This is a genomic window from Rhodococcus sp. NPDC003348 (assembly GCF_053589375.1).
In genome coordinates this window covers 1-56430 of record NZ_JBSFRT010000043.1, presented here as the reverse complement: position 1 = coordinate 56430, position 56430 = coordinate 1, and the positions used below count along the sequence as shown (strand labels likewise).

Here is a 56430-nt window from a genome sequence, read left to right as displayed (position 1 = left end):
TTACCCTCGTGTCCAGCTTTGGTTTTTTAATCCCCTCCCCGCCCCCAACACCGCAATCACGGCCGCGCGGGGGGGCCCCCCCCCGCGGGCCCCCCCGCGGCCGTCGGCCACAATGGCAGCCATGCCGACGAGTGAGCACCCCGACCCGCAGGACGGCCGACCATCCGGATTCGGGGACGCCTTTCCCAAGCTGCTGCTGGTGAACCCGAAGGTGGCCTCGGAGCCGCGCCTGCTGCGCGCGCTGCACCTGGCCGGGATCGCCGCCCGGCCCACCCACCGCCCCGGCGAAGACCCGAGGCTGTTCGGCGCCCGCGTCGTCGACGACCCCGGCCCCGGATGGGACGAACTGCGGCCCTGGGTCCGCGCGGTCGTCGCGTTCGGCGCGGACGCCTGGACCTCGACGCTGGGGGTGCTGTCGCTCGACGGGCCCGAGTTCGGTCACGGCGTCTCCGTGTCAGGCGACGGCGACAAACCCGTCACGGTGCTCGGATGCCTCGCCCTCGACGACCCCGCTCTCACCGACGCGACGCTCGCCGAGAGCCTGGCCACGGCGCAGGGTCTCGCCGGTCTGGCCTGGGGATGCGGGGGGAAGATCTAGATCCGCGCCGCGTCCACCATCCGGTGCGCGACGTCGACGTCGCCGAACATCTCCAGCGCGGCGAGCGGCCGGCGACGCCACACGGTCAGCAGCAGTTCCTCCGCGGTGCCGCGGACCGCGACGTCGCCCTTCGCATGTCCGGCCTCGACCCGCACCCCGTCGGGGGTGAACGTCAGCAGCCACTCGGCGTCCGGGGTGTCTGTGCCGTGCAGGTGAACCGTCTTGCCCTGCAACGCCTCCGGCATCTCGGAAAGGGCACGCGGAAGCATCAGCCGCGCCCATTCGTCGACACCGTCCGCGGCACCGTGCGCGGCGACGGCCTCGGGAGCCCGGCCACCGGCGGCGTGCACCGCGTCGGCGGCGTCCACCCTGTGCACCGCGACCTCGTGCGCCTGTCGCCGCGCCCAGAACCGGACGGTGCCGGGGCCGGTGAACGTCGGTGCGGGGCGGTCGAAGTCGTGCGCGGACAGCTCCGCGAGCAGCGCGTCGAGGGATTCGCGGTAGGCGGGCAGACAGTCGGCGCCGTGCGGCAGCGACTCGGGTTCGGCGCCGGATTCGAATGTGGCGTCCGGGCCGGCGGCCAGGGTCGCGGTCACCCATCGATGGACCCGGCCGGTGTGCCGGATCACCCGCTCCAGTGTCCACCCCGGAACCGTCGGGACCGGGGCACCCAGCGCGTCGGTCGGCATCGAGGCCAGCCGCAGCCCCTCGATCCGCAGCAAGTCGAGGTGTTCGTCGGGAGTCATGACCGCACGCTATCCCGGATGAACACCGCGACGTCGGAGGTCACGCGGCGGTGCACCGGTTCGTGCAGCAGGTCGTGACCGGCATCCTCGTACTCGCGCAGGTCCGCGCCGGGCACACCCGCCGTCCAGGTCCGGGCGCCGTCGATCGGGGCGAGCCTGTCGTCGACGCCGTGCACCACCAGGATCGGCACCCGCACCGCCGCGGCCGCGCCGGGGTCGGCGGCGGCGGATCGCGGCAGCCCGCACAGCACCACCGCCGCGAACCGGGTCGGCGCTTGCGCGAGGGCCGCGATGGTGGCGCCGGCGCCCAACGAGTGCCCCATCACCGCCAGCGGCAGGCCCGGCCGCTCGCCGGCGGCGAGGTCGGCCAGGACCAGCAGGTTCGCACCGAGATCCGCTACCGGACCGGGCTGCCCGAACTCGCCCTCGCTGAGGCCGTGGCCGACGTGATCGAGCGCCCACATCTCGATTCCCTCCGCACCGAGCGCCCGGGCGAAGCGATGGTAGTGGCCGCTGTGCTGTCCCATCCCGTGCGCGAACACCAGTCCGGCGACCGGGTCGGCGCACGGCCAGTGGCGGTAGTGGATCTGCCCGGAAACTCCAGCGAAGAACGGCACGGATCGATTATCCCGGCCGCATACGTTCCGACGAGAGCGGCCCGGGCCCCTCCCGGTGCGTGCCCGGCGCCGTGTCGGCGGTCTCTGCCATAGTCGGACCCGTGTTCCTCCTCGACGACGTGATCGTGCACAGCGCCAGCGACCTGTCGCAGGCCGCGGACTGCGAGTACACGCTGCTGCGGCGGCTCGACCGCAAGCTCGGACGTACCGAGGCGGTGACACCCGAGACGCCCGACCCGATGCTGACCCGCACGTCCGCTCTCGGCGACGCCCACGAGCAGCGGCGGCTCGGCGGATTCCGCGAGCAGTTCGGCGACGGCGTCGTCACCATCGACCACACCCGCATCGACTTCGAGGAGTTGACGCGAGCGAGCAAGGCGACGGTCGCCGCAGCCCGGGCCGGTGCCGACGTGATCTACCAGGGCACCTTCTTCGACGGACAGTTCCTCGGATTCTGCGACTTCCTGGTCCGTGGGGACGAGGGCTACCGGGTCGTGGACACCAAGCTCTCCCGGCACACCCGGGTGCCCGCGCTGCTGCAACTGGCGGCGTACGCCGACGCACTGGCCGCCGCCGGCGTCCCGACCGCGCCGACGGCGAGCCTGATCCTCGGCGACGACAGCACCATGACGTATCCACTCGGCGACATCATGCCGGTGTTCCGGCGGCGTCGCGACGCGCTGGTGCAACTGCTCGACGATCACCTGCGCAGTGGTGCGCCGGCATCCTGGGCGGAGGTTCGCAGCTGTGGACGCTGCGAGGACTGCACTCCCGAGGTCGAGCGCAGCCGCGACCTGATACTCGTCGCCGGCATGCGATCCACACAGCGGGACAAGCTGATTCGCGGCGGGATCACCACCGTCGAGTCTCTCGCCACGGCCGATCGGCCCGTCGACGGCATGAGCGCACGCACCTTCGAGTCGCTGCGCGGCCAGGCCGCCGCGCAGGTCCGCCAGGAACACAGCGGCACACCGGTGTTCGAGGTGATCGACGGCGGCACGGCCCTCGCCGGGATCCCCACCCCGGATCCGGGGGACATCTTCTTCGACTTCGAGGGCGATCCGCTGTGGGCGGAGGGCGGGTCGTCGGACTGGGGCCTGGAGTACCTGTTCGGTGTGATGGAGTCCGACGGCACCTTCCGGCCGTTCTGGGCGCACGACCGCACCGAGGAGCGCCAGGCACTGCTCGACTTTCTCGACTACGTGACCGAGCGCCGGAAACGCTTCCCGCACATGCACGTCTACCACTACGCGGCCTACGAGAAGACCGCGTTGCTGCGGCTCGCCGGGCGCTACGGTGTCGGCGAGGAGAGCGTGGACGCGCTGCTGCGCGAGAACGTCCTGGTGGACCTGTACCCGATCGTGCGGGGCGCGGTCCGGGTCGGCGCGCCGTCGTATTCGATCAAGAAGCTCGAGCCGCTGTACATGGACGAGCAGTCCCGCGAGGGCGACGTCACCAACGCCGCGGCGTCGGTCGTCGCCTACGCGGACTATTGCGCCCTGCTCGACGGCGGCCGCGACGCCGAGGCGGCGGAACTGCTGCGGGGCATCGCCGACTACAACGAGTACGACTGTCTGTCCACGCTGCGGCTGCGGGACTGGCTGCTCGGACTGGCGGCCGATCGCGATGTGCATCCGCACCCCGTGCAGCAGACGGTGGCCACGGAGATCGAGCAACCGAACCCGACCGAACTCGCACTGCGCGACTACGTCGGTGACGTGCTGGCAGGCAGGCGATCCGCCGACCAGCAGGCGGCTGCGCTGATGGCGGCCGCGGTCGGCTACCACCGGCGGGAGCGGAAACCCTTCTGGTGGGCGCACTTCGCCCGGTTGACCGCACCGACCGACGAGTGGGCCGACAACGCGGACGTGTTCGTCGCCGAGTCGGCGACCGTCACCGAGGACTGGCACAAGAGCAGCCCCCGGCAGCGCAAGCTGCGCCGGCGGGTGCGGCTCGTCGGCGCCTGGGGATCCGGATCCACCACCCGGGTCGGCGGCAAGCCGTTCGCGCTGTACGACGCGGCGACCGGGATCGGCTCCTCCGACGCGGCGGCGCGCGGCACCGTCGACGTGACGGTGGTCGAGATCGACGCGGAGACCGGGCTCGACGGCAAGCGCCGCGACGTGGTGGTCGTCGAGGAACTGCAGGGCAGCGAGCCCCACGACAGCGTGCCGATGGCGCTCGCGCCGGGGCGTCCGGTCCCGACGCAGCGCATCGAGGCCGCGATCGCCGAGCAGGCCGCATCGACCGCCGCGGCTCTGCCCACGCTGCCGGGGACCGCGGCGGTGGACATCCTTCGCCGGATCCCCCCGCGCACCCGCTCGGGCGCCCCGCTACCGGTCGCCGACCCGGATCACCGGGCACCGGCGATCGTGGCCGCGCTCCTCGACCTCGACGACTCCTACCTGGCGGTACAGGGGCCGCCGGGCACCGGCAAGACACACACCGGGGCCGGCGTGGTCGCGGAGCTGGTGACCCGGCACGGCTGGCGGATCGGTGTCGTCGCGCAGTCGCATTCGGTGGTCGAGAACATGCTCGACGCGGTGGTGCGCTCCGGCGTTCCGGGCGAGCGGGTGGCGAAGAAGCCGGGCTCGGGTCTGACCGCGGATCCGCAGTGGTCCAAGCTCGACCCGTCCGGCTTTCCCGCCTTCCTCGCCGAGCACGAGGGTGACGGCTGCGTGATCGGTGGCACCGCATGGGATTTCGCGCATGCCGACCGGGTGCCACCGGGCAGCCTGGACCTGCTGGTCGTCGACGAGGCCGGTCAGTTCGCACTGGCGAACACCGTCGCGGTCGGGATCTCGGCGCGCAACCTGCTGCTGCTCGGCGATCCGCAGCAACTGCCTCAGGTCAGCCAGGGCATCCATCCCGAGCCGGTGGATACCTCGGCCCTCGGCTGGCTGGCCGACGGGGCGGGTGCACTGCCGCCGGAACTCGGCTACTTCCTCGACGTCACCTGGCGGATGCATCCGAAGGTGTGCGCGTCGGTGTCGGACCTGTCCTACGACGGAAGGCTGCATGCAAAGGAGTCGGTGACCACCGGCCGGAACCTGGCGGGTGTCGCACCGGGCGTCGGCGCGCTGCTCGTGAACCACGTCGGACGGTCGACGTCGTCCGAGGAGGAGGCCGCGGCCATCACCGCCGCGGCCGTCGCGCTGATCGGCACGCCGTGGACCGCGGCAACAGGAGAGGTGCCGCGCCCGCTCGACCAGTCCGACATTCTCGTCGTCGCGCCCTACAACGCGCAGGTGTCGCTGATCCGCACCCACCTCGCCGAGGCCGGTCTGGACGAGGTCCTGGTCGGGACGGTCGACAAGTTCCAGGGCCGGGAGGCCGCGGTGGTGTTCGTGTCGATGACCGCCTCGTCGGCGGCGGACGTGCCCCGCGGCATGGGATTCCTGCTGTCCCGGAACCGGTTGAACGTGGCCATCTCCCGCGGCAAGTGGCACGCGGTGATCGTCCGCTCCCCCGCGCTGACGGACTACCTGCCGACGACACCCGCCGGACTGACCGAGCTGGGCGCGTTCCTGCGCAGCCACCCGAACATCGACCGTGACGACGAGGCAGGACGATCGCATGCGTGACGAACCGCGCGCGCGTGGGTCGCGGGCTGAGTTCCGCACCCGTCGAGCGTCGACACCCGAACGGGCTCAGCCGAAGCACTGTCCTTCGCCGCGGTAGGTGGGCACGGTGGCGACGGTGCCGTCGGCGTCGACGAGGTGCACGTCGGTGAAGCGCTCGCACAGCTCGCCGGCCTTCGCGTGCCGGAACCAGACCCGGTCGCCGATCCGCAGCGCACTGGCCGCGAGCCCGGTCACCGGGGTCTGCACCTCTCCGGCGCCCTCGTTGCGCAGCAGCTTCAACCCGGCCGGCCACACCGGCGTCGGCACACGCGACGCGCCTGCCGGGCCGGAGGCGATGTAGCCGCCGGAGAAGAGTGTCGCGATCTTCGGGGTGGGTCTGCGGACCGCCGCCAGCGCGAAGAACATCGCCGGACGCGGCGTGAACGCGCGGTACCTGTCGAACAGGGTCGGCACGAACAGTCCCGACCCGGCGGTGACCTCGGTGACCGCGGGGTCGGCGGAGCTGATCTCGAGCGAACCGGTGCCGCCACTGTTGACGATCTCGAGCCGGCCCACGACCGCGGTGATCGCGTCCACGACCGCACCGCGGCGTGTCGCCAGTTCCGCGGCGGACGCCTTCTTCACCAGCCGCACGGCGGCGCTGGCGTCCGGCAGGCCTGCGATCTGCGCCTCGTAGAACATCACGCCCACCACCGCGAAACCGCGGTCGGCGGCGGCACGGGACAGGCGCGCGGCCTCGTCGGGGGTCCGCAGCGGCGAACGCCGCACCCCGAGGTGGACGGGCCCGATCCGCAGCGAGGCGTCCACATCCAGGCACAGCCGGGCCCGCGTGGCGCCTGCGGCCGCGATCACGTCGAGATGGTCGACGCTGTCGACCATCAACGTGATCGAGTCGCGGAGCAGTGGGTCGGAGCCGAGTTCGGCCAGCGCGGCGCGGTCCACGGTCGGGTACCCCATCAGCACGTCGCGGGCCCCGGCCCGGACCAGCCAGATCGCCTCCCGCAGCGAGTAGGACATGATGCCGCGAAATCCGCCGCTCTCCGTCAGGCCCGCGCCCAGCGCCCGCTCCAGCACGGCACGGGCACGCACGGACTTGCTCGCCACCCGGATGGGGGTTCCGGATGCGCGGCGCACCAGGTCGGCGGCGTTGGCGTCGAGTGCGGTGACATCCACCGCGGCGAACGGCGGATCGAACGGGCGGGTCGCCGCGTCGAGGCGGGCGACGGTCGCGTCAAGCGTTCCGGTGGATGCCATGGCGGGTCGATCGGTGGTCGCGGTCACGGATCCAGTCAACCACCACAGTTGGACAACTGTCCATGTTTCGGCCCGTTCGCCCGCGGCCGTCAGACCTCGACGGCCTTGCGGGTCACCATCTGCACGAGGTCGTCGAGCTCGGCGATCACGGCGTCGCCGTCGCGGTCCACCAGCCACCGCAGCACGATGCCGTCGATGACGGCGAGAGCGAACCTCGCGAGATCCGGAACGGGCTCGGTCCAGCGCGTGCCGGTGTGCGCGGCGGAGGTCTCCAGGAACTCGATCGCCTCGGCGTCCATGGTCGCGTACTGATTGGATGCGATGGCCCCGGCCAGCTCGGCCCCGGCGGCCTGCTGACGCAGCCCGTAGGCGGTGATCTCATAGGTGAGCAGCTGCCGATCGGGGGTGGCCTCGATGATGGGCCACATCGCGGACAGGCCGCTGTGCAGGAGCTCCTTCAGGCCACGCACCCCGGTCTGGGCATCCTCCGCGCGCGCCTGCCCGAATGCGTACCGCAGGGCCTGGCTCAGCTGCAGAACCAGTGCCTCCCCCATCGCCGCGACGAGCGCCTCCTTGCTCTCGAAGCAGTAGTGGACGACCCCGAGGGACACCCCCGCATCCTCGGCGACGGCGCGGATCGTGACGGAGCTGACGCCGCCTCGTTCCGCGATCCCCATCGCCGATTCCACGAGTTGTGCACGTCGTTCGTCCGCAGGAAGCCGATTCAGCATCTGACGATCCTAAAACGTCCGAAGTACTTCGCGTACGAAGGTTGACCTGGACGGATGTCCAGGTAATAGTGGTGCAATGCACTCACAGACGTGGCACAACTGGGCGCACAGCGCCGGTGCCAACCCCCGGCGGTTCGCCACCCCCAGGTCCGTGGCCGAGCTGAGTTCCGAGATCGCGCGGGCGGCCACCGAAGGACTGCACGTCAAATGCGTCGGCGCCGGACATTCCTTCACCCCGGTCGCGGTGACCGACGGTGTGATGATCAGCCTCGACAATCTGCGCGGCGTCGAGTCCGTGGTGCCGGTCGGGGAGTCCGGCGCCCTGGTGACCGTTCTCGCCGGCACGCGACTTCGTGAACTGAATCCCAGACTGTGGGATCTCGGTCTTGCGATGATCAACCTCGGCGACATCGACGCGCAGTCCGTCGCCGGTGCGATCTCCACCGGCACCCACGGCACCGGCGCCCAATTCGGCGGCATCGCGACCCAGATCCGCGCCATGCAGCTGGTGCTGGCGGACGGTGCGATCGTCGACTGCTCCGCCGAAGAGAACGCCGAACTCTTCCACGCCGCACGGCTCGGCCTCGGCGCGGTCGGCGTCATCGCGAAGCTGACGCTGCAGTGCGCCAACGCCTACATGATGCGGGCGGTCGAGGCCCCTGCCCGGTTCAGCGAGACGATGGCGAACCTCGACGAGCACGTCCACGGCACCGACCACTTCGAGTTCTACTGGTTCCCGCACACCGACCGGGTGCTGACCAAGCACAACACCCGGCTCCCGCTCGACACCCCGGCCCAGCCGGTCAGCGCGATCCGCGGCTACATCGACGACGAACTGCTCTCCAACACCCTGTTCGAAGGGGTGAACAGGGTCGCCGCCCGATTCCCCACGGCCATCCCGACGATCAACAACGTGACCGCCCGGGCCCTGAGCGCCCGCGAGTACGTCGACCGCAGCTACAAGGTGTTCGCCTCGTCGCGTCGCGTGAAGTTCCGGGAGATGGAGTACGCCGTCCCTGCCGAGGCGCTGCCCGAGACGCTGCGGGAGATCGACCGCTGGATCACGGGCTCCGACTTCACCGTCGCCTTCCCGGTCGAGGTGCGGTTCGCCGCCGCCGACGACATCTGGCTCTCCACCGCCACGGGCCGGGACACCGCGTACGTGGCCGTGCACCAGTACCACCGCCGCGACCATCGCGAGTACTTCGACGCGGTCGAGTCGATCGCGAAGGCCGTCGACGGGCGCCCGCACTGGGGCAAGATGCACTCGCGCACCGCCGAGGACCTGCGTCCCACCTACGCCCACTTCGACGAGTTCCGCTCGGCTCGCGACAAGTACGACCCGGAACGAATCTTCGACAACGCCTACCTGCAGCAGGTCCTCGGTTAGCCCGGTTCGCTGGATTAGCGTCGGGGGCATGGCCCTCAGTCGTCGCTCGCTGTTGACCGCCGGCACATTCGCCGGTGCCGCACTGCTCGCCGGTTGCGGCGGCGGCACCACCGAACCGGAGGTTCCGCCACTGCCCGGCGGCGGGACGACCGCAGGCACCACACCCGCGGACCGCGCCGTCTGGCGGGTGTCCGGCGAACCGCTGGTCACCCCCACCGGACAGGGTGGGCTCGACGGCCGGGCGGTGGCGGTCTCGGACCTGTTCGCGATCGCCGGTCAGCAGATCGGCGCCGGAAACCCGCGGTGGCTCGCACAGGCGGCGCCGCAGTCGTCGACGGCCGCGGCGGTGACGTCGCTGCTCGGCGCGGGCGCGTCCATCGCGGGGCTGACCCAGACCGACGACCTCGGCTACGGGCACTCCGGGATCAACGATCACTACGGGACACCTCCGAATCCGGCTGCCGACCAGCAGCTTCCGGGCGGATCGAGTTCGGGGGCCGCGACCGCGGTGTCTGCTGGTGACGCCGCGGTCGGGCTCGGTTCCGACACCGGTGGATCGGTCCGCATTCCGGCGGCCTGGCAGGGATTGTTCGCGTTCACGCCGACCCGTGGCGTCGTCCCGACCGGCGGGATGCTGCCACTGAGCCCGACACTCGACACCGTCGGATGGCTGGCCGGCGACGTCGCGACCCTCGCCTCGGCGGTCACGGCGTCCGTTCCTGCGGGGGCCGACCGGCCACTCGAGCGGGCGGTCACCTCGCCCGGCGTCAACGCGATCGCCTCCGCGGACGTGCTCGCGGCGATGACCACCGCGCTCGCCGGCTGGAAGGGCGGCGGCCTGCCGGCCCTGACCGAACAGGATCTCGACATCGGCGCACTGCCGGACTGGTACGACGCGGTCACCACCGTGATCGGCTACGAGGCGTGGAAGCAGTTCGGGGCCTTCGTCACCGAGGCGCCGTCCGCACTGAGCGGTGAGCCGCGGGACAACTTCACCGCCGCCGGGACGATCACCGAGTCGGCATACACTCGCGCCCGCGCGACCCTCGACGAGGCCGCGGTCGCGGTCACCGCCTACCTCGCCGACCGCGTCCTGGTTCTGCCGACCACCGCCACGACCGCGCCGGCGCGGACCGGCGGCACCGCGTCGGACGCCTACCGCAACGCGATGCGCTCGACCGGGATGCTCACCGCGATCGCGACCGTGGCGGGCCTACCGACCGCCACCCTGCCGGTGAAATCCACGGCGCCCGCACCCGTCGGCCTGTGCCTGGTCGCACCCGCCGGACGCGACCGGGACCTGCTGGACGTGGCCCGCCGGCTGCAGGGGTCCGGGCTCATCCGTTGAGCAACTCCGCCTTCCGCTCGGCGGTCGCGAAGGACGCCGCGATCGAGTTGCGCGCCAACTGCTCCCGCTCCTCGTCCGTCAGGCCCACCTCGGCGTGCAACCGGGTGAGATTGTCGTCCACGTAGCCGCCGAAGTAGGCGGGGTCGTCGGAGTTGACGGTGACGTGCAGGCCGCGCGCGAGCATGGCGCGGATCGGGTGGTCGGCGAGCCGGTCGATCACCCGCAGCCGCACATTCGACAGCGGGCACAGGGTCAGCGGAACCCGTTCGCGGACAAGACGCTCCACGAGATCGTCGTCCTCCAGGCAGCGGATGCCGTGGTCGATGCGTTCGACGCCGAGCAGGTCGAGCGCCTGCCGGATGTAGTCGGGCGGCCCCTCCTCCCCCGCGTGCGCGACGACGTGCAACCCGGCCGCGCGGGCCCTTGCGAACACGTCGGTGAACAGGGAGGGCGGATACCCGACCTCCGCGGAATCCAGCCCGACACCGAGCAGCGGCGCGCCACTGGCGAGCAGGTCGGTGAGCAGGGCGTCGGCCTCCGGAACGGGCCGGTCTCTGAGGATTCCCGCGATGAGCCCACTGCTGACCCCGAACTCCGCTTCGCTGCCGGCCATCGCCTCCCCCAGCCCGTCGAGCACGTCGCGCAGCGGGACGCCGCGGCCGGTGTGCGCCTGTGGGTTGAAGAAGATCTCCGCGTGCCGCACCCCCGCGGCGGCGGCCCGCGCAAAGTAGGCGCGGGCCAGGTCGGCGAAGTCCTGCGCTGTCCTCAGTACCGCCATGTTCGCGAAGTAGAGGTCGAGGAACGACTGTAGGTCGGTGAACTCGTACCGGGACCGCAGGTCGTCGAGATCGGCGTAGGGCAACTCGACCCGATTACGCTGCGCCAGTTCGAAGATCAGTTCGGGTTCGAGCGAACCCTCGATGTGCATGTGCAGTTCGGCCAGCGGGGTGGTCATCGCGGTGCCTCCGTCGTGTCGGGATGCTCGGGCCGTGCCAGGGTCTCGGGTTACTCGGGTTGCGCGGGGGGCGGAGTCCACGACGGCTCCGCGGGGAGGTAGGTGCGCAGCATCAGCACGAACTCGCCGTCGGGTGCCGGCAGCCAGTTCGCGGTCCCGGACGGCGGCGGCGACGCCGACACCCACACGTCGAGGGACCCGTCGGCGCCGCGGACCAGACCGGGTGTGCGGTCACCGATCGCGTACCGGCCCATGTCGTTCGGCACCACGAACATGTCCGGCCCGTACAGGGTGATCGACCAGAACCCGCGCGGGTCCACCGGAGGCAGGTCGGCGGCGGCGAAATGCAGCCGGTAACCGGTGTGCCCGCGGAGCGGCTGTCCGTCGGCGCTCGTCCGCGTGACGTGGTAGATCGACTCCTCCGGCACGTTGGCGCCGAGGCCGATCCTGGCGACGACCGCCCGGTGCAGGTAGTCGGTGCCGTAACGGCCCGCGTCGGCGAGGGTGCTCCACGCACCCGCACTCGTGTCGGCGCCGACGGCGAGGGCCGCGTCGATGCGTTGCCCGCCGAGCACGACGCCGGTCGCGAGCGCGGCGACGTCCTCCGGGTCACCGGCGCTCGGGGTGGATCCGGGTTCCACACCGAGCGTCGAGATACCCTCCAGTAGTGGGGCGTCCGCGGCGGGCGGCGGATTCGCAGCGAGGATCGCGGCGAGTTCGTCGAAGAAGGCGGCTCCCGAGCCTGCCATCGCTTGCGGCGCCGGGTTGTTGCCGCAGTCCGTCGGAGGTAGCGAAGGTGGGGCGGTGGCGGGTGCGGGTCCGGCCACCCGCATCACGTACCGCTTCTGTGAGTCCTGAGCCGCGGGCAGGTCCGATTCCGACTCGACCAGCGTGCGTCCGATCATCCAGGCGTCCCAGGTGGGCGACTCGATCACGCGCGCCGCATCGGGGGCGGTACCGGACCAGCCCGGCGGGACGATCAGGTGGGCACCGGGCGCCGAACCTGTCTCACGCGTCCCGACATTGGCGAAGACGTTGCTGTAGATGTCGAGGAACTGGAACCCGAAGTACCGTTCGCCCATCTCCGGGTGGCTCAGCAGCACCGGTCCGGCGCGCAGATCCAGCCAGGCGATCGAGTAGAGGGTGTCGACGTTCGGGGCGACGACGGTCCGGGAGTCGGGGCCGGACATCCGGGACTGGTTGTGGAGCTGGTTGACCGGCAGCAGACAGGTCATGTTCGCCCGCGTGCGGGCCAGCGCGACCGGCGCGTACCCGTAGACGAAACCGTCGGCGGCGGTCTCGGCACGCTCGTGGGCCTCCTGGTCGACCGGGTCCGCGGCCCCGCATCCGACGACCAAGGCGCCGAGCAACCCCACGGACAGCGTCGCCGCCACCCGACCGGCCGCCCGGCGCCGCACGCCCTACCGTCCCTTCCAGACCGGGGCGCGCTTCTCCGCGAACGCCTTCGAGCCCTCGATCGCGTCCTCGGAGACGAACACGGGTGCGATCAGCTCGAGCTGCCTGGCGAACGCCTCCGAGTCCGACCAGTCCCCGGACCTCACGACGACCTCCTTGGTCACCGCGACCGCCAGCGGTCCGTTGGCGGTGATCCGCTCGGCCAGCTCGAGAGCACCCTCGAGGGCTTTGCCTGGCTCGACGAGCCGGTTCACGAACCCGTAGTTGTGGGCCTCCTCCGCGGTGAACGAGTCGCCGGTCAGTGCCAGCTCCAGCGCCTTCTGGTACGGAATCCGTTTCTGCAACCGCAGCAGCCCGCCACCGGCGGCGACCAGGCCGCGCTTGACCTCCGGGATACCGAACTTCGCGTCACGGGACGCCACGACCAGGTCGGTGGCGAGCACCAGTTCGGTGCCGCCCGCGAGCGCGAAGCCCTCCACGGCGGCGATGATCGGCTTCCGCGGCGGCGCCTCGGTGAAGCCGAGCCCCTTGCCCGGGACGACGACGTTCTCGCCGGCGACGAAGGCCTTGAGATCCATGCCCGCGCAGAAGTTGCCGCCGGCACCGGTGACGACCGCGAGCGAGAGATCGTCGTCGGCGTCGAGCTCGTCGACCGCCGCGGCGAGCGCGTTGCTCACCGCGGCGTTGATCGCGTTGCGCGCCTCCGGACGATTGATCGTGATGACCATGATGCGGCCGTTGCGTTCGATCAGGACTTCGTTCGACATGGCACCCACTCTAAGCGCCGCACAGTGGCGTGGGTCACGTCGGAGCATCCGCTCGTCAGCGGCCGACGTAATGCGCCTTCCCCGGTCCCACGTCCAGGAAGCTGCGCACCGCGGTCTGCAGGTCGGCCGTGCCGAACAGTGCGCCCGACACCTCCGGCGTGATCGAATCTGCGTGCGCGACACCACCGGAACGCCATGCCTCGATGATCTTCTTCGTCGCCGCGTGCGCCCGGGTGGGACCGTCCGCCAGTCGCGCGGCCAGTGCCCGCGCCGCCGCCTCGACGTCGTCGCGCACCGCGTTGACCACACCCCAGGAGAGCATGGTCTCGGCGTCGTACAGGTCGCCCGTCATGACGAACTCCCTGGCCCGGCCCGATCCCGCGCGCTCGGCGAGCCGCTGCGGACCGCCCATCGACGGGGTCAGCCCGACCACCGTCTCAACGAGCCCGAACTTCGCCTTCGGCGCGGCGACGATGATGTCGCAGGCCAGGGCGATCTCGAACGCCGCGGTCAGCGTCAGCCCGTGGGCGGCGTACACGACGGGACAGGGCAGCGCCTCGATCTGGTGGATCACTTCGGCGAACAGCGTCCGCCACAGGACGGCGCCCTCGTCCTCGGTGAGCCCGTCGAACACGTGCACGTCCACACCGCCGGAGTTCACCTTGCCCTCCGCCCGCAGCAGCACCGCCCGCGGCGGGGTGGCGGCGAGCGCGTCCAGGTCCGCGGTGAGCGAGTCGAACATGGCCCGGTCGAACAGGTTCAGACCACCGTCGTCGAAGGTGAGGACTGCGACCTCCGCGCCGCCCTCGGTGTGGATGCGCTCGAGCCGGGTGGGCTTGTCGGGATCAGTCATGCGGTCAGCCTGCCATAGGCTCGCGACTCTCCGCGGCAGCCACGACGTCCGGCTGTCCACCTCCTCGCATCGGCCGTGAGAAGCACAGCGACGCAACGAAACCGACCAGCAGGACCGCGGCAGGCAGCAGCACGGACTGACTCATCGCCGAGCTGAATCCGTCCCTGATGAACTCCGGCATCGCGGTGGCCATGCCCTCGTGCGCGGTCCCCCCGGAGGGCACGCCGTTGGCGGCGAGACGGGAGGTGATCAGGGCTCCGATGCCCGCACTGCCGAGCACCGCGCCGACCTGCCGTGTGGTGTTGTAGACCCCGGACCCCGCCCCGGCCTGATGCTGCGGCAGGTTGCGGGTGGCGGTCGCGGCGAGCGGCGACCAGATGAACGCGTTGGCGACACCCATGAGCGCGATCGGCAGCAGCAGTTCCCAGATCGCGGTGTCGGGCTTCATCACCACGGACAGCCAGGTCAGCGAGATCGCGAGCATCAGGAATCCGGGTGCGGCGATGTAACGCGGGTGCACACGGTCGACCAGCTTGCCGACACCCGGCGCGAGTGCGCCGGCGAGCACCGCCATCGGCACCATCAGCAGCGCCGAACCCGTCGGCGAGAGTCCGCGTACGCCCTGTGCGTAGAACATCAGCGGCAGCACCATTGCGGTGATCGCGAAACCCATCGACGTGATCGCGATGTTGGCGAGCGAGTAGTTGCGGTCCCGGAACAGTTCGAGGGGAAGCAGGGGCTCGCCCTTGGTGCGGGACTGGTTCCAGACGAACACCCCGAGCAACACGATTCCGGCCGCGATCATCAGCCAGATCCGCGCCGACCAGTTGTAGGTGTTGCCCTCCTGCAGACCGAACACCAGGAAGAACATGCCCGCGGCACTGAGGATCACGCCGGGGATGTCGAACTTGTGCTGGTGCGTCTCGAGATCCGGGACGTACCGCATCGCGGCGAGGAAGGCGACGACGCCGACCGGCACGTTGACGAAGAAGATCCACTGCCAGCCGAGGCCGTCGACCAGCACACCGCCGGCCAGCGGACCGACCAGCGTGGCGACACCGGCGGTGGCCCCCCACAGACCCATCGCGGTACCGCGCTTGTCCGGCGGGAAGGTCCGGGTGATGACGGCCATCGTCTGCGGCGTCATCAGGGCCGCACCGAAGCCCTGGAAGACGCGCGCCACGATCAGCATCTCGATGCTGCCGGCCAGACCGCACCACAGCGATGCGGCGGTGAACAGGGTGAGCCCGAGCAGGTACAGCCGCTTGGGCCCGAAACGGTCCCCGAGGCGACCGGTGATCAGCAACGGCACCGCGTAGGCGAGCAGGTACGCACTGGTCACCCAGACGACGCTGTTGATGTCGGCACCGAGGTGGTCCATGATCGCCGGATTGGCGACCGCGACGATCGTGGAGTCGACGAGGATCATGAAGAAGCCCAGACACAGCGCCCACAGCGCCGGCCACGGCCTGGCCTCGGCCTGCTGGTTGGTTGCGGTCACGTTCTTTCCCCTGCCTGTTGCGCGAGTTGTGTCTTGATGATGTCGGGTGTGACCCATGGAAGTTCGCCGCTCTCGAGTTCGTCGACCGTGCGGCGCAGCCAGTCGATCTCGGCCCGGGTCACGGTGTGCAAGTAGTCGAGCTCGACCCAGAACGCCCGCGGCTTTGCCCGCCCGACGAGGACGGCGCGGTCGGCGTCGAGCCGATCGAGTTCCTGTTCGAGCAACCGGATGCGGCCGGTCAGCAGCCGGGCCACGGTGTCCGCGTCGAGGTTGTGCGCCTCGGCGAGCGCGAGCGGGAACCGCGGGTACTCGCGCACCGACTTCTCGAGCATCTCGGCGACCTGATCCTTCATCGCCGCCCGACCCGCATCGGTGATCGCGTAGGTGGTGCGTTCGGGCCGGTTGCCGTCACGTTCGGTTCCGACCGCGGTCACCAGGCGGTCGCGGTCCAGCCGCGCCACCGCGTGATAGAGCGAGCCCGGCCGCAGTTTCACGATGCGGTCGCCGCGTCTTTGCAGCAGCACCTGATACATCTCGTAGGGATGCATGTCCCGCTCGTTGAGCAGGGCCAGCACGGTGATCGCAAGCGGCGTCACGCTCAACTGCCGTCGCCTCCTCCACCCGAATAGTCCACACGGAATATACGGCGTGGACCATTGTGCGACAAGACCCGCACCCCCGGCGCCCGATAGCGTCGTGGGGTGGACTCGCACCAACTCGACATCGTCTCCCTCGCCTGGTCGCGGGAACTCGGCCTGCCGCACGACGCCCTCCGCCACGCCGGCACCCGCACAGTAGGCCCGGCCACCGACACTGTCCGGTTCGTCCGGCTCGGCACTGCCAGCGCGCTTGTCGGCCCGGACTGGCTGCTCGACCGTGCCGCCGACATCGACGACGAGGCCCTCTCGACCCGATCGACGCTGATGGAGTTGACCAAGGACCGCGGCGGCCGCTGCGTGGGGCCCCGGCTGCTCGCGTACGCCTCCGAGGTGAGCGACGAGATCGAAATCGAGAATCCGCTCATCTCGCACGTACTGCCCCATGTGCTGAGGTTGCAGTCGCTGTGCCCACCCGACGACGTCGAGGAGGCAGACCTGACACGCCGCCGCAACTGGTTCACGCTCCTCGACGAGGACGAGACCCCGCTCTCCGGAGCGGGATACGCGGAATGGCAGGGCATCGTCGCCCGGGTCGGGGTGTTGACGGTTCCCGGCGCCAGACTCCGCGGACACGGTGCGACGGTCGGCCGCCTGTGCACCAACGACGCGATGGACGAGGGCATGATCCCGCAATGGAGCAGCCATCCCGGGAACACCGCGTCCCGCAGGCTCGCCGCGCGGCTCGGCTACGAGGAACTCGGCAGCGTCACCGAGGTCGCGCTGCGCGCATGACCCCGCCACCGGGGCACTCCGCGTTACCGTTGGCTCCGTGACCGAAGAGAACAGCTCGAGCGGCCGCTACGTCGAGGCGGGCCGCGAATTCGTCCGCGACACCAGGTACATAGAGACCCGGATCACCGCAGACGGTCGTGACGGCTACCCGGTCGAGCCGGACCGCTACCGGCTGGTCGTGGCGCGAGCGTGCCCGTGGGCGAACCGGGCGATCATCGTCCGCCGCCTGCTCGGCCTCGAGGGCGTGCTGTCGATGGGCATGTGCGGACCCACCCACGACGAGCGCAGCTGGACCTTCGACCTCGACCCCGGCGGCGTCGACCCGGTGCTGAAGATCCCCCGCCTGCAGGACGCCTACCTCGCCCGCGACCCGCAGTACCCGCGCGGGATCACCGTCCCCGCGATCGTGGACGTCCCGACCGGACAGGTCGTCACGAACAACTACCCGCAGATCACCCTCGACCTGTCCACCGAATGGACGGCGTACCACCGCGACGGTGCCCCCGACCTGTACCCGGAGCCACTCCGCGACGAGATCGACGAGATCGCGGACCTGGTGTTCCGGGACGTCAACAACGGCGTGTACCGGTGCGGCTTCGCCGGATCACAGGAGGCGTACGACCGCGCCTACGACCGGCTGTTCGCGCGCCTGGACTGGTTGAGCGAACGCCTCGCCACCTGCCGGTTCCTGGTCGGCGACACCATCACCGAGGCGGACGTGCGACTGTTCACCACACTGGCCCGTTTCGACGCCGTGTACCACGGGCACTTCAAGTGCAACCGCAACAAGCTCGACGAGATGGACGTGCTGTGGGCATATGCACGAGACCTGTTCCAGACACCCGGATTCGGTGACACCGTCGACTTCACCCAGATCAAGCAGCACTACTACATCGTGCACACCGACATAAATCCGACGCAGATCGTCCCGAAGGGCCCGGACCTGTCGGGTTGGCTCACCCCGCACGGCCGGGAGGCCTTGGGCGGCAGGCCGTTCGGCGACGGCACTCCACCGCCGCCGCCGCAGCCGGCCGAGGTGGTTCCCGAGGGCCACTCGGCCTGATCCCCGGCCTGCGCTCGCGCTCCCACCCGACGCACCGAGTGTTCACCCGGTGTCCCATTTCCGGTACGGCGGTCTCGTAATTCCGTGTCATCTCGACGGGTTTGCATACGGGCGTTCTCGAAAACACCCCGCGTGACCGCGTGAAAGGGACACCATGCGCCGCCACACCCCGACCATCCTGGGCATCCTGGGCGCCGGCGCCCTCGTTGTCGCACTGACCGGCTGTTCGTCGGACTCTGCGGACACCGAGGCGTCCGACGGCACCATCACCATCGCCACCACCCCGCTCGTCGACGATCCGACCCAGGCGAACCCCGTCGAGGCCCTCGCCGACCTGCTCGAGACGGAGACCGGTCGTCCGGTCGACATCCTCGACGTGCCCGACTATCTGAGCGTCGTCGAGGCGATCCGCTCCGACCACGTCGACTTCGGCATCATGAGCGGATTCCCCTCCGCGCTCGCCGTGAACACCGGCGAAGTCGACGCGCTGATGGCGTGGAAGGGCAGCGACGACCCCGTGTCGACGTGCGTGGTGCTCGAAGGCTCCCCCGTCCGGTCCCTCACCGACCTGAGGGGCAAGACCGTCGCCTTCGCCGACCAGGCCTCGAGCTCCGGCTACTTCATGCCGGTCCACATGCTGCACGAGGCCGGCCTCGAGCAGGGCAGCGACTACAAGGCGATCTTCGCCGGTGGCCACGAGGGCGGCTTCGCCGCGCTCCGTCAGGGACAGGTCGACGCGGCGTGCACGGCGATCATGCTGACCGAACTCGGCGCGCCGATGTTCCCCTTCGCCGACGGCGAGTGGCGCGGGGTCGGCGAGAGCCTGTCGATGCCGATCATGGGGGCGGTCCTCGCCCGGCAATCCCTCGACGACGAGACACGGACCCTGCTGCAGGACGCGCTGCCGAAGGTGTTCTCCGAGCAGAACAAAGCCGCCCTCGGCGCCCTGGGCAAGGGCTTCATCGGGCTCGAGACCGTGCAGGATCCGAACGCCGCCGACTTCCAGTCCTTCGTCGACATCGCTGCGGTGGCCGGCGTCGAACTGTCGGACCTGCAGTGACCACCGCCGCGACCGTCCCGGCGATCCGGCCCGCGCCGAACCTCGGCTCGCCGGTCGTCACCGTGCGCGGCCTGCGCGTCGCCTACGGCGACCAGGTCGTGCTCGACGGCGTCGACCTCGACCTGCGTCCCGGTGAGACCGTCGCACTGCTGGGCGCGTCCGGCTCGGGTAAGTCGACACTGATGAAGAGCCTCACCGGATTCGCGCCCGCCGCGGCGGGCCGGGTGCACGTCGCCGGCCACGATGTCACCGACCTGCGGCGCCGGGAACCACGGCGTCTGCGCGCCGACGTCGGCCAGGTCTTCCAGCAGTTCAACCTGATCCCCCGGCTCAGCGTACTCACCAATGTCCTCACCGGGGCGCTGCACAACGCCGGCCCGATCAACCTCGTCGGCGGATTCGGCAGCGAGCACCGCACACTCGCGATGCACTACCTCGACCGGGTCGGCATCGCCCACAAGGCGAAGGACCCGGCCCGGTCACTCAGCGGCGGCCAGCAGCAGCGGGTCGCGATCGCCCGCGCCCTCATGCAACAGCCGCGCGTCATCCTCGCGGACGAACCCGTCGCCTCGCTCGACCCGAGACTGGCGGACTCGGTGCTCGAACTGCTGCGCGGCATCGCCGCCGAGTACCGCATCCCGGTCCTGGTGAGCCTGCACGTACTGCCCCTCGCGCTCGCCCACAGCGACCGGATCGTCGGTCTCCGGCAGGGCCGGCTGATCGTCTCGGCGCCCACATCCGAACTCGACGCCGAGCAACTGCTCCCGCTCTACCGACACGAGGAGCACGGTGGTGACGACGATTTCGCCTGAACCGACCCACACCGACCGGACCAAGTCGTCCACCACACCGGCACTGGATCCGGCCGAACGCCGGCGACTCGAGCAAGCGTTCTCGATTCCGCGGACGCGGTTCCTCGTCGGCATCCCGCTCGCCCTGCTCGTGCTGTTCTGGTCGTTCCAGGGCGCCGAGTTCGACTTCGCCGGCCTTGCCGACGGCACCGTCAACATGGGCGAATTCCTCTCGCGGCTCTTCCCGCCCGACTTCTCGAAGTTCGGCACCATCGTGGAACTGCTGATCGAGACGCTCCAGATGGCGATCGTCGGCACCGTGCTCGGCGGTGTGCTGTCGCTGCTCGTCGCGTTCGCGGCCTCGTCCAACATCGCGCCGACGTGGCTGTACTACCCGGCGCGCTGGGTCATGAACGTCATCCGCTCGGTCCCGGATCTGGTCTTCGCGCTCATGTTCGTCTCGGCCGTGGGACTGGGACCGTTCGCGGGCATCCTCGCCATGACGCTCGGCTCGATCGGTTCGATCGGAAAGATCTACGCCGAAGCCATGGAATCCGTCGACCGCGGACCTGTCGTCGCCGTGCAGGCCGTCGGCGCGTCCAAGCGTCAGGTCATCACCTACGGCATCCTGCCCCAGGCCGCGCCGATGCTCGTCTCCTACACACTGCTGCTGTTCGAGGGCAACGTGCGGGGCGCGACGATCCTCGGTCTGGTCGGAGCGGGCGGCATCGGACTCGAACTCACCACCGCGATGAAGATGTACGACTACGGACATCTCAGCGCCATCATCATCTGCATCATCGTGCTCGTCACGGTGATCGATCAGGGCAGCGCCCTCATCCGAAGGAGAATCACGTGACAACCGCACTCGACATCACCCCCACCGCGCCGGCGAATCTCCGTGACCTGGGCGGAATCCCGATCGCAGGCGGTGTCCTGCGCACAGGTCTCGCGATCCGCGCCGACGACCTGTCGACCATCACCGAGGACGACGCGCGAGGACTGCTGGAACGTGGCCTGGTGAGCGTGATCGACCTGCGTTCGGGCGACGAGGTCGCGCTCACCGGCCGCGGACCGCTGTCCGGACATCCGGTGTCGTACCACCACCTGCCGCTGATGCGCGACATCCGAACGGCGGGAACCGCGGACGAACCGTTCCCGACCTCGCGGGCACAGTTCGGCGAGATGTACGCGACCATGCTGGAAACGGCTGCGCCGCAACTGGTGAGCGCCCTCGGGATCATCGCGGTGGCCCCCGGCACCACGGCATTCCACTGCGCGGCGGGAGCCGACCGCACCGGAGTCCTCGCTGCCGCACTGCTTCTCGCACTCGGCGCCGAGGACGACGCCATCGTCTCCGACTACCGCCGCACCGGAGTCAACATGACGGCGATCAACACCCGCCTTGCCCCCGTCATGGGTGTGTTGCTGGCGCGAATGGGTTTCGACACCGCCCCGGCGGTACCCGCCGAGGACTCGATCGAGGTGTGGGACACCGCAATGCGCACCATGCTCGCCCGGCTGCGTGATCGGCACGGCGACGCACTCGCTCCCCTGCGTACGGCCGGACTGAGCGACGAGACCGTCCATCGTCTGCGTCGGCGCGCGCTCGACGCATGACGGTCACCGAACCGCGGGCGGCCGGCGTGCAGGCACCGGCCGCCCGCGGACCGGGACGGCCGCGCAAGGGCGACATCGACGGTCGTATCCTCGGCGCCACACTGGCACTCATCGACGAGAACGAGACACCGACCGTGGCGCGCGTCGCCGAACGCAGCGGGGTGAGCCGCGCCGCGCTGTACCGGCGATGGCCGTCGATCACCGCGCTCGTCGCCGCCGCGATCGACACCGGACGCGAACAGCCCGAACCGATCGCGACCGACGGCGACCTCCGAGAGGCCGTTCTCGGCTCCTTCGACAGCGCGCACACGGACGGATATCCGGAGGAACGGTTCCGGCGCCGGATCCGGCTGTCGATGGAGAACCCGGAGTTGCAGAAGGCCTACTGGCACAGCCACGTGTCGCGCCGCCGCGTGCCGCTCGAGGATGCCCTGCGCGCCGGGATCAACCGCGGGATCCTTCGCGAGGACCTGGATGCCGAGGCCTGCTTCGACCTGCTCGCCGGGGTGTTCTACTACCAGTTCGTCGTTCGCGGGGACGCACTCGACGACGGGGCGACCCGGGCGCGGTGCCGCGCCGCGCTCGAGGTCGCGTGGCGCGGCATGCTCGCCGATCCGGTCGGGTGATCGCGGCTACTCCCCGGCGTACGTCCCGAAGCTCCAGAACACTCCTTCGGGGTCGCGGCAGGTGAATCCCCTGGAGCCGTAGTCCTCGTCGGTCAGGCCCTTGACGACGGTGGCGCCGGCGGCGACGGCGCGGTCGTGCAGTGCGTCGGGTTGGTCGGTGACGAGGTAGACGGAGCCGACTCCCGTGGGCAGGTCGGCGAGCACCGAGTCGTCACGGCTGCTGCCGAGCATGATCCCACCACCGGCAGGCCAATCCAGTTGCGCGTGGTCGACGCGGTCTCCCTCGCCGTAGACGGCCCTCTCGACGAAACCGAAGGCGTCGACCAGGAAGGAGATCGCGGCACGCGCGTTCGCGTAGGTGAGGGTCGGCCAGACGTGCGTTGTGGTCATCGTGGTGTCCGCTTCTGTGGTCATGCCCTCGACGGTGCCTCACCGGCGGGGCATTCGTCTTGGACGAGTGGGAACAGTTCCTCGGCCCGCCAGCGGGACGGCGGCACTCCGGCGAGGGAGCGCCACTCACGGGCCAGATGGGCCTGATCGTAGAAGCCGCACCGGGCCGCGACGTCGGCCAGCGAGAGGCCGGGGAGCCGACGCTGGAGGCGCTTCGATCGGTCGAAGCGTGCCACCCGCATCGCGTCCTTCGGCCCGATCCCGAACTCGGCGGTGAACCGGGTGACCAGATGCCTTCTGCTCCAGCCGATGTCGCGGGCGACGTCGGCCACCCGGCGAGCAGTCGTCCCGGTGAGCAGGTGCCATGCGCGGGCGAGGTTGTCGTCGACGCCGGAGTCACCACATCGGCGCAGCAACACGTCGTCGAGGATCGCGAACCGTGCGGGCCACTCCGACTCGGCTGCGATCCGGTCGGCGAGTTCGGTTGCGTCCGAACCGAGCACGTCGTCGAGGTCGACGATCCACGCGCCGAGCGCGGCGGCGGGCACACCGAGAAGTGCGCGCGACCCGGCCGGGGTCAGCGCCAGTTGGACACCGTGCTGATTCCCGTCGTGTTCGATGGCGACGGCGGTCGTGGCCAGCCCGCTCGCCAGCGCATCCCACGCGCCCGCCGGCTGCGCCGGATGCGAGGTGGCGGCGATCGTCACCGGGGCGTCCAGGGACAGGACCACCGTCAGCTCCGGCGCCGGGGTTCCCAGATGGACGCCGGCCTCGAATCCGGACAGCCGGTAGCCCTCGTACGGCCCGAGGTACGGCCGCAGCGGCGCGGCGGGCGCTGCCCGCATCCCCTGGGAGACACCGGTCACCCCTCCGAGGCTATCGCCTGTGAGTCCTTTCGGCCCCGATGCGACCGAAAGGACTCACAGGCGGCGCAGCCGCCCGGTCCGGAACAATCCCGACGAGCCGGACGTTGGGACTGTGTTCGGCCGCCGAGCGCGCGGGTCCGAGCAGGAGGATGGACCGATGAACGTCACCGGACGGGTGGAGCAGGCGATTGCGTCGCTGCTCGACAACGGCGCGCGACTGCAGGGACCGGCCGTCGAGGCACACGTGTCCCGGCTGCGCCGTGCGCACCCCGGGGAGACCCCGCAGCAGATCGTCGACCGGCTCGAGCGAACGTTCCTCGCCGTGGTGACCGGCAGCGGCGGCGCGGTCGGTGCGGCGGCCGCGGTGCCCGGCATCGGGACCGCAGGCTCGATCGCCGCGGTCGGTGCGGAGACGGCGTTCTTCCTCGAGGCGAGCGCCCTGTTCACCCTCGCGGTCGCCTCCGTGCACGGCATCCCGGTCACCGACCACGAACGCCGCAAGGCGCTCGTCCTGTCCGTCGCACTGGGCAGCGCGGGGATGGAGATCGTCGAGAAGGCGGTCGGCGCGACCACCAAGAACTGGGGCTCGCTGCTGTCCGGCAAGCTGCCCGCGCAGACGATGACCGGCATGAACCAGACGCTGCTGCGCACGTTCGTCACCAAGTACGCGGCCAAGCGCAGCGCCCTGATCCTCGGCAAGCTGGTGCCTGCCGGAATCGGCGCGGCCATCGGCAGCGCCGGTAACCGCGCGATCGGCAAGGGAGTCGTCACCAACGCCCGCGACGCGTTCGGACCGGCGCCGGCCCAGTGGTCCATCACCGTGGAGCATTACCCCCAGGAGGTATAGTCGGGGCATGTCCCGGACGATCACGACGCGCACCGGACCGCTCCGCGCGGTCCTGCTGCTCGCCGTGATCCTGGGCGTCCTGGCGATGCACCACGTGGCGACGGCAGCCGCCACGGCGGCGCCACCCGCCGTCGAACACGTCGCGGTCGCCTCCGATCAGGTCCCCGCCGGCCCCACCGCGGACATGCCCGACCACGGCGACTCCGGGGGCCATTCCGGCGAACAGCACATGCTCGCCGCCTGCCTGGCGGTCCTGACCGCCGGCGTCGCCCTGCTGCTCGTGCTGATGTTGTTCGGCGTGGTCACCGATTCCGGTGCCCGCCGGGACCGACGACGTGCCGTCCCGGTCCGGTTCGGTCGCGGCCCACCGTTCGCCCGACCGACCTCCGAGCGACTCGCTGCCCTCTGCCTCCTCCGGGTGTGACAGGGCCACTGCGCCGTGCGCGCAGTCGGCCATGTCAGCACCTCAGGAAAGAGCAAGGCAGAGAAATGAACACACGTACCACCGCCGTCGGCTTCGTCGCCGCCCTGGCCACCGCCGCCGTCCTCGTCGCGGGCTGTACCAACGACAACGACACCGACGGCCACTCGATGGGCTCGATGGGCTCGATGATGTCTTCGGCGCCGATGGCCGGCGAGACCTCGTCCGACCACAACACGGCCGACGTGATGTGGACGCAGATGATGATTCCGCACCACCAGCAGGCAGTGGAGATGGCGGCTCTCGCCGAGGGCCGCACCGAGAACGCACAACTACTGGCGTTGGCCGCGCAGATCGAGGCCGCGCAGGCTCCCGAGATCGAGCAGATGACGGGCTGGCTCACCGGGTGGGGCGTGCCGACCATGATGGGCTCGGACACGGACCACTCCATGCCCGGCAACACGGGCGGGATGATGCCCGACGGGATGATGCACGACGGCATGGGCGGAATGATGACCGCCGAACAGATGAGCAGGCTGGAGAACTCCACCGGAGCCGAGTTCGACCGGGCGTGGCTGGAGATGATGATCGCCCATCACCAGGGCGCGATCGACTCGTCCGCGCAGATCCGGGCCGACGGGCAGAGTGAACAGGTCCGGGACCTGGCCGGGAAGATCATCGCCGGTCAGCAGACCGAGATCGACCAGATGAAGTCGATGCTCGGCCAGTAGTCGCCGATCACCGGCCGGGGGTGCGACCCCACGCCAGCGCCCGCAGGCGGACCCAGTCCAGGGTCCTCTTCGGCGGTCGCACCCCCGGCCGGTCCCGCGGCACCCGCACCCGCAGCGCGCCGGGCGCGACGGTGCACCGGACCGGTGTGCGCACCGTGAGCGATTCCCCGTCCACCCCGACGGGGATCTCGTCGGTGTCGGCGTCGAGCACCACCTCACAGACCGCGTGCTGCGTCATTCCCCGCTCGTGCACCCTGCCCAGGAGGCCGACGGCCTGTCGGGCGCTGGACACCGACACCGTCACCACCCCGAGAACGCCCCCGTCCAGTCCGGTGCGGCGACCGAGCCCGGCCAGGTCGTTCGTGCGGTAGGTGCCGTTGCTGACCAGCACCGCCTGGGGTCCGTCGATGGTGGCGTTGCCCACGTGCACCACCAGCCGCGGCCCTCCGCCCTCGCCGAGCAACTCCGGCAGCATCCGAAGAACCGTGCCCGTCTTGTCGTCGCGGTACGCGGGGCTGCGCACCACTTCCGCGTAGACGCCGAACGAGGCGTTGTTGACGAACGCCCGGTCACCGATCCGGCCGATGTCGATGCGCAGCTCCACCCCGTCCCGGAGTGCACCGAGGCAGGCGACCGGATCGTCGCGGTCCAACCCGAGGTCGAGGGCGAAATGATTGCGGGTTCCGGCGCTGATCACCAGGAACGGCAGGTCGTGTTCGGCGGCGACGGCGGCGACGAGGGCCTGGGTCCCGTCCCCGCCCGCCACCCCGAGGAGATCCGCACCCCGCGCCACCGCCTGCCGTGCGAGATCTGCGACGTCGACGATCTCTGGACCGTCGAGGAGAGCCACCTCGGCGCCGAGTTCCTCGGCCCGGCGCACGAGGTCGTGCTCGACGACGGTGCCGCCACCGGAGTGCGGGTTCATCACTAGGAACGGCCGCAGCGGCGGCGGCGCGGGGGTTTCCGGGACGGGCGGTCGAGACTGCCCGTCCTCGAGCGCGGCGCGCGCACAGGCGCCGGCCAGAAGCGCCAGGGCGACGACGACCAGCACGACCCACAACATCCGCTGCGTGGCGAACAACACCAGTACCGCGATCGGCGTGAGCAGCGCGACGGCCAACGCGATCCACCGCGCCGCACCGCGGCCGGTGAGGAACCAGTACCCCGTCGCCAGCATCACCGCGAGCGCCCCGACGGCGGTCGCCAGCAGCGTGAGTGTCCCGAAGAATCCCGCGACGACGATCGGGAGTACCACCGCCACCACCAGCGCGGCGAAAGCTGCCCGCGCCCACCAACGCTGGGCTGCGCCGGGCACCGCGCCCGGTCCGGTGACTGCGTTCATCGTGGGACCCCCGATCGAAACGACGGTGGAGATCCCTGCATTGTCCGCCCGGACGGGCCGGTGCGCCGAACATCCGGCGGGAATCGGCGCGGCGAGAACGATTTCAGGAGGTGACGAGCATTCCCCTGCGCCGCAGCGCCGCGCGAACTCCTCGGGTTTCCTCGGCCCGGGCGGCGGTGCGGGCGATCGCGACCAGTTCCGCCTCGTCGCTGATCTTCTCGCGGATCCGGCCGCGCTCGGCGCCGCGACGACGCTCCTCCGCATCGATCGCCTGCCAGCCGGCCCGGTCGATCACCGCGGGCCGCCGCGCTCGGACCAGCGCCCGCAGGTCGGTGTCGCGACCACCGGGGTCGGGCAGGGCGCCTGCATTGAAATCCTCGACGAGGTGCCGGACCGTCTCCTGCGCACACGACTTGTTGGTGCCGATGAAGCCGCTGGGGCCGCGCTTGATCCACCCCGTCGCGTACACCCCCGGCACGACCGCCCCGCCCGGCGCGGCCAGCACCCGGCCACCGTCGTTGGGTACGACTCCCCGTGCGTCGTCGAAGGGCACCCCCGCGATCGGCACCCCGCGATAGCCGATCGAGGTGAGCACCAACCCGGCCTCGACGACCTCGGTGTTGTCCGTCGCCTCGACGCGCAGCACACCGTCGTCGGCGACGAATTCGTTGCGGGTGAGCGCGACGCCGGAGACTCGACCGTCGCCGATGATCTCGGTCGGGCCGAGCAGGTAGCGGAACGTGATGCGCTTGCGGCCCGCCGCGGGCTTCGACAGCCGCTCCCGCAGCCGCAGCTTCTGCGCCACCGTGTGGTCGAGTTCACCCCGGGCGGCCAGGCTTTCGGTCACCGGGTCGAGGCCCGGATCGTCCACCACGACGTCGACGTCGGGCAGGTCGAGCAGGCCCGCGAACTCGGGGACGGTGAACGCGGACTGCGCGAAACCACGCCGCGCCACGACCACCACCTCTTCGATCCGGCTGTGTCGCAACGCCTCCAGCGCATACGGCGCGATGTCGGTGCCCGCGAGCTCGTCCGGGGCGATGGTCAGGATGCGGGCCACGTCGAGCGCGACGTTGCCGTTGCCGACGATCACGGCCCGACGGTGCGAGAGGTCGAACCGGTCGTCGGCGTGGTCCGGATGCCCGTTGTACCAGGCGACGAAGTCGGTCGCCGACGTGCTGCCCGGCAGGTCCTCGCCGGGGATGCCGAGGCGGCGATCGGTGGACGCGCCCACCGCGTAGATCACCGCGTGATGGTGCGCGAGCAGCTCGTCGTGCGAGAGGTGCTCGCCGATCGTCACGTTCAGGAAGTACTCGAAGCCAGGCTGCGCGGCGATGGTGTCGTACAGCCGGGCCACCTGCTTGGTCTTCTGGTGGTCGGGCGCGACACCGGCGCGAACGAGGCCGTGCGGCACCGGCAGTCGGTCGAAGACGTCGACCGCGACCCCCGGCTGGGTGAGCAGCTCGTCGGCGGCGTACATCGCCGCGGGCCCCGACCCCACGATCGCGACCCGCAGCGGGCCGCGATCGCCGCGAATCCGTGGGGCCGCCACAACCTTGGCCAGCGCCGGACGGGTCTCGCTGCCGCCGATCCGCGACCGGTCCTCGTGCGGCTCCTTGTAGTAGTCCGCGTTGATCTGCAGGTACGGCAGCTGTCGCTCGGTCAGCTTCCTCTCCGGCACGATCGCGTCGACCGGGCACGCCGACACACAGGCTCCGCAGTCGACGCACGCGGCGGGGTCCACGTGCAACATTTCCGCGGTGAGGAAGTCCGGTTCGTCCGGGGTGGGGTGGATGCAGTTGACCGGGCAGGCGTAGACGCACGAGGCGTCGCTGCAACAGGACTGGGTGACGACGTGGGGCATGACGGCGATCCGTTCGAGAGATCAGGCGGCGCGGCGGACCGGTTCGCTGCGGAATCGGGAGACGTCGCCGTCGATCTTGCAGGCCTTCCAGACCAGCTTGGAGATCCGGTTCATCAAGCCGGCGTCCTGCGCGAGCATCCGGACGTCGCCGAAGTAGTTGCGCAGCATCTGCCGCGAGGCGGGCGTGTCCCAGAACAGTTCCTTGCGAACCGACTTCGGGATGTCGAACCGGCGCCAGAACGACTTCGGCGGTACCACGATCACATCGCAGAGGATGCGCATGGTGATCGGCATGGCGATCGAGAGACCGAACCGGCCCAGCCGCGACATCTGCGGCACCCGGCGGCGCAGGTACTGGTGCGCGAAGGAGATGTGGCGCGCCTCCTCGGCGACGTGAATCGCCATGACGCCCTTCATGATCGGATGGAGCGCACCGTTGCCCCGCAGGAACGCCTTCTGGATGTGATCGATCGGTTCCTCACCGGCGAGGACACCGACGAAGAACAGTTCGGGCAGCGGCCCGGAGGCGAGCGGGATGAACGGCGAGATCGCGCGCATGACCGGGCCCATACCGGGGGCGTCGACACCGATCCGGTTCACCATCTCCTGGAACATCAGGGTGTGGTTGCCCTCTTCGATGCACTCGTGGGTGCAGTACCGGTACTCGGCGGAGCCGTTCGGCAGCGAGAAGACGTACTGCGTCATGCCACGGATCAGGATGTTCTCGAACTGCAGGCCGACCTTGGCCACGTTGGCCTGGCGCCACATGCCGATCTCGATCTTCCGCTCGTCCGGCAGCGCCTGGTACCAGGGGTGCGCCCCGAGCGGGTCGTCCTCCTCGTTGAGGATCCAGCGCGGATCGTTCGGCGTCACCGCGAACTCCGGGGAGTCCCATGCGATGTCGACGTAGGGGTCGAAGTGCTTGTGCACCGAGGCCTCGGACAGCCGACGCAGGATGTCGTCGTAGTCGTCCTGGCCGAGGTCGTCCCGAGTCGTCGACAGTGTCATCGCTTCTCCCGTTGTGTGGTGACGAGCGGTGGGTGGGCCGGCAGCCCGCAACGCGAGTAACTGTAACCGGAAGTTTCATTCAAATCCAGGGGTTGCCGGAAACCGCGCCGACCAGGGACTACACCGACCGATCCGCGCGTACGACGGGCACCATGCACAGGGCGCCGACCGCGAGCACGGCCGCCGCGACGGCGAGGGCCCGGCCGTACCCGCCGTCGAGCAGGGGCGCGACGGCCAGGGGCCCGAGCACCTGCCCGAGTCCGTACACCGACGTCAGGATCGCGGCCGCACGCGGCCCGGCCAGCCGGGCACCCTCCCCCAGCGCGAGCATCACGATGGCGATCATGGTGCCGCCGAAGCACAGCGCCGCGACCATCTGCACCGCCGCCGCCCCGATCGCCGCGGACACCGCGACCGCCGCCGCCTGGGTCACCAGCGCCGCCGTCATCATCGACGCCGCAGAGTGCCTACGGGCCAACCGCATCCACAGCACGCACGAGGGCACCACGGCGACGCCGACCGCGACCCACACCGCCGATCCGAGCCAGTGCTCCGATCCGGTGGCCGCGACCGCGGCGACCAGGAAGGTCGCGGACACGATGTAGCCCAGTCCCTCACAGAAGTAGGCCGCTGTCAGCCACGCGAACCCTCGGCGAGATCCCGACGTGGCGAGTTTCGCGGGCGCCGCGCGTACCGCCTCGCGCGACTGCCCGGGCAGCGTCCATGCCGCGACGGCGAGCACGGCCGCCAACGCCGCCGACACCAGCCACGCGACCCGCCAGTCCGCATCCTCACCCAGCGCCAGGACCGCCAACGCCGACACCACGATTCCACCGCCGACACCACCGAACACCCAGCCGACACCGTCGCCGGCGGCGCGGACCCGCTGGTGTGCGACGCGGGTGGTGAACACGAACACCGCCGCACTCGCCGCCCCCGCGACGAACCGCAGCACCATCCACGCCGTCACCGACTCGGTCGCGGCCATCCCCGCGATGGTCGCCACCAGCACCACCAGCGCGCACCGCAGCACCGGAACCGACAGCGCGATCCGGTGCACCGCGATCGCCGCCACCGCTCCGGCCAGGTATCCGAGGTAGTTCGCCGTCGCCAGCGTCGCCGCCGACTCCGGCCGCAGCCCCGTCTGGTCGGTCATCAGCGGCAGGATCGGCGTGAACGCGAACCGCCCCAATCCCATCGCCACCGACAACGCGAGGAACGACCGCGCCACCACGAACCGATCACCGGCAACCGCTACGCCCATTGGCCACACGCTACGGCTGTCCGGAATTGACACCGGACAGCGACTGTTGGCATGACACGTGACCACAACCACACCCGACCTGGGACGCTTCGGCGTCTGGCGACACGCCTACGGCCTGACCCCCGAATTCGTCCGAGAACTCGAGAGCCTCGGCTACGGAACCCTCTGGCTCGGCGGATCCCCACCGGCCGACCTGGCGATCGCCGAGGACGTCCTGAACGCCACAACCACCCTCGTCGTCGCCACCGGCATCACCAACATCTGGAGTGCCCCCTCCGCCGAGGTCGCAGAGTCCTTCCACCGCCTCGAGGCCAAGCATCCCGGGCGGTTCCTGCTCGGCATCGGCGTCGGGCACCGGGAGGCGTCGAGGGAGGTGTACCGCAAGCCCTATCAGGCGGTCGTCGACTACCTCGACGAGCTGGACGCCGCGGAGGTGCCCGCGTCCCGGCGTCTCCTCGCCGCGCTCGGGCCGAAGATGTTGCGCCTGGCCGCGGACCGCGCCGCCGGTGCCCACCCGTACCTGACCACCCCGCAGCACACCCGCGAGGCCCGCGAGATCCTCGGCGCCGGCGCCCTCCTCGCCCCGGAGCAGAAGTTCGTGCTCGGCACCGACCCGGCCGCCGCCCGCGCGATCGGCCGGCCCCCGGTCGCGAATCCGTACCTGAAACTGCGCAACTACGTGAGCAACCTGAAGCGGCTCGGCTTCACCGACGACGACCTCGCCGACGACGGTAGCGACGCCGTCATCGACGCGCTCGTCGCACACGGCACCGCCGACGAGGTGGCCGCCAAGGTCAGCGAACACCTCGCCGCGGGCGCCGACCACGTCTGTGTGCAGTCGCTGCCGCCCACCGGCGACGCGCTGCCCCCGCTGACCGAACTCGCCGCGGCGCTGGGGTTGCGCGGCTGACGATCACCGTTCGGCGGCGCCGGGTGGCCTAAGGTGCACGTCATGAGTGCTGGCAGTCCGGCGCCGCTGCGCCCGGCCCTCGAAACGGTGGGCCTGACGAAACGCTTCGGGGCGGTCGAGGCGGTCTCGAACCTGAGTTTCGCGGTGCCCGCGGGCTCGATCACCGGCTTCGTCGGCCCGAACGGGTCCGGGAAAACCACCACCCTGCGGATGCTGCTCGGGCTCGTCGCCCCGACCGCCGGGTACTCCACGGTGACCGGGATCCCGTTCACCGAGTTGCCGCACCCGGCCCGGACGGTCGGGGTGGTGCTCGACTCGCTGAGCGTGCACCCCAGACGCACCGCGCTCGCCCACCTGCTCGTCTACGCGGCCGCGATCGGCGTCCCCGACGCCCGGGCCCGCGAAGCGCTGACGACGGTCGGCCTCGAACCCGCCGCACGGCAGAAGGTGGCCACCTTTTCCCTCGGGATGCGCCAGCGCCTCGCGCTGGCGACAGCCCTGCTCGGCGATCCGCGGATCCTCGTCCTCGATGAACCCGCCAACGGTCTCGATCCCGAGGGCATCGCCTGGTTGCGCGAGTTCCTGCGAGCCTTCGCGGCTGCCGGGCGGACCGTGCTGGTCTCGAGCCACATCCTCCGGGAACTGGAGCAGACGGTGGACCGGCTGGTGATCGTCAACCGCGGCGCGCTGGTGTACCAGGGCGGAATGGACGAGTTGCGGGCCGGGCACAGCGCCCGGGTGTTCGTCGCCGCGTCCGACCCCGCCACACTCGCGCTCGCCCTCGGCGCTCAGGGCTTCACCGATGCCCAGGTGATGCCGGACGGCCGGCTCGCCGTCCGCGGTGTCCCCGAGCCCACGATCGCCGGACTCGCCGCATCGGCGGGAGTGCGAATCTTCGGTGCCTCGACCGAACACGTCGACCTCGAGCAGGTGTTCCTGTCGATGACCTCCGGGCAGTACACGGCCCAGCTCCCCGGCCCGTCCTCCCCGTACCCGCCTGCCCCCTACCCGCCTGCCCCGTACCCACCCGGGTCACATCCACCCGCGCCCCACCACCCGGGAGGTCCGCAATGAGCGCGCTGGTCACCGCCGAACTGCGCAAGGTGCTCACCCTGCGGTTCTGGTGGGCGCTCGCCCTCGCGCCGCTGGTCGTCGCCCTGTTCGCGGGATCGATCTACGCGGCCATGGCGGACGGCCTCGACTCGGTGGACGCGGACCTGTCCACCGGCGCGGTGTCGGTGGGACTCGTCGTCGCGATCGCGTGGGCCGTCCTGTTCGCCGGGATCTTCGGGGCCGTCAACGCCGGCACCGAGTTCCGGCACCAGACCCTGACCCCGACGTTCGTCACCACCCGCGGCCGGGACCCGGTGCTCGCCGCCAAGCTGGCGGTCACCGCGCTGTTCGGCCTCGGCTACGCCGTCGCGGTCGAACTCGTCGCACTCGGGTGCATGGTGGTCTTCGGCGGCGACCGGTTCACGGTCACCACCGCGATTCTCGGCATGCTCGCGGCCGGAGTGGTGGCCACCGTGGCATGGTCGCTGATCGGCGCCGGGCTCGGCCTGCTGTTCGCGTCCCCCACGGCCGCGGCGATCACCCTCGTCGCCTGGTATCCGGTCGGCGAGCTGATCACCATCGCGATCCTGTCGGGGCTCGGCGCCGGCTCGATCGGCCAGTGGCTGCCCGGCGCCGTCACCTGGTCGACGGTCGTCTCCCCGGCGGGCGACGTCGACGGATTCGCGCCCTGGCCCGCCGCGGTGATCGCGCTGATCACCTGGACCGCCGTCGCCGCGGGCCTGGGCTGGTGGACGACCCGCCGCCGCGACGTCACCTGACCGCGGCACCACCGTGCCTGACCGAACCACTCCGCAGTCGTGCCCGATCGGACCGCTCCGCAGTCGTGTCGGGCGCCGGTACTACGGTGAGATGCGATGGCTGCCACCGTGACTCACCCCGGCTGGATTCGACGACTGACCGCCGAATGCTGGCGTCACCGCGCACTCACACTCGGCGCGCTCGCGGTCACACTGATCGCGGCGGTCATCGACATCACCTTCCCGCTGCTGACCCGGATCGCGGTGGACGACGCCTCCTCCGGCGCCACCGAGGTGATCGTCGCGGTCGCCGCCGCGATCGCGGCCCTCGGTGTGGTCCGCTTCGGCTGCCAGTTCGGGCGCCGGATGCTGGCGGGCCGGCTCTCACTCGACGTCCAGCACGACCTGCGGCTCGGTCTGCTCGGATCGCTGCAGCGACTCGACGGTGTCGGGCAGGACCAGATCCGCACCGGCCAGGTGGTGTCCCGCTCCATCACCGACCTGCAACTCGTACAGGGGCTGCTGGCGATGGTGCCGCTGTCGGCGGGGGCGCTGCTGCAGTTCCTGCTGGCGATCGTCGTGATGGCCTGGCTCTCGCCGCTGCTCACCGCCGTCGCGTTGCTCGTCGTGCCCGCCGTGTCGGTGGTGGTGTGGCGGATCCGGCCCACCCTGTTCGCCGCCACCTGGTCGGCGCAGCAACGCGCCGCCGACCTCGCCCAGCACGTCGAGGAGACGGTGACCGGGGTCCGTGTGGTCAAGGGCTTCGGGCAGGAGTCCCGCGCCGTCCGACGACTCGAGGACCTGGGCCGCACCCTGTACGCCGAGCGACTGCGCGCGGCGCGGATCAACGCCCGGTTCACCCCGACGATGGCGGCGCTGCCGCAACTGGGCCTGGTCGGCGTGATCGCCCTCGGCGGCGCGCTCGCACTGAACGGCACCATCACCATCGGCACCTTCCTGGCGTTCGCCACCTACGTCGCGACCATGTCGAACGTGACCCGGCTGCTGTCGTCGGTCGTGATCATGGCCCAGATGACGCGGGCCGCCGTCGAACGCGTATACGAGGTCATCGACACCGAGCCCGGGGTCGCCGACCCGCCGCACCCGACACCCCTGCCCGCCGGCCCACTGGGCGTCCGGTTGCGCAGCGTCGACTTCGGGTTCGATGCGGACCGCCCGGTACTGGCCGGCCTCGACCTCGACATCGCGCCGGGCGAGACGCTCGCCGTCGTGGGCCGCGCAGGCTCCGGAAAGACGGCGTTGTCCCTGCTGCTGCCCCGCTTCTACGCACCGAGCGCGGGCACCGTGGCATTGACCGTCGACGGCACCGCCTTCGACCTCGCCGCCCTGCGGGCGGACCAGCTGCGCGAGGCGGTCGGGCTGGTCTTCGACGAGCCGTTCCTGTTCTCGGACACCGTGTCCGCGAACATCGCGCTCGGCCGGCCCGACGCGAGCGCCGAGGAGATCCGCGCCGCGGCCACGATGGCGCAGGCCGACGAGTTCATCGAGGCGCTGTCCGACGGCTACGACACGGTCGTCGGCGAGCGCGGGCTGACGCTGTCCGGCGGGCAGCGGCAGCGGGTGGCTCTGGCGCGTGCCCTGCTGGTGGACCCGCGGCTGCTGATCCTCGACGACGCGACCTCCGCGGTGGACGCCGCCACGGAGGCCGCGATCTTCGACACCCTGCGCGAGCGGCGGGACCGCACCACGCTGATCCTGGCGCATCGCCGATCGACCCTCTCCCTCGCCGACCGGGTGGCGGTTCTCGACGGCGGGCGGGTCATCGACACCGGAACGGTCGCCGAACTCGACGCCCGCTGCGCCCTTTTCCGCACCCTGCTCGCCGACCCCGACCTCGAGGCCGAACCGGACGATGCGCCGGTTCCGGACATGCGGCCGGAGCCGGGTCACGACGAGCTGTGGCCCGAGGCGATTCCCGGCTCCGCGTTCGACGCGGTGATCTCCGACGCGGTCCCGGCGCGGGCGACGACAACCGCCGGTGCGCCGGGCGGCGGGCACGGCGGCCGCGGCGGGGCGGGCGGTGGTGGCCCGATGGCGGGCGCGATGGGCGACATCGCAGCCACTCCGGCGCTGCGGGACGCCGTCGCCGCACTGCCACCCGCCACCGAGATACCCGGCCTCGACGACGAGGACCTGCGACGACCCGATCCCGGGTTCCGGTTGGCGACGCTGCTGCGCCCCGTCCGCTGGATCCTCGCGGCGGTGGTGCTGTGCCTGGCCGTGGACTCGCTGGCCGCGGTGCTGCTTCCGTCGGTCGTCCGATTCGCGATCGACCACGGCGTCACCCCCGGCGATCCGTCCGCGCTGTGGTGGGCGACCGCGGCCGGAGTGGCGCTGGTCGCCGTGGACTGGGCGGTCGTCGCGGTGATGACCGTGATCACCGCACGAGCCGGAGAAAAGGTGCTGTACGGGCTGCGGGTCCGCAGCTATGCGCACCTGCAACGGCTCGGCCTCGACTACTACGAGCGTGAGCTGTCCGGCCGGATCATGACGCGGATGACAACCGACGTCGACGCGCTGTCGTCGTTCCTGCAAACGGGGCTGTCGACCGCGGTCGTCAGCGTGCTCACCGTGGTCGGCATCTCGGTGGCGCTGCTGCTCACGGACGCGGTGCTGGCACTGGTCGCGCTCGCCGCGGTCCCGCCGCTGCTGGTGGCCACGCTGATCTTCCGGAAGGTGTCGTCGGCCGCGTACACGGTGTCCCGGGAGCGGATCTCGATCGTCAACGCGGACTTCCAGGAGAACGTCACCGGATTGCGCGCCGCGCAGGCGTACCGCCGGGAGGACTTCGCCGCACAGCGGTTCGCCGAACGCGCGGACAGCTACCGCCGTGCCCGCATGCGGTCACAGACTGCGATCTCCGTGTACTTCCCGCTGATCACGCTGCTGTCCGACGTGGCACTGGCCGCGGTGGTGCTGATCGGATCCATGCGGATCGCGGACGGGCAGACGACGTCCGGGGTGCTCGTGGCGTTCGTGCTGTACCTGGGGCTGCTGTTCGGACCGATCCAGCAGCTGTCCCAGGTGTTCGACGGCTACCAGCAGGCGCAGGTCGGGCTGCGTCGAATCGGCGATCTGCTGCGCACCCCGAGCTCGATCGAGACCGCAGCACCGGCGGACACCACGCCAATCGTCGGGCACCTCGGGGGTGCAGTCGATTTCGACACTGTGACGTTCCGGTATCGAGGTGCTGACACCGACGCCCTGCAGGATGTGAGGCTGCGCATCGAGCCGGGATCCACCGTCGCGCTCGTCGGTCGCACCGGCGCCGGTAAGTCCACCGTGGTCAAACTCCTGGCCCGCTTCTACGACCCGACCGCGGGCCAGGTCCGCGTCGACGGCGTCGACCTGCGCCGATACCCGTTGCACGAGTATCGCGGCCGCCTCGGCGTGGTGCCGCAGGAGGCGCACCTCTTCTCCGGGGACGTCGCCACGAACATCGCGTACGGCCGCCCCGACGCCACCCGCGCGCAGGTCACCGCCGCCGCGCGTGCAGTGGGGGCACTCGACACCATCGCGGGCCTGCCCGGCGGGATGTTCACCCCGATCGGCGAACGCGGCCAGGGACTGTCCGCCGGACAGCGTCAACTCGTCGCGCTGGCCCGGGCCGAACTCGTCGACCCGGACGTCCTGCTGCTCGACGAGGCGACCGCGACCCTCGATCCGGCCACCGAACGCACGGTCCTCGAGGCGAGCAGTCTGCTGACCCGCACCCGGACGTCGATCGTCGTGGCACACCGCCTCGCGACCGCCGCGCGCGCCGATCTGGTGGTGGTGATCGACGGCGGGCGAATCGTGGAAGTCGGCCCACACGCGGCACTGCGATGGGCCGGCGGTCCGTACCAGGACCTGTGGGACGCGACACGCAGCCAGGTGGGGAATAATCGGGCCGCCGAGACTGTCCTCGATTGAGGGAGCTGGTTGCCGACAAAGTGACCCAGCTCACTCGACGCACGCCCGGTGCGCGGGTGTCACCCGGGAGGACTAGCCTCGGGTGTACAAGCGCCGATCGGGGACCAAGAGAGAAACGAGGCGAACACCTGCCGTGAGCAGCAGTTCTACGTCACAATTCGGACAGAACCAGTGGCTTGTCGACGAGATGTACCAGCGTTTCCAGGATGATCCCTCATCCGTGGACGCGAGCTGGCACGAGTTCCTCACCGACTACAAGCCGGATGCGTCGGGCGCGAACGGGCAGATCCCCGCGACCGCTCCCGCGACCACCTCCTCCACTTACACCAACGGCACCGCCACCAACGGCACCGCCACCGTCACGACTGCGTCGGCTCCGGCCGCGCCCGCTCCGACGCCGCCCGCCCCGGCTGCGCCGAGCACCCCCGCTGCTCCCCCCGCCGCTGCCGCCCCTGCTCCGGCCAAGCCCGCCGCCCCGGCCGCCAAGCCCGCTGCTCCGGCCGCCAAGCCCGCTGCTCCGGCCGCCACCTCGACCGGCGCGCCCGAGTCGAAGGTGCTGCGCGGCGCCGCCGCCGCGGTGGCGCGGAACATGTCCGCCTCCCTCGAGATCCCGACCGCCACCAGCGTTCGCGCCATCCCTGCGAAGCTGATGTTCGACAACCGGATCGTCATCAACAACCACCTCGCCCGCACCCGCGGCGGCAAGGTGTCCTTCACCCACCTGCTGGGCTACGCGATCATCCAGGCCGTCAAGGCGTTCCCGAACATGAACCGGCACTTCGCCGAGATCGACGGGAAGCCGAACGTCGTCACCCCGGCGAGCACCAACCTCGGCCTGGCCATCGACCTGCCCGGCAAGGACGGCAGCCGTTCCCTCGTCGTCGCCGCCATCAAGGGCACCGAGACGATGAACTTCGTGCAGTTCTACTCGGCGTACGAGGACATCGTCCGGCGCGCCCGGGACGGCAAGCTCACCGCCGAGGACTTCTCCGGCGTCACCATCTCGCTGACCAACCCCGGCGGCATCGGCACCGTGCACTCGGTCCCCCGCCTGATGCAGGGCCAGGGCGCGATCATCGGCGCAGGCGCGATGGAGTACCCGGCCGAGTTCCAGGGCTCGAGCGCCGAGAAGATCGCCGAGATGGGCGTCGGCAAGCTGATGACCCTGACCTCGACCTACGATCACCGGATCATCCAGGGCGCCGAGTCCGGCGACTTCCTGCGCACGATCCACAACCTGCTGATCAGCGACAAGTTCTACGACGAGATCTTCCACTCGCTGCACATTCCGTACGAGCCGGTCCGCTGGCGTCAGGATGTGGCCGAGGGCGCGGTCGACAAGAGCACCCGGGTGCTCGAACTGATCGCCGCGTACCGGCACCGCGGTCACCTGATGGCCGACACCGATCCGCTGCAGTTCGTCAAGGACAAGTTCCGCAGCCACCCCGACCTCGACGTCACCACCCACGACCTGACGCTGTGGGACCTGGACCGCGAGTTCAACGTCGGCGGCTTCCACGGCAAGGACCGGATGAAGCTCCGGGACGTGCTGTCGATCCTGCGTGACGCGTACTGCCGGCACATCGGCGTCGAGTACACCCACATGCTCGACCCCGAGCAGACGAAGTGGCTGCAGGATCGGGTCGAGGCCAAGCACGTCAAGCCGACGGTCGCCCAGCAGAAGTACATCCTGAGCAAGCTCAACGCCGCCGAGGCGTTCGAGACGTTCCTGCAGACGAAGTACGTCGGCCAGAAGCGGTTCTCGCTCGAGGGCGCCGAGTCCGTCATCCCGATGATGGACGCCGTCATCGACCAGTCCGCGGAGCACGGCCTCGACGAGGTCGTCATCGGCATGCCGCACCGCGGCCGCCTGAACGTGCTCGCGAACATCGTCGGCAAGCCGTACTCGAAGATCTTCACCGAGTTCGAGGGCAACATGAACCCGGCGGCCGCGCACGGCTCCGGCGACGTGAAGTACCACCTCGGCGCCGAGGGCCAGTACATCCAGATGTTCGGCGACAACGACATCAAGGTCTCCCTCACCGCGAACCCGTCGCACCTCGAAGCGGTCGACCCGGTCCTCGAGGGTCTGGTCCGCGCCAAGCAGGACATCCTCGACAAGGGCCAGGAGGGCTTCACCGTCCTGCCGCTGATGCTGCACGGCGACGCCGCGTTCGCCGGTCAGGGCGTCGTCGCGGAGACCCTGAACCTGTCGCTGCTGCGCGGCTACCGCACCGGCGGCACCGTGCACATCGTGGTCAACAACCAGGTCGGCTTCACCACCGCCCCGGAGCACTCGCGTTCGTCCGAGTACTGCACGGACGTCGCGAAGATGATCGCGGCGCCGGTGTTCCACGTGAACGGCGACGACCCCGAGGCCTGCGTCTGGGTGGCGCAGCTGGCCGTGGACTTCCGCGAGAAGTTCAACAAGGACGTCGTCATCGACATGATCTGCTACCGCCGTCGCGGTCACAACGAGGGCGACGACCCGTCGATGACGCAGCCGGCGATGTACGACCTGATCGACACCAAGCGCAGCGTCCGCAAGAGCTACACCGAGGCCCTGATCGGTCGCGGCGACATCTCGCTCAAGGAAGCCGAAGACGCCCTGCGTGACTACCAGGGCCAGCTGGAGCGGGTGTTCAACGAGGTTCGCGAGCTGGAGAAGTTCAAGCCGGAACCGTCGGAGTCGGTCGAGCTGGACCAGACCCCGCCCGCCCGCCTGCAGACCTCGGTCGACAAGGAAACCCTCGCCCGCATCGGTGACGCGTTCCTGAACGTCCCCGAGGGCTTCACGGTGCACCCGCGCGTCAAGCCGGTCATCGAGAAGCGCCACGAGATGTCCCGCGAGGGCAAGGTGGACTGGGCGTACGCGGAACTGCTCGCGTTCGGTTCACTGGTCGAGCAGGGCGCCCTGGTGCGCCTGGCAGGCCAGGACTCACGGCGCGGCACGTTCACGCAGCGCCACTCGGTGCTCATCGACCGCAAGACCGGCGACGAGTACAACCCGATCGCGCAGATCGCCGCGGATGCGGACAACGGCGGCAAGTACATGGTCTACGACTCGGCGCTCACCGAGTACGCGGGCCTGGGCTTCGAGTACGGCTACTCGGTCGGCAACCCCGACGCCCTGGTGCTGTGGGAGGCGCAGTTCGGCGACTTCGTCAACGGCGCGCAGACCATCATCGACGAGTTCATCTCGTCCGGTGAGGCCAAGTGGGGTCAGCTGTCCGACGTCGTGCTGCTGCTGCCGCACGGTCACGAGGGCCAGGGCCCGGACCACACCTCCGGTCGTATCGAGCGCTTCCTGCAGCTGTGTGCAGAGGGCTCGATGACCGTCGCGGTGCCGTCCACTCCGGCTTCGTACTTCCACCTGCTGCGCCGCCACCACCTGGACGGCATCCGCCGCCCGCTGGTGGTCTTCACCCCGAAGTCGATGCTGCGCAACAAGGCCGCGGTCTCCGAGCTCGAGGACTTCACCACCGGCAAGTTCCGTTCGGTGTTCGAGGAGCCCACCTACGAGACCGGCGGCGGCGACCGCAACAAGGTCACCCGGGTGCTCCTGGTCAGCGGCAAGCTGTACTGGGAACTGTTGGCGCGCAAGCAGAAGGAAGGCCGCGACGACGTCGCGATCGTCCGGATCGAGCAGCTGTACCCGCTGCCGGCCCGTCGTCTTCGCGAGACCCTCAAGCAGTACCCGAACGCGACCGACTTCCGCTGGGTCCAGGAGGAGCCGGCGAACCAGGGTGCGTGGCCGCTGTTCGGTCTGGCGCTGCCGGAACTGCTTCCGGAGCTGCTGACCGGCATCAAGCGGATCTCTCGCCGCGCCATGTCGGCCCCGTCCTCGGGTTCGAGCAAGGTGCACGCGGTCGAGCAGCAGGAGATCATCGACGAGGCGTTCCGCTGATCGCCTGACGTGACGCTGCCCCACGGCGAGCCGTGATGTTGCCACTGAGCCGGGTCGAGTTCACCCCAAGGGATGGATTCGATCCGGCTTCGTGGTATCTGGATGTACCCGCGATTGCCGAATTGTGCAGTCGTGGGCTCGAATTCACGAACCCCGTGACCGTGCTCGTCGGCGAGAACGGCGTCGGGAAGTCGACGCTCGTCGAGGCCGTCGCCGGTGCGTGGCAGTGGGGATTCACCGGCGCCCAGGACCGGATGTGGTCCGCCGGCGGCAGCTCCGAGGACACCGACCTGCCGCAGCACCTGACCTGTGTCGGCGCCCGACCCCGGCCGTACGGCGGCTGCTTCCTGCGCGCCGAATCCATGCACGCCCTCTTCGCGCGGGCCGACGCCAACCGGGTCCGCGGCGACGACCAGGGCTTCAACGAGCTGTCCCACGGGCAGTCTTTCCTGCACTACGTGGCGGAGCGGCCGGTCGGGGTGGGCCTGTGGATCCTCGACGAGCCGGAGGCGGCGCTGTCGTTCCGGTCCAGCCTGGCCCTGCTCGGGGTGATCGCTGACCTGGTCGCCGAGGGGTCGCAGGTGATCATGGCGACCCACTCCCCCGTCCTCGCCGCCTGCCCGGGCGCCGACATCTGGGAGCTCACCGACGAGGGCATCGAGCACCCGGTGTGGGACGAACTCGACGTGGTGCGCGACTGGCGGTCATTCCTCGACGGCCCCGATCGGTTCCTGCGTCACCTGTGAACCCGCTGCCGTCATGTGCACTCGTCACAGGCGTTTCAGACCGCGCATCACCTTCAGGAACGGAGACGTGGTGAGCAGGCCGTCGCGGAGTCCGCGATGGCACATCGCTCCGATGTTGATGAGCACCGGGTAGCCCAGCCCGTGGTCGCGCCACTCCGCCACCTGGTCGAGAATCTCGGCGGGCGTGCCCGCGAAGCAACTCTCCCGCAACAGGGATTCCGGCACCCTGTCCGCGTAGGCGAGGGCGGTCTCCTCGGTCAGGGTCTGCGGCAGAAGGTCCTGGATTCCGGTGAAGGTTGGACCCAACGGGTGCTCCGCGCCGTGCCGCGCCCACCCCTCGGCCGAGACACACAGGCAGAGCGCCCTCGCGCCCACGGACCCGACCATCTCGTCCACCTCGGCGCGGGAGCGTCCGGGAATGACCATGAAGTACCCCGCCGCCGTGATCGCATCGGGGTCGCGTCCCGCGTCCGATGCGGCGGCCCGGATCCGGGTGAGCTTCACGCCGTAATCCTTGGGACGCTGCGGGTAGGCCGGGAACCACGCGTCGGCGTACCTGCCCGCGGCCCGCAGCATTCGAGAGCCGTGGGCGGCGATCCAGATCTGCGGCCGGGTACCGCGGTGCGGCGGGACGTCGAAAACCGCGTCCTTCAACGGGAAGAAGGCCGAATCCCGGCTCACCGGACGTCCACCCGAGTCCCACAGCAACCGGATCGTCGCAACGGCCTCCTCGAAGCGGGCGACCGGCCTCGTCCACTCGACCCCGTATGGTTCGTTCCCCTCCCGCTCACCCGGGCCGATCCCGAGAATTGCCCGGCCCCGGGTCAGCAGGTGCAGGGTGGCGGACGCCTGGGCGGTCACCGCGGGGTTGCGCCGACCGGTGTCGGTGACGCCCACCCCGAGTCGCAGCCGCGCCAATCGGTTGCGCGCGGCAAGGTAACCCAGCGCCGTCCACGGCTCGAAGAAGGCGTCACCGCTCTGCGCCACGCGCGCGGCGGCGATGTGGCGAGGCGCCCACAGCGACGGAGACACGAAGCCCATCAGGTGATCGTGGATCCACAGTGAATCGGCGCCGGCCGCGGTGGCGAGCAGCCGACTGGAACGGAGCAGCAGGTCGGGAGCGCCCCTCGAGTGGACCCCCATTTCCACGAGTCCGGTTCGCATGATGTCGCACTCCTCCAAGCACGAACCCCAGCGCCGCGGGTCGACGTCGTCGGCCGTGCTCCGCCTCGATCGTGCGCCCCTACCCCGCTCAGGGCGCGCGTAGTCGACTACTCGACCGGCCGGCCGTTCCGTGTCGAGTTGTCGCGACGGTTCCGTAGCTCGGCGGGTTCTCATAGGCTGATGTGCGGGTCTCATCGTCTCGACGAAGGAGGCTGAAGATGAATCAGCCAGCCATCGACCCGACCTTCTATCGGACCGCGGCGGACGCGGCCGCAGCACCACCGGAGAAACTGGCCTACGTGGCCGCGTTCGACCGCGCGGCCGACAAACCCGACGCGATGAGCGTGGTCGACGTCGACCCCGGCTCTGACACCTACGGCCGGGTGATCGGCTGGACCGAGGTGCCCGGGCTGGGCAACGAGCTGCACCATTTCGGCTGGAACGCGTGCAGCAGCGCGCTGAAGCACGAGGGTCACGACATGGCGGGGCTGGCCCGCCGTTACCTGATCGTGCCCGGCATACGCTCGTCCGCGCTGTACGTGCTCGACACCGAACCCGACCCGAGTCACCCCACCGTGACGAGGGTCGTGGACGCAGCCGATCTCGCCGCGAAGGCCGGCTACTCCCGACCGCACACGCTGCACTGCGGGCCGGACGGGGTGTTCCTCACGTGCCTCGGCGGTGCCGACGGATCGGACGGCCCCGGCGGGATCGCGTTACTCGATCACGGCACGTTCGACGTGCTCCGGCAGTGGGAAACCGATCGGGGCCCGCAGTACTTCGCGTACGACGCCTGGTGGCATCTGGGCCGGAACACGCTGATCAGCAGCGAATGGGGCACACCGTCGATGCTCGAGAACGGGCTCGTACCCGAGCTGCTGCTGGCGAACGAGTACGGGCACGCACTCCACTTCTGGGACCTCGCCACCGGCGAGCACCGGCAGCGAGTCGACCTCGGCGCGCAGCACCAGATGCCACTGGAACTGCGCCCGTCGCACGACCCGGAAGCCACGTGGGGATTCGTCGGTGTCGTCATTTCGACCGAGGACCTGTCGGCCTCGGTCTGGCGGTGGCACCGCGAGGACGGCAACTGGGCGGTGGACAAGGTGATCACGATCCCGGCCGAGCCTGCCGATCCGGACCAGCTGCCACCCGCACTGAAGCCGTTCGGCGCGGTGCCCCCGCTGGTCACCGACATCGACCTGTCGGTCGACGACAACTTCCTCTACGTATCATGCTGGGGCACCGGCGAACTCAAGCAGTTCGACGTGCGCGACCCCGCCCACCCGACGGAGACCGCGTCCGTCCGTCTCGGCGGGATCGTCGGCCGCGCAGCGCATCCGGCGGCACCGGACGAACCGCTGTCCGGCGGTCCGCAGATGGTCGAGATCAGCAGGGACGGCAAGCGGGTCTACGTCACCAACTCCCTGTACGGCGCCTGGGACGACCAGTTCTATCCGGATGGTGTCGGCGCATGGATGGCGTTGATGCACACCGATCCTCAGGGCGGGATGACCGTCGACGAGCGATTCTTCCCGCATGGCGACGACTTTCGGGGTCTTCGTGCACACCAGGTCCGTCTCCAGGGCGGCGACGCCTCGTCCGATTCGTACTGCTACCGGTGACTGCCACGGCCTGAACGCAGCCGGGACACCGAGGAGGTGGCTACCGCAGCAGCGCGGCCGCAATGTCCGGGGCCAGCGCGACCGCGGGCAAGGCCTGAACGTGCAGGTCGATCAGTTCCTCGCGGCTGATCTGCGGCTCACGTAGCCAGGTGATGGTGGCCTCCTCGACGAACGCGATCCAGCCGCGGACGGCGAGGGTGATGCGGGCGTTCGGTTCGATGCCGATGCGCGGCAGGTGGGTCGCGATGCGGTCCGCCATCGCAGCCCGGGTGCGTTCGAACTCCTCACGCATCTCCGCGTCCCCGCTCGCGCTGCCCCGCAGCAGCGAGACGTAGGTGCTGCGGTTGTCGCTGACGTAGTCGACGTACGCGGCGACGGACCGGCGCAGCATCTCCATCGGTTCGAGGTCCGGATCGGGTTCGGTCTGCACGAGCATGTCCGCGCCCGTGTGCCGGACGATGGCGAGGTGGAAGTCGCGCTTGGACGCGAAGTAGTGGAAAAGCAGGCCGCGGGACACCCCGGCCTGGTCGGCGATCTCCTCGACGGAGATCTGTTCGAGGGGCCGCTCGGCCAGCATCCGCGCGCCCAGGTCGAGCAACTGGGCGCGTCGCTCCTCCGGACTCATCCGGGTGCGTTTGACCGGCTCCATGACTCACCACCTTACTGAACGTCGGTCAACAAGCTATTGACCGCGGCTCAGTAAGCCCATATTCTGCACTACATGAGTCTTCCAGTTACAGGTACTGCGGTGCAGTCCGGAGCGACCGCGCGAGAGATCGACACCCTGATCATCGGCAGCGGCTTCGCCGGCCTCGGCGCCGCCGTGAAACTGTCCCAGGAGGGCAAGAAGAACTTCCTCGTCCTCGAGCGAGGATCCGACGTCGGTGGCACCTGGCGGGACAACACCTACCCCGGTGCCGCGTGCGATGTGCCGTCCCACCTGTACTCGTACTCGTTCGCGCTGAATCCGGACTGGACGCGCTCGTTCTCCCCGCAGCCGGAGATCAAGCGCTACATCGAGACGGTCTCCCGCAAGTACAACGTCCTCGACAAGCACGTGTTCAACTGCGACGTGCGGTCCGCGCACTGGAACGCCGACCGGTCCCGCTGGATCGTCGAGTCGTCCCGGGGTACCTTCGCCGCGAAGATCGTCATCACCGCCGTCGGCGCGCTGTGCGAGCCTTCGCTGCCGGACATCAAGGGCATCGACGGCTTCGAGGGCGAGATCTTCCACTCGGCACAGTGGAACCACGACTACGACCTGACCGGCAAGCGGGTCGCCGTGATCGGCACCGGTGCGTCCGCCATCCAGATCGTCCCGCAGCTGGCCGCCAAGGTTTCGCAGCTGGACGTGTACCAGCGCACCGCGCCGTGGATCCTGCCGCGCGCCGACCGCGAGTACACCGCGGCCGAACGGTTCGCGTTCAAGTACGTCCCCGGCTTCCAGAAGCTGTCCCGCCTCGGCATCTACCTGATGCGGGAGACGCAGGTCGTCGGACTCGCAAAGGCCCCGGTGTTCATGAAGCCGCTGCAGTTCGCGGCGGAGCGGCACCTGCGCCGGCAGATCAAGGACAAGGCGTTGCGGCGCAAGGTCACTCCGAACTTCCGGATCGGCTGCAAGCGGATGCTGATCTCGAACAACTACTACCCGGCCCTCGCGCAGCCGAACGTCGACCTGGTCACCGACGGCATCACCGAGGTCACCGCCACCGGCGTGGTCGACAGCACCGGGCGACGCCGGGACGTCGACGCGATCGTCGTCGCGACCGGCTTCCACGTCACCGACTCGCCGATGTTCGCCGGCATCTTCGGCCGCGACGGCCGTGCGCTCGCCGAGGTTTTCGACACCCACGGCCAGCAGGGCTACAAGGGGTCGTCGATCGCGAACTACCCCAACATGTTCTTCCTGGTCGGCCCGAACACCGGTCTCGGCCACTCGTCGATGGTGTACATGATCGAGTCCCAGCTGAACTACGTGGTCGACGCCGTCAACGTGATCGAGCGCAACGACATCGGCACCATCGAGGTACGGCAGGAAGCCCAGGACCGGTACAACCGCGAGGTGCAGGGCAAGCTCCGCAACAGCGTCTGGAACAACGGCGGCTGCGCCAGCTGGTACCTCGACAAGCACGGCAACAACACCACCCTGTGGCCCGGCTTCACGTTCGAATTCCGGGGCCTCACGCGGCGATTCGATCTCGACGCATACGACAGCGTCAACGTCGCCGACCTCCCCGCACCGGCCGTGGGCGACCCGGCCACCACTCCCGACAGCGACAGCAGGAACGACAACGAGAAGGTGACGGTTCAGTGAGCGAATTCGCAGGCAAGGTCGTCGTCATCACCGGCGCCGGATCGGGGATCGGGCGCGCGCTCGCACTGAACCTGGCCCGCCAGGGTGCCAAACTCGCGCTGTCCGACCAGAACAGCGTCGGTCTCGCCGAGACCGTGCGCGATGCGAAGGCGCTCGGCGCGGAGGTCAGGTCCGACCACCTCGACGTCACCCAGCGCGAGGCGGTGCTCGAGTACGCGGACGCGGTCGCCGCTCACTTCGGCAAGGTCAACCAGGTCTACAACAATGCCGGCATCGCCTACCACGGCGACTTCGAGCGGTCCGAGTTCAAGGACATCGAACGGATCATGGACGTCGACTTCTGGGGAGTCGTCAACGGCACCAAGGCGTTCCTGCCGCACCTCATCACCTCCGGCGACGGCCACGTGATCAACGTGTCCAGCCTGTTCGGCCTGCTGTCGATGCCCGGCCAGAGTGCCTACAACTCCGCGAAGTTCGCAGTACGCGGCTTCACCGAGTCGCTGCGCCAGGAGATGCTCATCGCCAAGCACCCGGTGAAGGTGACGTGCGTGCACCCGGGCGGTATCAAGACCGCGATCGCGCGCAACGCGACCGCCGGTCCCGGCGAGGACCTCGCCTCGTTCTCGGAGTTCTTCGACAAGAAGCTGGCACGCACCTCCCCCGAGGACGCCGCGTCGACCATCGTCAGCGGCGTCCGAAAGGGCAAGGCGCGGGTGCTGATCGGTGCCGACGCCAAGCTCCTCGACGGGTGGGTGCGGCTGGTCGGGTCCGGCTACCAGCGGATCGTCGCCGAGATCGCCGGGCGCGTCGTGCCGAAGCCGAAGGCGGACTGACGATGTACCTGCCGCGGCCGCTCGTCGCCGCCACCATCGGTCCCTTCTACCGGCTGGCCCTGCACTCCTCACTTCCGGCGCCGGTGGCACGCCGAATCATCGACGCCGGCTCGGTCCTGCAGCGGCTACCCCGTGACACCGTCGTCCGGGAGCTCACCCTCGCGGGCCGGCGCGCCGAACGGGTCACCGTCGGCGCCACGGAACGGCGCACCGCCATCCTTTACCTGCACGGCGGCGGCTTCACGCTGGGCTCGCTGGACACCCACCGCTCCGTGGCCGCTCACCTGGCCCGCGAGACCGGTGCCGCCGTGTACGTGCTGGACTACCGGCTGGCGCCGGAGCACCCGTATCCGGCGGGCCTCGAGGACGCAGTCGCCGCGTACCTGGAACTGGTGGGCGAGTACGGGTTCACCCCGGATCAGCTTGCCGTCGCAGGCGATTCGGCGGGCGGCGGACTGTCCCTGGCCACCGCCCGCCGACTGATCGACCGGTACAGCGTGAAGCCGGCGGCACTGGCCCTGATCGCTCCGTGGGTGGACCCCGGCGCCCGCAACACTCCGTTCGACCGCGACCTGGTGATCAACACCGGGTGGTCGTTCAAGGCCGCGGACGCATACCTGGGCGGCGGCGACCGCAGCGACCCGGGTTACGCACCGCTGCTCGGCGACCTGTCCGGCCTGCCGCCGACGATCGTGCACATCGGCACCAGCGAGGTGCTCTACCCGCAGGTCGTCGAGTTGGTCGACAAGCTCCGCTCGTCGGGTGTCACGGTGGAGTACCGCGAGTACCCGACACTGTGGCACGTCGCGCATCTGCAGGCCTCGATCCTCAGGGAGGCCGATGACGCGGTCCGCGAACTGGGCGCGTTCCTGCGCGCGGCGCTCATGGCGACCGCGGCCTGAACCTCGACCGGGTGGTTGTCGCGTCACCGTCACGCGACAACCACCCGATCGCATCGAGGCTGCGGGCTATCCGCGGCGCGAGCGCACCGCGAGCCAGCCACCGGCACCGCACAGCGCGACCACTGCGGCGGCGACCCCGATCAGGACACCGGTGCTCGACGACGTCGAGTCGGATTCGCCTGCCGCCGTGTCACCGGCCGCCCCTGTCGCCGTGCCGTCGTCGGCACGGCCACCGGGATCCGTTGCCGCCGCAGTCGTGGTCGCGGCGTTCTCGCCGAAGATCCCGTCCGTCGTCGCGGCCGCATACGAGGGACCGCTCTCGGGCGTACCGCTCACGGTCAGATCGAGTCGGATCTGCACCGGCAAGCTGTCGCCTTCTTGCGCTGTCGAACCCAGTTTGACCGCGATGTAGTACCACCCCGGCAGGGCTTGACTGCGTGCGTCGATGTCGTCGGATGTGCGGTTGCCGTAGCGGATCGGGACGCTGGTGACCGCCGGGGCGTCAGTCGGCAGCACCTGGTCGACACCGTGGTACCCCGCGAAGTCCAGATTGATCTCTTCCCGGGTCGGGGCGTACAGGATGGTCTGGATGTTGGAGAGGTTCTTGGAACCACCGGCGCCGTTGGCGTCGTAGTGCACGTGATACGCCAGGCCCTGACCCCAGTCCAACTCGACCCGGTAGAACACGAACTCGCCCGGCGCGAGGGTGTCGGTGTAGCGGCCGCTTCCGTCGAGGTCCGCGGCGACGGTGAAGGATCCGCCGCCCACCACCGGGGTGCCCGCACCGGTGGGTTCGACGAAGGTGGTCGGCGACGCGACGGCGGCCGGGCCGGGATCGGTTGCGGCGGGCTCGATCCCGACGAGAAGTTCGATGGGCAGCCGGTCCGGCATCCCCTGCGAGGCCTTCTCCCAGGTCGGCACGAAGTAGTAGCGTCCGCCACCGCGGCACTTGTCGGCGCCGCTGCCGTCCTCCGCGCGCTTCTTCGTCGCCCCGTCGAAGGCCTCCGCGACCGTCAGTGCCGCGCCGTCACTCGAGTTCGTGGCCTGCTCGAATTCCATCGCGTTGCAGTCGCGGCCGTCGCTGCCGTAGACCCGCAGGTACAGGACGTTCAGATCCTTGACGGCCTCGACGCCGGGCACACGCGGAAAGGAGAGGGTGCCACTGAAGTAGGCGGTCGCACCGTCCGGGATGTCGACGGCGTAGTAGCGCGACTCCTTCTGGCCGATGGTGTCCAGGTACTGGCCGGGCGTCGCGACCGGTGCGGAGTCGTGGGTGGGTGTTCCCGCGATCGGAGTCCCGGTGGCCTTGTAGTTGCGCAGCGCGGCCGCGGTCACCCTGGGCAGCGTCCGCTGCAGCGCCGCGCCGTCGGCAGCGTCGGTGTAGGTGCCACCGGTGGCCTGTGCCATGCACGTGAGCTGGGCACGGGCCTTGTCGTCGACCGCGAACCCGATCGCGTGCATCACCAGATCGACGCCCTGCGCTTTCAATTCTCTGGCGACCTCACACGGTTCGGGCGGGGCACAGGTGTCTTCTCCGTCCGAGACAAGCACGACGGACCGGGGCCCCGAGTTCGGGAGGGCGGCCGCGGCCTGGCGCAGCGCGGTGCCCATCGGCGTCCAGCCACTCGCCGTGATCCCGTCGACCGCGCCGGTCAGCGCGGCCCGGTCGAGAGTTTCCGCCTTGTGCAGTACCCGGACGTCACGACAGCCGGCGGCCTTCTCTGCGTCGTCGCTGCCGGTCCCGGTGCCGTACACCGTCAGCCCCACCTTGGCCTGTGCCGGGGCTGCGTCGACGAAGGTGCGGACGGCGTTCTTGGCCGCGTCCATCATCGTGCCCGCCGGATCGGGACGCTGCATGGATCCGGATGCATCGAGGATGAGCATCGTCGGGGCATAGGTCGGGCCCGAGTCCGTGCTTTCCTGCGCCCAGGCGGGTGCCACAGCCATCGTGAGACCGATCAGGGCTGCGGCCCCACCTGCGGCCAATCCGGTCAGTCGCTCGACAATCCTCGGCATGGTCCCCCCACCTGATCCGTGTGCTCGGCTCCGTTCGGGACCCGACCATACAGACACGATGCGGGTGCGGTCACCGGTCGACTGGGTGGGAAAACTCAACGCGCAGAGAGCCAATCGCCAGCTATCTGATCTGGACTGCGCTCGCCGCGACGCACCCTCTCCCCCATCTCGGCCAACTCGGCCGACGTGAGTTCCCCCGCCACCACATTGAGCGCCTTCACCTGTGCCTCGGTGAGCACTCCGGTGCGCATCAGCGGCACGATGTCGAGCGCCGGCTCGTCGCTCCCCTCCTCACCTGCGTCGCCCGCACCCGGCGCTTCCGCGAGTCCGTGGTCGGACACCGAGAGACCCTGCGGCAGTGACCTGTTCAGCTCCTCGAAAACGTCGTCGGAGACGATGGCGGTGGCGCCCGGCTGCAACCGCAGCAGCAGGCTTCCCGTGTACTCCGGCACCAGCGTCACCGCACCGGAGTCCAGTGCACTCAGATCCTCCCCCTCGGCGAGGCCGAGCCGGGTCTGCACGGGCGATCCGGTACCGCGCAGGACCCCCGCATAGATCTCCGCGAGTACGCGGGACTCGGCTGACTCGCCGGACCCGACGGTGACCGGCGCCGGGGCCGGATCGGCGGTCAGCGAACTGCCGGACGAGCACCCCGCGAGCGCGACCGCCGTCAGTGCGGCCGCCGCGACCGTCCTGCCCAACCGAGGATTCATCGCGCGCCACGCTCCTTCGCTCACCGTGCGGATGCGGGTTCCATCGTTACACTGAGCGCCGGCAGCATCGCGAGCGGCCGGGTGCTGACACCGGAACCGACCGGAAGGATGTCATGGCGTTCTCGCTGCGCTCCCGCCTCACACTCGGCGTCGCCATCGCGCTGACCGTGATCACCGCCTCGGCGTGCTCGAACTCCGATCCCCTCGACACCGGAGGATCCGGCTCCGGCCCGGACACCGTCGTGGTCGGCTCGGCGGACTTCCCCGAATCCGAGACCGTCGCGAACATCTACGCGGAAGCACTGCGGGCCAATGGCTTCGACGTCACGACGAAACTCGGCATCGGCAGCCGGGAGACGTACGTACCAGCCGTCGAGAACGGGACGATCGACGTGATCCCCGACTACACCGGAAACCTGCTGCAGTTCCTCGACAAGGACGCGACCGCGACCTCCGCCGCAGATGTGAACGCCGCCCTGGCCACCGCGCTGGGCCCGAACCTGGCGGTCGCGACGCCGGCACCCGGCGAGAACAAGGATTCCGTCACCGTCACCCGGGCCACCGCCGACCGCTGGCAGCTGACCTCGATCGCGGACCTCGCCCCGCACTCTGCGGAGGTGACCTTCGGGGCGCCCGCCGAATTCCAGGAACGCGCCGTCGGCCTGCCCGGACTGCGGGAGAACTACGGCCTCGACATCGCTCCCGGCAACTTCGTGCCGATCGCCGACGGCGGCGGCCCGGCCACCGTCCGGGCCCTCACCGACGGAAAGGTCGTCGCCGCCAACATCTTCACCACCTCCCCGGCGATCGCCGCGAACGACTTGGTGGTCCTGGCCGACCCGAAGAACAACTTCCCCGCGCAGAACGTGGTGCCCCTGCTGCACGCCCAGAGTACGAGCGACAAGATCACCGCCGTGCTGGACGCGGTGTCCGCGAAACTGACCACCGACGAACTCGTCGCCCTGAACGAGAAGGTGTCCGGCGACTCCAAGACCGAGCCCGCGGACGCCGCCTCCCAGTGGGTGGCCGCGCAGGGTCTGGATCAACCGGTCGGGTAGGCGTCGGCGTTGATCACCTTCGAGTCGGTCACCAAGCGGTACCCGGACGGAACGGTCGCCGTCGAGGATCTGAACCTGGCGATCGAGCCGCACCTGCTGACGATGTTCGTCGGCCCGTCGGGCTGCGGCAAGACCACGTCGATGCGGATGATCAATGCGATGGTGACCCCGACGTCGGGCACCGTCACGGTCGACGGCCGCCCGGTCGCGGAGACCGACCCGGTCGAGTTGCGTCTCGGGATCGGGTACGTGATCCAGGGCGCGGGCCTGCTGCCGCACCGCACCGTCGTCGACAACGTCGCGACCGTGCCGGTGCTGCGTGGGCAGTCCCGGCGGGCGGCCCGCCGCGCCGCGCTGGAGGTGCTCGAGCGGGTGGGCCTCGACACGGCGCTGGCGACCCGCTACCCCGCGCAACTGTCCGGAGGCCAGCAGCAGCGGGTCGGGGTGGCGCGCGCACTGGCAGCGGACCCACCGATCCTGCTGATGGACGAACCGTTCAGCGCCGTCGATCCCGTGGTGCGGGCGGAGCTTCAGGCCGAGATGCGAAGGCTGCAGGCGGACCTGCGCAAGACGATCGTGTTCGTCACCCACGACATCGACGAGGCCGTCACGCTCGGTGACCGGGTAGCGGTGTTCGGCCCGCACGGACATCTCCAGCAGTACGCCGAACCGCAGACCGTACTCTCTTCCCCGGCAACGGATTTCGTCGCGTCGTTCGTCGGCCGCGACCGCGGCTACCGGGGCCTGTCGTTTCGCACCGCGGAGGAGGTGCCAATTCGCGAGGTCCGGACCGCGACCCGGATTCAGGTTCCGGGGCTGCGGTTCGGGGACGGCGAGTGGGTGCTCGTGGTCAGCGACTCGGGCACCCCGATCGGGTGGACCGATTCCCCCGACCTCGCCGGCGTCCGCGCCGGCGGATCGCTGTTTCCCCGGGGCGGCGACCTGCGACAGGCTCTCGATGCCGCGATCTCGTCCCCGTCGGGTATCGGTGTGGCCGTGGACGATTCCGGCGCGGTGGCCGGCGGCATCGATGCCACGGAGGTGATCGCCGTGCTCGCCAGGCAGCGGCGCGACGAGGAGCGAGGCCGGACGACGCCGGACACGGTGCGCTGATGCGGTGGCTGATCGACAACTTCTCCGTCGTCCTCGACCTGGCCCGGACGCACCTGTACCTCGCACTGGTGCCACTGCTCATCGGCCTGATCGTGGCGGTGCCACTCGGCGCCGCCGCGCACCGGGTGCCGTGGCTGCGCCGGACGACGACGATCGTCGCGTCGCTCGCGTTCACCATCCCGTCGCTGGCCCTGTTCGTCCTCCTTCCGCCCCTGCTCGGTCTGGATCTGCTCAGCGAACTGAACGTGGTGATCGCACTGAGCATCTACTCGACGGCGCTGCTGGTGCGGGCCGTTCCCGAGGCACTGGACTCGGTGCCGGTAGCGGTGGTCGACGCGGCCGTCGCAACGGGACACACACCGCTGCGCCGCGCGCTGACCGTCGACCTGCCGTTGGCACTTCCGGTGCTGATCGCGAACATTCGCGTGGTCGCCGTCACCAACATCTCGCTGGTGTCCGTGGGCGCGTTGATCGGTGTCGGCGGCCTCGGCGTCCTGTTCACCCGGGGATACCAGCGGGACTACCCGGACCAGATCGTCGCCGGCATCATCGCGATCGTGGTGCTCGCGCTGCTGTGCGACGCCGCGCTGTACCTGGCCGGGCGGTTCCTGACGCCGTGGACTCGAACCGGCAGAGCCCTGGGCCGAACCGGCAGAGCCCTGGGCCGAACCGGCAGGGGCCTGGGTCGAGCTGCGGCGGCCCTGCGAGCGGGTGAGGGTCCGGCATGAACATCTTCACCGCCGCCTTCGCCTACATCGCGGACCCGGCGAACTGGTCGGGGCCGACCGGCATCGCCACCCGGCTCGCCGAACACCTCGCCTACAGCGTGCTCGCGCTGGTGGTGTCGGCGGTGATCGCGATCCCGCTGGGGCTGCTGATCGGCCACCTGCGCCGCGGCGAGGCGGTTCTCGTCGGCGCCGTGAACGCGCTGCGGGCGCTGCCGACGCTGGGCGTGCTCACCTTCCTGGTGCTGCTGCTCGGGCTCGGTCTGATCCCCCCGATCCTGGCGCTCGTCCTGCTCGGTGTCCCGGCGATCCTGGCAGGCACCTACGCCGGCGTCGCCTCCGTCGACCCCGTGGTCGTGGACGCGGCACGCGCGATGGGTATGACGGAGACCAGGGTGCTCGGGCAGGTCGAGGTACCGAACGCCTTGCCGCTGATCGTCGGCGGCATCCGGAGCGCGACGTTGCAGATCATCGCGACCGCCACCATCGCCGCCTACGTGAACCTGGGCGGACTGGGACGCTACATCTTCGACGGCCTCGCACTCCGCGACTACCCGCGGGTGGTGGTCGGCGCGATCCTCGTCGCGGCGCTGGCCCTGGTGGTGGACGGCGTTCTCGCACTGGCGGTGTGGGCGTCGGTGCCGGGCACCGGACGCCTACGTCGCCGGACCGTCGTCAGTTCGCGCTGAGGAACTTCAGGATGCGGCCGTTGACCTCCGCGGGCCGCTCCAACTGAAGGAAGTGGCCCGCATCGGCGATCAGGTGAAATTCACTCCCCCGCGGCAGGCCCGGCGGCACCAGCGCGGCCAGCCGCGGATCGAGGCACCCGTCACGATCACCGTGCAGGTAGAGCGTCGGCGTCGTCGGAAGCCGCATCTCCGCCCCCGTCCAGCGCCGGTAACGCGCCGGCACCCGTGGGAAGGGACGCGCCATGTTTCGGTAGTAACCGATCACCGCGCGGCCGTGCGCCGGATCGGCGATCGCCGCCAGCACCGCGGGCAGGTCGTCGCTCGCGTCGTATCCGGGTGACCAGTCCGCCCACAACCGGCGCACCAGCGGCTCTGCGTAGCGCTCCGGCAGGAAGGGCAGCTGGTTGAACGGGATGTACCAGCTGTTGCGCAACTGCCTCGGCAGCACACGGAGCGCTGCGGGTGTCCGCAGCGTCGCGAACGGCGGCACCGCGAGCGCGACGGTCGCGGCGAACGGGTTGTCGGTGTGGGCGGCGAGGGCGTTCGCGACGATCGCGCCCCAGTCGTGCCCGACCAGCACCGCATCCGTCCCGCCGTCCAGCTGCGTGTGGATGGCGACGGCGTCGTCCATCAGTGCGGCGATGTGCCCGCTGCGGTCGGCCGGCACCGCCGAGGGCGCGTAACCACGGGTGAACGGGGCCACCACCCGCCAACCCTCGTCGGCAAGGGCCGGACCCAGGTGTCGCCAGGTGTGGGCGGTGTCCGGGAAACCGTGCAGCAGCACCGCCAGCCGCCCGGTGTCGGGGCCCCACGTCAGGGCGCGCAGCCGAACCGCTTCGAGGTCGAGGGTGATCTCACGCACGCCGACGATCATGCACCCCCCGAAACGGCTGAAGGGCACTTTCGTTCGGTTGAACCGAACGAAAG

49 protein-coding genes are annotated in these 56430 nt (G+C 70.2%); 28 read left to right on the top strand and 21 right to left on the bottom strand.

Going from position 1 to position 56430, the window contains the following annotated elements; genetic code table 11:
- Nucleotides 1-121 precede the first annotated feature (121 nt).
- Nucleotides 122-598 (top strand): hypothetical protein, encoded by a 477-nt coding sequence (locus ACWDU4_RS23210; RefSeq protein ID WP_450116287.1) that lies wholly within the window; start codon nt 122-124, stop codon nt 596-598.
- On the opposite strand, the gene ACWDU4_RS23205 is transcribed toward ACWDU4_RS23210, so the two are convergent.
- Both ACWDU4_RS23205 and ACWDU4_RS23200 read right to left on the bottom strand, forming a co-directional pair.
- Nucleotides 595-1344: a maleylpyruvate isomerase N-terminal domain-containing protein gene (locus tag ACWDU4_RS23205; RefSeq protein ID WP_450116286.1), complete on the bottom strand. Its 750-nt coding sequence runs from the start codon at nt 1342-1344 to the stop codon at nt 595-597. The genes ACWDU4_RS23210 and ACWDU4_RS23205 overlap by 4 nt on opposite strands.
- The gene (locus tag ACWDU4_RS23200; protein WP_450116285.1) at nt 1341-1961 is read right to left on the bottom strand and encodes an alpha/beta hydrolase; all 621 of its coding nucleotides are present in this window, start codon (nt 1959-1961) and stop codon (nt 1341-1343) included. Before ACWDU4_RS23200 ends, ACWDU4_RS23205 begins: the two co-directional genes overlap by 4 nt.
- Nucleotides 1962-2062: 101 nt before the next feature.
- Here ACWDU4_RS23200 and ACWDU4_RS23195 point away from each other — a divergent pair, with 101 nt between their 5' ends.
- A complete protein-coding gene (locus tag ACWDU4_RS23195) occupies nt 2063-5545 on the top strand; it encodes a TM0106 family RecB-like putative nuclease (RefSeq protein ID WP_450116284.1) in 3483 nt (1160 codons plus the stop codon).
- Between the two features lie 66 nt (nt 5546-5611).
- On the opposite strand, the gene ACWDU4_RS23190 is transcribed toward ACWDU4_RS23195, so the two are convergent.
- Nucleotides 5612-6799, bottom strand: a complete 1188-nt coding sequence (locus ACWDU4_RS23190) for an amino acid deaminase/aldolase (RefSeq protein ID WP_450116289.1) — start codon at nt 6797-6799, stop codon at nt 5612-5614.
- 89 nt (nt 6800-6888) lie between these two features.
- Nucleotides 6889-7530, bottom strand: a complete 642-nt coding sequence (locus ACWDU4_RS23185) for a TetR/AcrR family transcriptional regulator (RefSeq protein WP_450116283.1) — start codon at nt 7528-7530, stop codon at nt 6889-6891.
- Nucleotides 7531-7606: 76 nt separating this feature from the next.
- Between ACWDU4_RS23185 and ACWDU4_RS23180 the strand changes: the two genes are divergently transcribed.
- The gene (locus tag ACWDU4_RS23180) at nt 7607-8920 is read left to right on the top strand and encodes a D-arabinono-1,4-lactone oxidase (protein ID WP_450116282.1); all 1314 of its coding nucleotides are present in this window, start codon (nt 7607-7609) and stop codon (nt 8918-8920) included.
- 28 nt (nt 8921-8948) lie between these two features.
- Nucleotides 8949-10268, top strand: coding sequence for an amidase family protein (locus tag ACWDU4_RS23175; RefSeq protein ID WP_450116281.1), 1320 nt, complete (start codon nt 8949-8951; stop codon nt 10266-10268).
- Here ACWDU4_RS23175 and ACWDU4_RS23170 read toward each other — a convergent pair.
- Genes ACWDU4_RS23170 through ACWDU4_RS23145 form a run of 6 tightly spaced genes read right to left on the bottom strand, consistent with a single transcriptional unit; the run spans nt 10258 to nt 16356 of the window.
- Nucleotides 10258-11223: an adenosine deaminase gene (locus ACWDU4_RS23170; RefSeq protein WP_450116280.1), complete on the bottom strand. Its 966-nt coding sequence runs from the start codon at nt 11221-11223 to the stop codon at nt 10258-10260. The genes ACWDU4_RS23175 and ACWDU4_RS23170 overlap by 11 nt on opposite strands.
- 50 nt (nt 11224-11273) lie before the next feature.
- Complete coding sequence (locus tag ACWDU4_RS23165; protein WP_450116279.1) at nt 11274-12641, bottom strand: DUF1254 domain-containing protein; 1368 nt, start codon at nt 12639-12641, stop codon at nt 11274-11276.
- 3 nt (nt 12642-12644) lie between these two features.
- The gene (locus ACWDU4_RS23160; RefSeq protein WP_450116278.1) at nt 12645-13406 is read right to left on the bottom strand and encodes a crotonase/enoyl-CoA hydratase family protein; all 762 of its coding nucleotides are present in this window, start codon (nt 13404-13406) and stop codon (nt 12645-12647) included.
- A 55-nt stretch (nt 13407-13461) separates the two neighbouring features.
- Nucleotides 13462-14259, bottom strand: a complete 798-nt coding sequence (locus ACWDU4_RS23155; RefSeq protein WP_450116277.1) for an enoyl-CoA hydratase/isomerase family protein — start codon at nt 14257-14259, stop codon at nt 13462-13464.
- A gap of 4 nt (nt 14260-14263) precedes the next feature.
- Entirely contained in the window at nt 14264-15817 is a 1554-nt protein-coding gene (locus ACWDU4_RS23150) for an MFS transporter (RefSeq protein WP_450116276.1), read from the bottom strand.
- On the bottom strand, nt 15757-16356 hold the full coding sequence (locus ACWDU4_RS23145) for a PadR family transcriptional regulator (protein WP_450116288.1): 600 nt from the start codon (nt 16354-16356) through the stop codon (nt 15757-15759). Before ACWDU4_RS23145 ends, ACWDU4_RS23150 begins: the two co-directional genes overlap by 61 nt.
- Nucleotides 16357-16461: 105 nt before the next feature.
- Here ACWDU4_RS23145 and ACWDU4_RS23140 point away from each other — a divergent pair, with 105 nt between their 5' ends.
- The 7 genes from ACWDU4_RS23140 to ACWDU4_RS23110 all read left to right on the top strand — a co-directional run bounded on the left by ACWDU4_RS23140 (nt 16462) and on the right by ACWDU4_RS23110 (nt 22311).
- Nucleotides 16462-17151, top strand: a complete 690-nt coding sequence (locus tag ACWDU4_RS23140; RefSeq protein ID WP_450116275.1) for a GNAT family N-acetyltransferase — start codon at nt 16462-16464, stop codon at nt 17149-17151.
- A 37-nt stretch (nt 17152-17188) separates the two neighbouring features.
- The gene (locus ACWDU4_RS23135; protein WP_450116274.1) at nt 17189-18214 is read left to right on the top strand and encodes a glutathione S-transferase family protein; all 1026 of its coding nucleotides are present in this window, start codon (nt 17189-17191) and stop codon (nt 18212-18214) included.
- Between the two features lie 154 nt (nt 18215-18368).
- Nucleotides 18369-19274, top strand: a complete 906-nt coding sequence (phnD, locus tag ACWDU4_RS23130) for a phosphate/phosphite/phosphonate ABC transporter substrate-binding protein (RefSeq protein WP_450116273.1) — start codon at nt 18369-18371, stop codon at nt 19272-19274.
- Nucleotides 19271-20086 carry a phosphonate ABC transporter ATP-binding protein gene (locus ACWDU4_RS23125; protein ID WP_450116272.1) on the top strand — a complete coding sequence of 272 codons (816 nt, stop codon included), beginning with the start codon at nt 19271-19273 and terminating at the stop codon, nt 20084-20086. Before phnD ends, ACWDU4_RS23125 begins: the two co-directional genes overlap by 4 nt.
- A complete protein-coding gene (gene phnE / locus ACWDU4_RS23120) occupies nt 20067-20924 on the top strand; it encodes a phosphonate ABC transporter, permease protein PhnE (protein WP_450116271.1) in 858 nt (285 codons plus the stop codon). The genes ACWDU4_RS23125 and phnE overlap by 20 nt, the downstream gene beginning before the upstream one ends.
- The gene (locus ACWDU4_RS23115) at nt 20921-21685 is read left to right on the top strand and encodes a tyrosine-protein phosphatase (protein WP_450116270.1); all 765 of its coding nucleotides are present in this window, start codon (nt 20921-20923) and stop codon (nt 21683-21685) included. Before phnE ends, ACWDU4_RS23115 begins: the two co-directional genes overlap by 4 nt.
- Nucleotides 21682-22311, top strand: coding sequence for a TetR/AcrR family transcriptional regulator (locus tag ACWDU4_RS23110; RefSeq protein ID WP_450116269.1), 630 nt, complete (start codon nt 21682-21684; stop codon nt 22309-22311). Before ACWDU4_RS23115 ends, ACWDU4_RS23110 begins: the two co-directional genes overlap by 4 nt.
- A 6-nt stretch (nt 22312-22317) precedes the next feature.
- On the opposite strand, the gene ACWDU4_RS23105 is transcribed toward ACWDU4_RS23110, so the two are convergent.
- Both ACWDU4_RS23105 and ACWDU4_RS23100 read right to left on the bottom strand, forming a co-directional pair.
- Entirely contained in the window at nt 22318-22725 is a 408-nt protein-coding gene (locus tag ACWDU4_RS23105; RefSeq protein WP_450116268.1) for a VOC family protein, read from the bottom strand.
- A complete protein-coding gene (locus ACWDU4_RS23100; protein ID WP_450116267.1) occupies nt 22722-23567 on the bottom strand; it encodes a helix-turn-helix domain-containing protein in 846 nt (281 codons plus the stop codon). The genes ACWDU4_RS23105 and ACWDU4_RS23100 overlap by 4 nt, the downstream gene beginning before the upstream one ends.
- A gap of 157 nt (nt 23568-23724) precedes the next feature.
- Here ACWDU4_RS23100 and ACWDU4_RS23095 point away from each other — a divergent pair, with 157 nt between their 5' ends.
- From ACWDU4_RS23095 to ACWDU4_RS23085, 3 genes are all read left to right on the top strand, one after another.
- Entirely contained in the window at nt 23725-24414 is a 690-nt protein-coding gene (locus tag ACWDU4_RS23095; RefSeq protein ID WP_450116266.1) for a hypothetical protein, read from the top strand.
- 7 nt (nt 24415-24421) lie between these two features.
- On the top strand, nt 24422-24838 hold the full coding sequence (locus ACWDU4_RS23090; RefSeq protein WP_450116265.1) for a DUF6153 family protein: 417 nt from the start codon (nt 24422-24424) through the stop codon (nt 24836-24838).
- A gap of 65 nt (nt 24839-24903) precedes the next feature.
- Nucleotides 24904-25566 (top strand): DUF305 domain-containing protein, encoded by a 663-nt coding sequence (locus tag ACWDU4_RS23085; RefSeq protein ID WP_450116264.1) that lies wholly within the window; start codon nt 24904-24906, stop codon nt 25564-25566.
- Between the two features lie 7 nt (nt 25567-25573).
- Here the strand turns inward: ACWDU4_RS23085 and ACWDU4_RS23080 are convergent, their stop codons facing one another.
- The 4 genes from ACWDU4_RS23080 to ACWDU4_RS23065 all read right to left on the bottom strand — a co-directional run bounded on the left by ACWDU4_RS23080 (nt 25574) and on the right by ACWDU4_RS23065 (nt 31044).
- Nucleotides 25574-26908, bottom strand: a complete 1335-nt coding sequence (locus ACWDU4_RS23080) for a diacylglycerol/lipid kinase family protein (protein WP_450116263.1) — start codon at nt 26906-26908, stop codon at nt 25574-25576.
- Between the two features lie 103 nt (nt 26909-27011).
- A complete protein-coding gene (locus ACWDU4_RS23075) occupies nt 27012-28772 on the bottom strand; it encodes an FAD-dependent oxidoreductase (protein WP_450116262.1) in 1761 nt (586 codons plus the stop codon).
- Between the two features lie 21 nt (nt 28773-28793).
- A complete protein-coding gene (locus tag ACWDU4_RS23070; RefSeq protein WP_450116261.1) occupies nt 28794-29780 on the bottom strand; it encodes an AurF N-oxygenase family protein in 987 nt (328 codons plus the stop codon).
- Between the two features lie 118 nt (nt 29781-29898).
- Entirely contained in the window at nt 29899-31044 is a 1146-nt protein-coding gene (locus ACWDU4_RS23065; protein ID WP_450116260.1) for a YbfB/YjiJ family MFS transporter, read from the bottom strand.
- 58 nt (nt 31045-31102) lie between these two features.
- Here ACWDU4_RS23065 and ACWDU4_RS23060 point away from each other — a divergent pair, with 58 nt between their 5' ends.
- From ACWDU4_RS23060 to ACWDU4_RS23035, 6 genes are all read left to right on the top strand, one after another.
- Complete coding sequence (locus ACWDU4_RS23060; protein WP_450116259.1) at nt 31103-31954, top strand: LLM class F420-dependent oxidoreductase; 852 nt, start codon at nt 31103-31105, stop codon at nt 31952-31954.
- Nucleotides 31955-31996: 42 nt separating this feature from the next.
- Nucleotides 31997-33028, top strand: coding sequence for an ABC transporter ATP-binding protein (locus ACWDU4_RS23055; protein WP_450116258.1), 1032 nt, complete (start codon nt 31997-31999; stop codon nt 33026-33028).
- Nucleotides 33025-33786 (top strand): ABC transporter permease, encoded by a 762-nt coding sequence (locus ACWDU4_RS23050; protein WP_450116257.1) that lies wholly within the window; start codon nt 33025-33027, stop codon nt 33784-33786. Before ACWDU4_RS23055 ends, ACWDU4_RS23050 begins: the two co-directional genes overlap by 4 nt.
- A gap of 96 nt (nt 33787-33882) precedes the next feature.
- Nucleotides 33883-37698, top strand: coding sequence for an ABC transporter ATP-binding protein (locus ACWDU4_RS23045; protein ID WP_450116256.1), 3816 nt, complete (start codon nt 33883-33885; stop codon nt 37696-37698).
- A gap of 133 nt (nt 37699-37831) precedes the next feature.
- The gene (locus ACWDU4_RS23040) at nt 37832-41605 is read left to right on the top strand and encodes a multifunctional oxoglutarate decarboxylase/oxoglutarate dehydrogenase thiamine pyrophosphate-binding subunit/dihydrolipoyllysine-residue succinyltransferase subunit (protein WP_450116255.1); all 3774 of its coding nucleotides are present in this window, start codon (nt 37832-37834) and stop codon (nt 41603-41605) included.
- Between the two features lie 35 nt (nt 41606-41640).
- Nucleotides 41641-42351, top strand: coding sequence for an AAA family ATPase (locus ACWDU4_RS23035; protein WP_450116254.1), 711 nt, complete (start codon nt 41641-41643; stop codon nt 42349-42351).
- Between the two features lie 24 nt (nt 42352-42375).
- Here the strand turns inward: ACWDU4_RS23035 and ACWDU4_RS23030 are convergent, their stop codons facing one another.
- Nucleotides 42376-43515 carry an LLM class flavin-dependent oxidoreductase gene (locus ACWDU4_RS23030; RefSeq protein WP_450116253.1) on the bottom strand — a complete coding sequence of 380 codons (1140 nt, stop codon included), beginning with the start codon at nt 43513-43515 and terminating at the stop codon, nt 42376-42378.
- 218 nt (nt 43516-43733) lie between these two features.
- Between ACWDU4_RS23030 and ACWDU4_RS23025 the strand changes: the two genes are divergently transcribed.
- Complete coding sequence (locus ACWDU4_RS23025; RefSeq protein ID WP_450116252.1) at nt 43734-45140, top strand: selenium-binding protein SBP56-related protein; 1407 nt, start codon at nt 43734-43736, stop codon at nt 45138-45140.
- Nucleotides 45141-45180: 40 nt separating this feature from the next.
- Here the strand turns inward: ACWDU4_RS23025 and ACWDU4_RS23020 are convergent, their stop codons facing one another.
- Nucleotides 45181-45789, bottom strand: a complete 609-nt coding sequence (locus ACWDU4_RS23020; RefSeq protein WP_450116251.1) for a TetR/AcrR family transcriptional regulator — start codon at nt 45787-45789, stop codon at nt 45181-45183.
- 72 nt (nt 45790-45861) lie between these two features.
- Here ACWDU4_RS23020 and ACWDU4_RS23015 point away from each other — a divergent pair, with 72 nt between their 5' ends.
- The 3 genes from ACWDU4_RS23015 to ACWDU4_RS23005 are packed head-to-tail and all read left to right on the top strand — an operon-like array spanning nt 45862 to nt 49189.
- Nucleotides 45862-47454 carry a flavin-containing monooxygenase gene (locus ACWDU4_RS23015; protein WP_450116250.1) on the top strand — a complete coding sequence of 531 codons (1593 nt, stop codon included), beginning with the start codon at nt 45862-45864 and terminating at the stop codon, nt 47452-47454.
- Entirely contained in the window at nt 47451-48287 is an 837-nt protein-coding gene (locus ACWDU4_RS23010; protein WP_450116249.1) for an SDR family NAD(P)-dependent oxidoreductase, read from the top strand. Before ACWDU4_RS23015 ends, ACWDU4_RS23010 begins: the two co-directional genes overlap by 4 nt.
- A gap of 2 nt (nt 48288-48289) precedes the next feature.
- Nucleotides 48290-49189, top strand: coding sequence for an alpha/beta hydrolase (locus ACWDU4_RS23005; RefSeq protein WP_450116248.1), 900 nt, complete (start codon nt 48290-48292; stop codon nt 49187-49189).
- Nucleotides 49190-49255: 66 nt separating this feature from the next.
- On the opposite strand, the gene ACWDU4_RS23000 is transcribed toward ACWDU4_RS23005, so the two are convergent.
- Together ACWDU4_RS23000 and ACWDU4_RS22995 are read right to left on the bottom strand one after the other, a co-directional pair.
- Entirely contained in the window at nt 49256-51205 is a 1950-nt protein-coding gene (locus ACWDU4_RS23000; RefSeq protein WP_450116247.1) for a vWA domain-containing protein, read from the bottom strand.
- Between the two features lie 95 nt (nt 51206-51300).
- A complete protein-coding gene (locus ACWDU4_RS22995) occupies nt 51301-51918 on the bottom strand; it encodes a glycine betaine ABC transporter substrate-binding protein (protein ID WP_450116246.1) in 618 nt (205 codons plus the stop codon).
- A gap of 113 nt (nt 51919-52031) precedes the next feature.
- On the opposite strand from ACWDU4_RS22995, the gene ACWDU4_RS22990 reads away from it, so the two are divergent.
- Genes ACWDU4_RS22990 through ACWDU4_RS22975 form a run of 4 tightly spaced genes read left to right on the top strand, consistent with a single transcriptional unit; the run spans nt 52032 to nt 55503 of the window.
- On the top strand, nt 52032-52976 hold the full coding sequence (locus ACWDU4_RS22990; RefSeq protein ID WP_450116245.1) for an ABC transporter substrate-binding protein: 945 nt from the start codon (nt 52032-52034) through the stop codon (nt 52974-52976).
- Nucleotides 52977-52985: 9 nt separating this feature from the next.
- Nucleotides 52986-54089, top strand: coding sequence for an ABC transporter ATP-binding protein (locus ACWDU4_RS22985; RefSeq protein WP_450116244.1), 1104 nt, complete (start codon nt 52986-52988; stop codon nt 54087-54089).
- A complete protein-coding gene (locus ACWDU4_RS22980) occupies nt 54089-54817 on the top strand; it encodes an ABC transporter permease (RefSeq protein ID WP_450116243.1) in 729 nt (242 codons plus the stop codon). The genes ACWDU4_RS22985 and ACWDU4_RS22980 overlap by 1 nt, the downstream gene beginning before the upstream one ends.
- Entirely contained in the window at nt 54814-55503 is a 690-nt protein-coding gene (locus tag ACWDU4_RS22975; RefSeq protein WP_450116242.1) for an ABC transporter permease, read from the top strand. Before ACWDU4_RS22980 ends, ACWDU4_RS22975 begins: the two co-directional genes overlap by 4 nt.
- Here the strand turns inward: ACWDU4_RS22975 and ACWDU4_RS22970 are convergent.
- Entirely contained in the window at nt 55490-56365 is an 876-nt protein-coding gene (locus ACWDU4_RS22970) for an alpha/beta fold hydrolase (RefSeq protein WP_450116241.1), read from the bottom strand. The genes ACWDU4_RS22975 and ACWDU4_RS22970 overlap by 14 nt on opposite strands.
- Nucleotides 56366-56430: the final 65 nt, after the last annotated feature.

Excerpts from the sequence above, each read along its gene's own strand:
- ACWDU4_RS23210 (WP_450116287.1), top strand. The coding sequence starts at position 122 with ATGCCGACGAGTGAGCACCCCGACCCGCAGGACGGCCGACCATCCGGA.
- ACWDU4_RS23205 (WP_450116286.1), bottom strand. The coding sequence starts at position 1,344 with ATGACTCCCGACGAACACCTCGACTTGCTGCGGATCGAGGGGCTGCGG.
- ACWDU4_RS23190 (WP_450116289.1), bottom strand. The coding sequence starts at position 6,799 with ATGGCATCCACCGGAACGCTTGACGCGACCGTCGCCCGCCTCGACGCG.
- ACWDU4_RS23185 (WP_450116283.1), bottom strand. The coding sequence starts at position 7,530 with ATGCTGAATCGGCTTCCTGCGGACGAACGACGTGCACAACTCGTGGAA.
- ACWDU4_RS23180 (WP_450116282.1), top strand. The coding sequence starts at position 7,607 with ATGCACTCACAGACGTGGCACAACTGGGCGCACAGCGCCGGTGCCAAC.
- ACWDU4_RS23175 (WP_450116281.1), top strand. The coding sequence starts at position 8,949 with ATGGCCCTCAGTCGTCGCTCGCTGTTGACCGCCGGCACATTCGCCGGT.
- ACWDU4_RS23170 (WP_450116280.1), bottom strand. The coding sequence starts at position 11,223 with ATGACCACCCCGCTGGCCGAACTGCACATGCACATCGAGGGTTCGCTC.
- ACWDU4_RS23160 (WP_450116278.1), bottom strand. The coding sequence starts at position 13,406 with ATGTCGAACGAAGTCCTGATCGAACGCAACGGCCGCATCATGGTCATC.
- ACWDU4_RS23155 (WP_450116277.1), bottom strand. The coding sequence starts at position 14,259 with ATGACTGATCCCGACAAGCCCACCCGGCTCGAGCGCATCCACACCGAG.
- ACWDU4_RS23150 (WP_450116276.1), bottom strand. The coding sequence starts at position 15,817 with ATGGGTCACACCCGACATCATCAAGACACAACTCGCGCAACAGGCAGG.
- phnD (WP_450116273.1), top strand. The coding sequence starts at position 18,369 with ATGCGCCGCCACACCCCGACCATCCTGGGCATCCTGGGCGCCGGCGCC.
- ACWDU4_RS23110 (WP_450116269.1), top strand. The coding sequence starts at position 21,682 with ATGACGGTCACCGAACCGCGGGCGGCCGGCGTGCAGGCACCGGCCGCC.
- ACWDU4_RS23105 (WP_450116268.1), bottom strand. The coding sequence starts at position 22,725 with ATGACCACAGAAGCGGACACCACGATGACCACAACGCACGTCTGGCCG.
- ACWDU4_RS23095 (WP_450116266.1), top strand. The coding sequence starts at position 23,725 with ATGAACGTCACCGGACGGGTGGAGCAGGCGATTGCGTCGCTGCTCGAC.
- ACWDU4_RS23090 (WP_450116265.1), top strand. The coding sequence starts at position 24,422 with ATGTCCCGGACGATCACGACGCGCACCGGACCGCTCCGCGCGGTCCTG.
- ACWDU4_RS23085 (WP_450116264.1), top strand. The coding sequence starts at position 24,904 with ATGAACACACGTACCACCGCCGTCGGCTTCGTCGCCGCCCTGGCCACC.
- ACWDU4_RS23080 (WP_450116263.1), bottom strand. The coding sequence starts at position 26,908 with ATGAACGCAGTCACCGGACCGGGCGCGGTGCCCGGCGCAGCCCAGCGT.
- ACWDU4_RS23075 (WP_450116262.1), bottom strand. The coding sequence starts at position 28,772 with ATGCCCCACGTCGTCACCCAGTCCTGTTGCAGCGACGCCTCGTGCGTC.
- ACWDU4_RS23070 (WP_450116261.1), bottom strand. The coding sequence starts at position 29,780 with ATGACACTGTCGACGACTCGGGACGACCTCGGCCAGGACGACTACGAC.
- ACWDU4_RS23065 (WP_450116260.1), bottom strand. The coding sequence starts at position 31,044 with ATGGGCGTAGCGGTTGCCGGTGATCGGTTCGTGGTGGCGCGGTCGTTC.
- ACWDU4_RS23055 (WP_450116258.1), top strand. The coding sequence starts at position 31,997 with ATGAGTGCTGGCAGTCCGGCGCCGCTGCGCCCGGCCCTCGAAACGGTG.
- ACWDU4_RS23050 (WP_450116257.1), top strand. The coding sequence starts at position 33,025 with ATGAGCGCGCTGGTCACCGCCGAACTGCGCAAGGTGCTCACCCTGCGG.
- ACWDU4_RS23045 (WP_450116256.1), top strand. The coding sequence starts at position 33,883 with ATGGCTGCCACCGTGACTCACCCCGGCTGGATTCGACGACTGACCGCC.
- ACWDU4_RS23035 (WP_450116254.1), top strand. The coding sequence starts at position 41,641 with ATGTTGCCACTGAGCCGGGTCGAGTTCACCCCAAGGGATGGATTCGAT.
- ACWDU4_RS23030 (WP_450116253.1), bottom strand. The coding sequence starts at position 43,515 with ATGCGAACCGGACTCGTGGAAATGGGGGTCCACTCGAGGGGCGCTCCC.
- ACWDU4_RS23025 (WP_450116252.1), top strand. The coding sequence starts at position 43,734 with ATGAATCAGCCAGCCATCGACCCGACCTTCTATCGGACCGCGGCGGAC.
- ACWDU4_RS23020 (WP_450116251.1), bottom strand. The coding sequence starts at position 45,789 with ATGGAGCCGGTCAAACGCACCCGGATGAGTCCGGAGGAGCGACGCGCC.
- ACWDU4_RS23015 (WP_450116250.1), top strand. The coding sequence starts at position 45,862 with ATGAGTCTTCCAGTTACAGGTACTGCGGTGCAGTCCGGAGCGACCGCG.
- ACWDU4_RS23005 (WP_450116248.1), top strand. The coding sequence starts at position 48,290 with ATGTACCTGCCGCGGCCGCTCGTCGCCGCCACCATCGGTCCCTTCTAC.
- ACWDU4_RS23000 (WP_450116247.1), bottom strand. The coding sequence starts at position 51,205 with ATGCCGAGGATTGTCGAGCGACTGACCGGATTGGCCGCAGGTGGGGCC.
- ACWDU4_RS22995 (WP_450116246.1), bottom strand. The coding sequence starts at position 51,918 with ATGAATCCTCGGTTGGGCAGGACGGTCGCGGCGGCCGCACTGACGGCG.
- ACWDU4_RS22990 (WP_450116245.1), top strand. The coding sequence starts at position 52,032 with ATGGCGTTCTCGCTGCGCTCCCGCCTCACACTCGGCGTCGCCATCGCG.
- ACWDU4_RS22980 (WP_450116243.1), top strand. The coding sequence starts at position 54,089 with ATGCGGTGGCTGATCGACAACTTCTCCGTCGTCCTCGACCTGGCCCGG.
- ACWDU4_RS22975 (WP_450116242.1), top strand. The coding sequence starts at position 54,814 with ATGAACATCTTCACCGCCGCCTTCGCCTACATCGCGGACCCGGCGAAC.